The sequence below is a fragment of the Stenotrophomonas sp. genome, from assembly GCF_032099025.1.
Lineage (GTDB): Bacteria > Pseudomonadota > Gammaproteobacteria > Xanthomonadales > Xanthomonadaceae > Stenotrophomonas.
Window position 1 is genome coordinate 1 of the sequence record NZ_DAMCID010000010.1, and the last position, 55670, is coordinate 55670.

The 55670-nt window shown below is 66.9% G+C and carries 57 protein-coding genes, 2 tRNA genes and 1 pseudogene (1 of these 60 running past the window's edge); 28 read left to right on the forward strand and 32 right to left on the reverse strand.

Annotated elements, in window-relative coordinates:
* Positions 1-518 precede the first annotated feature (518 nt).
* The 5 genes from yccS (at position 519) to RT456_RS08795 (ending at position 5893) form a co-directional block, all read left to right on the forward strand.
* Complete coding sequence (yccS, locus tag RT456_RS08775; protein WP_313345276.1) at positions 519-2696, forward strand: YccS family putative transporter; 2178 nt, start codon at positions 519-521, stop codon at positions 2694-2696.
* Positions 2697-2743: 47 nt separating this feature from the next.
* The gene (locus RT456_RS08780) at positions 2744-4633 is read left to right on the forward strand and encodes an MFS transporter (RefSeq protein WP_313345279.1); all 1890 of its coding nucleotides are present in this window, start codon (positions 2744-2746) and stop codon (positions 4631-4633) included.
* 163 nt (positions 4634-4796) lie between these two features.
* Positions 4797-5087, forward strand: coding sequence for a CD225/dispanin family protein (locus RT456_RS08785; protein ID WP_313345282.1), 291 nt, complete (start codon positions 4797-4799; stop codon positions 5085-5087).
* A 43-nt stretch (positions 5088-5130) separates the two neighbouring features.
* On the forward strand, positions 5131-5409 hold the full coding sequence (locus tag RT456_RS08790; protein ID WP_313345285.1) for a CD225/dispanin family protein: 279 nt from the start codon (positions 5131-5133) through the stop codon (positions 5407-5409).
* A 64-nt stretch (positions 5410-5473) separates the two neighbouring features.
* On the forward strand, positions 5474-5893 hold the full coding sequence (locus tag RT456_RS08795) for a DUF2752 domain-containing protein (protein ID WP_313345287.1): 420 nt from the start codon (positions 5474-5476) through the stop codon (positions 5891-5893).
* On the opposite strand, the gene ampE is transcribed toward RT456_RS08795, so the two are convergent.
* The 5 genes and pseudogenes from ampE to RT456_RS08820 form a co-directional block, all read right to left on the reverse strand.
* Entirely contained in the window at positions 5890-6783 is an 894-nt protein-coding gene (gene ampE, locus RT456_RS08800) for a regulatory signaling modulator protein AmpE (RefSeq protein WP_313345289.1), read from the reverse strand. The two genes, RT456_RS08795 and ampE, sit on opposite strands and share 4 nt — an antisense overlap.
* Positions 6784-6897: 114 nt before the next feature.
* Positions 6898-7803 carry an NAD(+) diphosphatase gene (nudC, locus tag RT456_RS08805; RefSeq protein WP_313345292.1) on the reverse strand — a complete coding sequence of 302 codons (906 nt, stop codon included), beginning with the start codon at positions 7801-7803 and terminating at the stop codon, positions 6898-6900.
* Between the two features lie 69 nt (positions 7804-7872).
* Positions 7873-8262: an iron-sulfur cluster insertion protein ErpA gene (gene erpA, locus RT456_RS08810; protein WP_313345295.1), complete on the reverse strand. Its 390-nt coding sequence runs from the start codon at positions 8260-8262 to the stop codon at positions 7873-7875.
* A 157-nt stretch (positions 8263-8419) separates the two neighbouring features.
* Positions 8420-8785: pseudogene (locus RT456_RS08815) on the reverse strand (polymer-forming cytoskeletal protein); the annotation flags it as partial.
* A 4-nt stretch (positions 8786-8789) separates the two neighbouring features.
* The gene (locus RT456_RS08820; protein WP_313345298.1) at positions 8790-9542 is read right to left on the reverse strand and encodes a DUF6776 family protein; all 753 of its coding nucleotides are present in this window, start codon (positions 9540-9542) and stop codon (positions 8790-8792) included.
* A 183-nt stretch (positions 9543-9725) separates the two neighbouring features.
* Between RT456_RS08820 and RT456_RS08825 the strand changes: the two genes are divergently transcribed.
* From RT456_RS08825 to RT456_RS08835, 3 genes are all read left to right on the forward strand, one after another.
* Positions 9726-10355, forward strand: a complete 630-nt coding sequence (locus tag RT456_RS08825) for a DUF4126 domain-containing protein (protein WP_313345301.1) — start codon at positions 9726-9728, stop codon at positions 10353-10355.
* A 75-nt stretch (positions 10356-10430) separates the two neighbouring features.
* The gene (locus RT456_RS08830) at positions 10431-12311 is read left to right on the forward strand and encodes an EAL domain-containing protein (protein ID WP_313345304.1); all 1881 of its coding nucleotides are present in this window, start codon (positions 10431-10433) and stop codon (positions 12309-12311) included.
* Positions 12312-12313: 2 nt separating this feature from the next.
* Positions 12314-14635, forward strand: a complete 2322-nt coding sequence (locus RT456_RS08835; protein WP_313345306.1) for an ATP-binding protein — start codon at positions 12314-12316, stop codon at positions 14633-14635.
* Between the two features lies 1 nt (position 14636).
* Here the strand turns inward: RT456_RS08835 and bfr are convergent, their stop codons facing one another.
* From bfr to RT456_RS08855, 4 genes are all read right to left on the reverse strand, one after another.
* Positions 14637-15107, reverse strand: a complete 471-nt coding sequence (bfr, locus tag RT456_RS08840; RefSeq protein ID WP_313345308.1) for a bacterioferritin — start codon at positions 15105-15107, stop codon at positions 14637-14639.
* A 312-nt stretch (positions 15108-15419) separates the two neighbouring features.
* Entirely contained in the window at positions 15420-15629 is a 210-nt protein-coding gene (locus RT456_RS08845) for a bacterioferritin-associated ferredoxin (RefSeq protein WP_313345311.1), read from the reverse strand.
* A gap of 182 nt (positions 15630-15811) precedes the next feature.
* Positions 15812-15885: transfer RNA gene (locus RT456_RS08850), tRNA-Gln, on the reverse strand.
* A 49-nt stretch (positions 15886-15934) separates the two neighbouring features.
* Positions 15935-16011: transfer RNA gene (locus RT456_RS08855), tRNA-Met, on the reverse strand.
* Between the two features lie 121 nt (positions 16012-16132).
* Here RT456_RS08855 and RT456_RS08860 point away from each other — a divergent pair.
* Positions 16133-16768: an RNA pyrophosphohydrolase gene (locus tag RT456_RS08860; protein WP_313345314.1), complete on the forward strand. Its 636-nt coding sequence runs from the start codon at positions 16133-16135 to the stop codon at positions 16766-16768.
* Between the two features lie 100 nt (positions 16769-16868).
* On the opposite strand, the gene rpsI is transcribed toward RT456_RS08860, so the two are convergent.
* Together rpsI and rplM are read right to left on the reverse strand one after the other, a co-directional pair.
* Positions 16869-17261 carry a 30S ribosomal protein S9 gene (rpsI, locus tag RT456_RS08865; RefSeq protein ID WP_017354549.1) on the reverse strand — a complete coding sequence of 131 codons (393 nt, stop codon included), beginning with the start codon at positions 17259-17261 and terminating at the stop codon, positions 16869-16871.
* A 2-nt stretch (positions 17262-17263) separates the two neighbouring features.
* Positions 17264-17692, reverse strand: a complete 429-nt coding sequence (rplM, locus tag RT456_RS08870) for a 50S ribosomal protein L13 (protein ID WP_017354548.1) — start codon at positions 17690-17692, stop codon at positions 17264-17266.
* Positions 17693-17874: 182 nt separating this feature from the next.
* Here rplM and coq7 point away from each other — a divergent pair, with 182 nt between their 5' ends.
* A complete protein-coding gene (gene coq7, locus RT456_RS08875; RefSeq protein WP_313345317.1) occupies positions 17875-18519 on the forward strand; it encodes a 2-polyprenyl-3-methyl-6-methoxy-1,4-benzoquinone monooxygenase in 645 nt (214 codons plus the stop codon).
* Positions 18520-18622: 103 nt separating this feature from the next.
* Here coq7 and RT456_RS08880 read toward each other — a convergent pair whose 3' ends face one another.
* Together RT456_RS08880 and speD are read right to left on the reverse strand one after the other, a co-directional pair.
* On the reverse strand, positions 18623-18940 hold the full coding sequence (locus RT456_RS08880) for a multidrug efflux SMR transporter (protein WP_313345320.1): 318 nt from the start codon (positions 18938-18940) through the stop codon (positions 18623-18625).
* 168 nt (positions 18941-19108) lie between these two features.
* Positions 19109-19903 carry an adenosylmethionine decarboxylase gene (gene speD, locus RT456_RS08885; RefSeq protein ID WP_017354544.1) on the reverse strand — a complete coding sequence of 265 codons (795 nt, stop codon included), beginning with the start codon at positions 19901-19903 and terminating at the stop codon, positions 19109-19111.
* A 171-nt stretch (positions 19904-20074) separates the two neighbouring features.
* Between speD and crp the strand changes: the two genes are divergently transcribed.
* Together crp and RT456_RS08895 are read left to right on the forward strand one after the other, a co-directional pair.
* Positions 20075-20740 (forward strand): cAMP-activated global transcriptional regulator CRP, encoded by a 666-nt coding sequence (crp, locus tag RT456_RS08890; protein ID WP_313345323.1) that lies wholly within the window; start codon positions 20075-20077, stop codon positions 20738-20740.
* Between the two features lie 207 nt (positions 20741-20947).
* On the forward strand, positions 20948-21706 hold the full coding sequence (locus RT456_RS08895; protein WP_313345325.1) for a sulfite exporter TauE/SafE family protein: 759 nt from the start codon (positions 20948-20950) through the stop codon (positions 21704-21706).
* A 120-nt stretch (positions 21707-21826) separates the two neighbouring features.
* On the opposite strand, the gene RT456_RS08900 is transcribed toward RT456_RS08895, so the two are convergent.
* The 7 genes from RT456_RS08900 to RT456_RS08930 form a co-directional block, all read right to left on the reverse strand.
* Positions 21827-22543: a haloacid dehalogenase-like hydrolase gene (locus RT456_RS08900; RefSeq protein ID WP_313345327.1), complete on the reverse strand. Its 717-nt coding sequence runs from the start codon at positions 22541-22543 to the stop codon at positions 21827-21829.
* Positions 22540-23343 (reverse strand): indole-3-glycerol phosphate synthase TrpC, encoded by an 804-nt coding sequence (trpC, locus tag RT456_RS08905; RefSeq protein ID WP_313345329.1) that lies wholly within the window; start codon positions 23341-23343, stop codon positions 22540-22542. Before trpC ends, RT456_RS08900 begins: the two co-directional genes overlap by 4 nt.
* A 64-nt stretch (positions 23344-23407) precedes the next feature.
* Entirely contained in the window at positions 23408-24445 is a 1038-nt protein-coding gene (gene trpD, locus RT456_RS08910; protein WP_313345332.1) for an anthranilate phosphoribosyltransferase, read from the reverse strand.
* A gap of 34 nt (positions 24446-24479) precedes the next feature.
* The gene (locus RT456_RS08915; RefSeq protein ID WP_313345335.1) at positions 24480-25058 is read right to left on the reverse strand and encodes an aminodeoxychorismate/anthranilate synthase component II; all 579 of its coding nucleotides are present in this window, start codon (positions 25056-25058) and stop codon (positions 24480-24482) included.
* A gap of 2 nt (positions 25059-25060) precedes the next feature.
* Complete coding sequence (locus RT456_RS08920) at positions 25061-25855, reverse strand: SIMPL domain-containing protein (protein WP_313345611.1); 795 nt, start codon at positions 25853-25855, stop codon at positions 25061-25063.
* Positions 25856-25915: 60 nt separating this feature from the next.
* Positions 25916-27391 (reverse strand): anthranilate synthase component I, encoded by a 1476-nt coding sequence (gene trpE / locus RT456_RS08925; protein WP_313345337.1) that lies wholly within the window; start codon positions 27389-27391, stop codon positions 25916-25918.
* A 210-nt stretch (positions 27392-27601) separates the two neighbouring features.
* A complete protein-coding gene (locus RT456_RS08930) occupies positions 27602-30004 on the reverse strand; it encodes an XVIPCD domain-containing protein (RefSeq protein ID WP_313345340.1) in 2403 nt (800 codons plus the stop codon).
* Between the two features lie 111 nt (positions 30005-30115).
* Here RT456_RS08930 and RT456_RS08935 point away from each other — a divergent pair, with 111 nt between their 5' ends.
* The gene (locus tag RT456_RS08935; RefSeq protein WP_313345342.1) at positions 30116-30982 is read left to right on the forward strand and encodes an ankyrin repeat domain-containing protein; all 867 of its coding nucleotides are present in this window, start codon (positions 30116-30118) and stop codon (positions 30980-30982) included.
* Between the two features lie 70 nt (positions 30983-31052).
* On the opposite strand, the gene yegS is transcribed toward RT456_RS08935, so the two are convergent.
* The 4 genes from yegS to RT456_RS08955 all read right to left on the reverse strand — a co-directional run bounded on the left by yegS (position 31053) and on the right by RT456_RS08955 (position 33738).
* Positions 31053-31979 (reverse strand): lipid kinase YegS, encoded by a 927-nt coding sequence (gene yegS, locus RT456_RS08940; protein WP_313345345.1) that lies wholly within the window; start codon positions 31977-31979, stop codon positions 31053-31055.
* 218 nt (positions 31980-32197) lie between these two features.
* Entirely contained in the window at positions 32198-32689 is a 492-nt protein-coding gene (locus RT456_RS08945) for a GNAT family N-acetyltransferase (protein ID WP_313345347.1), read from the reverse strand.
* Between the two features lie 2 nt (positions 32690-32691).
* Positions 32692-33369: a ribulose-phosphate 3-epimerase gene (gene rpe / locus RT456_RS08950; protein WP_068854293.1), complete on the reverse strand. Its 678-nt coding sequence runs from the start codon at positions 33367-33369 to the stop codon at positions 32692-32694.
* Positions 33370-33408: 39 nt separating this feature from the next.
* Entirely contained in the window at positions 33409-33738 is a 330-nt protein-coding gene (locus RT456_RS08955) for a DnaJ domain-containing protein (protein WP_313345351.1), read from the reverse strand.
* Between the two features lie 143 nt (positions 33739-33881).
* On the opposite strand from RT456_RS08955, the gene RT456_RS08960 reads away from it, so the two are divergent.
* The 8 genes from RT456_RS08960 to RT456_RS08995 all read left to right on the forward strand — a co-directional run bounded on the left by RT456_RS08960 (position 33882) and on the right by RT456_RS08995 (position 41903).
* A complete protein-coding gene (locus RT456_RS08960) occupies positions 33882-34808 on the forward strand; it encodes a phosphoribosylaminoimidazolesuccinocarboxamide synthase (RefSeq protein WP_313345353.1) in 927 nt (308 codons plus the stop codon).
* A gap of 275 nt (positions 34809-35083) precedes the next feature.
* Positions 35084-35569 (forward strand): Mpo1-like protein, encoded by a 486-nt coding sequence (locus RT456_RS08965; protein WP_313345356.1) that lies wholly within the window; start codon positions 35084-35086, stop codon positions 35567-35569.
* A 375-nt stretch (positions 35570-35944) separates the two neighbouring features.
* Positions 35945-38773 (forward strand): monovalent cation/H+ antiporter subunit A, encoded by a 2829-nt coding sequence (locus RT456_RS08970; protein WP_313345359.1) that lies wholly within the window; start codon positions 35945-35947, stop codon positions 38771-38773.
* Positions 38773-39159 (forward strand): Na+/H+ antiporter subunit C, encoded by a 387-nt coding sequence (locus RT456_RS08975; protein WP_313345361.1) that lies wholly within the window; start codon positions 38773-38775, stop codon positions 39157-39159. Before RT456_RS08970 ends, RT456_RS08975 begins: the two co-directional genes overlap by 1 nt.
* On the forward strand, positions 39156-40691 hold the full coding sequence (locus tag RT456_RS08980) for a monovalent cation/H+ antiporter subunit D (RefSeq protein ID WP_313345363.1): 1536 nt from the start codon (positions 39156-39158) through the stop codon (positions 40689-40691). Before RT456_RS08975 ends, RT456_RS08980 begins: the two co-directional genes overlap by 4 nt.
* Entirely contained in the window at positions 40688-41194 is a 507-nt protein-coding gene (locus RT456_RS08985; RefSeq protein ID WP_313345365.1) for a Na+/H+ antiporter subunit E, read from the forward strand. Before RT456_RS08980 ends, RT456_RS08985 begins: the two co-directional genes overlap by 4 nt.
* Positions 41191-41475 (forward strand): K+/H+ antiporter subunit F, encoded by a 285-nt coding sequence (locus tag RT456_RS08990; RefSeq protein WP_068854300.1) that lies wholly within the window; start codon positions 41191-41193, stop codon positions 41473-41475. Before RT456_RS08985 ends, RT456_RS08990 begins: the two co-directional genes overlap by 4 nt.
* Positions 41472-41903, forward strand: coding sequence for a Na+/H+ antiporter subunit G (locus RT456_RS08995; protein ID WP_313345368.1), 432 nt, complete (start codon positions 41472-41474; stop codon positions 41901-41903). Before RT456_RS08990 ends, RT456_RS08995 begins: the two co-directional genes overlap by 4 nt.
* 165 nt (positions 41904-42068) lie before the next feature.
* On the opposite strand, the gene RT456_RS09000 is transcribed toward RT456_RS08995, so the two are convergent.
* The gene (locus tag RT456_RS09000; RefSeq protein ID WP_313345613.1) at positions 42069-43022 is read right to left on the reverse strand and encodes a sodium:calcium antiporter; all 954 of its coding nucleotides are present in this window, start codon (positions 43020-43022) and stop codon (positions 42069-42071) included.
* Between the two features lie 63 nt (positions 43023-43085).
* Positions 43086-43709 (reverse strand): hypothetical protein, encoded by a 624-nt coding sequence (locus RT456_RS09005; protein WP_313345371.1) that lies wholly within the window; start codon positions 43707-43709, stop codon positions 43086-43088.
* 131 nt (positions 43710-43840) lie between these two features.
* On the opposite strand from RT456_RS09005, the gene RT456_RS09010 reads away from it, so the two are divergent.
* Positions 43841-44359, forward strand: a complete 519-nt coding sequence (locus RT456_RS09010; protein ID WP_313345374.1) for a hypothetical protein — start codon at positions 43841-43843, stop codon at positions 44357-44359.
* A gap of 22 nt (positions 44360-44381) precedes the next feature.
* Here the strand turns inward: RT456_RS09010 and hmgA are convergent, their stop codons facing one another.
* Entirely contained in the window at positions 44382-45683 is a 1302-nt protein-coding gene (gene hmgA / locus RT456_RS09015) for a homogentisate 1,2-dioxygenase (protein WP_313345377.1), read from the reverse strand.
* A gap of 47 nt (positions 45684-45730) precedes the next feature.
* Complete coding sequence (gene hppD / locus RT456_RS09020) at positions 45731-46846, reverse strand: 4-hydroxyphenylpyruvate dioxygenase (protein ID WP_313345380.1); 1116 nt, start codon at positions 46844-46846, stop codon at positions 45731-45733.
* A 130-nt stretch (positions 46847-46976) separates the two neighbouring features.
* Here hppD and RT456_RS09025 point away from each other — a divergent pair, with 130 nt between their 5' ends.
* Positions 46977-47468 (forward strand): MarR family winged helix-turn-helix transcriptional regulator, encoded by a 492-nt coding sequence (locus tag RT456_RS09025; RefSeq protein WP_313345383.1) that lies wholly within the window; start codon positions 46977-46979, stop codon positions 47466-47468.
* A gap of 68 nt (positions 47469-47536) precedes the next feature.
* Here RT456_RS09025 and RT456_RS09030 read toward each other — a convergent pair whose 3' ends face one another.
* Positions 47537-48667: a hypothetical protein gene (locus RT456_RS09030; RefSeq protein ID WP_313345386.1), complete on the reverse strand. Its 1131-nt coding sequence runs from the start codon at positions 48665-48667 to the stop codon at positions 47537-47539.
* Between the two features lie 229 nt (positions 48668-48896).
* Here RT456_RS09030 and RT456_RS09035 point away from each other — a divergent pair, with 229 nt between their 5' ends.
* Positions 48897-49301: a DUF6795 domain-containing protein gene (locus RT456_RS09035; RefSeq protein WP_313345389.1), complete on the forward strand. Its 405-nt coding sequence runs from the start codon at positions 48897-48899 to the stop codon at positions 49299-49301.
* Positions 49302-49337: 36 nt separating this feature from the next.
* Here RT456_RS09035 and RT456_RS09040 read toward each other — a convergent pair whose 3' ends face one another.
* The 3 genes from RT456_RS09040 to RT456_RS09050 all read right to left on the reverse strand — a co-directional run bounded on the left by RT456_RS09040 (position 49338) and on the right by RT456_RS09050 (position 52578).
* On the reverse strand, positions 49338-49946 hold the full coding sequence (locus RT456_RS09040) for a thioredoxin family protein (RefSeq protein WP_313345392.1): 609 nt from the start codon (positions 49944-49946) through the stop codon (positions 49338-49340).
* An 8-nt stretch (positions 49947-49954) separates the two neighbouring features.
* Positions 49955-51457: an oligopeptide:H+ symporter gene (locus RT456_RS09045; RefSeq protein WP_313345395.1), complete on the reverse strand. Its 1503-nt coding sequence runs from the start codon at positions 51455-51457 to the stop codon at positions 49955-49957.
* A 242-nt stretch (positions 51458-51699) separates the two neighbouring features.
* On the reverse strand, positions 51700-52578 hold the full coding sequence (locus RT456_RS09050) for a tryptophan 2,3-dioxygenase family protein (protein ID WP_313345398.1): 879 nt from the start codon (positions 52576-52578) through the stop codon (positions 51700-51702).
* Between the two features lie 333 nt (positions 52579-52911).
* Here RT456_RS09050 and pdhA point away from each other — a divergent pair, with 333 nt between their 5' ends.
* The 4 genes in view from pdhA to RT456_RS09070 are tightly spaced (at most 1 nt apart) and all read left to right on the forward strand, a layout consistent with a single transcriptional unit that may run on beyond the window.
* Positions 52912-53994, forward strand: a complete 1083-nt coding sequence (gene pdhA / locus RT456_RS09055; RefSeq protein ID WP_313345400.1) for a pyruvate dehydrogenase (acetyl-transferring) E1 component subunit alpha — start codon at positions 52912-52914, stop codon at positions 53992-53994.
* On the forward strand, positions 53987-55054 hold the full coding sequence (locus RT456_RS09060) for an alpha-ketoacid dehydrogenase subunit beta (protein ID WP_313345403.1): 1068 nt from the start codon (positions 53987-53989) through the stop codon (positions 55052-55054). Before pdhA ends, RT456_RS09060 begins: the two co-directional genes overlap by 8 nt.
* Before the next feature lies 1 nt (position 55055).
* Positions 55056-55409: an SH3 domain-containing protein gene (locus RT456_RS09065; protein ID WP_313345406.1), complete on the forward strand. Its 354-nt coding sequence runs from the start codon at positions 55056-55058 to the stop codon at positions 55407-55409.
* Positions 55406-55670 carry the 5' end (the start) of a dihydrolipoamide acetyltransferase family protein gene (locus tag RT456_RS09070; protein ID WP_313345408.1) on the forward strand. It continues 1145 nt past the right edge of the window, so 265 of the gene's 1410 nt are visible here — the first part of the coding sequence; it begins with the start codon at positions 55406-55408; its stop codon lies off the right edge, out of view. The genes RT456_RS09065 and RT456_RS09070 overlap by 4 nt, the downstream gene beginning before the upstream one ends.

Sequence of the window (55670 nt, forward strand, 5' to 3'; positions counted from 1 at the left end):
AGCAGCCAGGCAGGGCCTGGCTCTACGGCTTTCCATGGCCGCCGGCACATTGTCGAAGGGTCGGCGGGGGTGGATTTGCGGGACTGTAGAAAACATGGGCCCGGCGCATGCGCCGGGCGGGTTGGGCAGGACGCCCAACCCAGGCCTTGCCGTGTACGCAGGATTGCGTACACGAGCAAGTTTTCTACAAGCCTCCATGGGTGAAGGCGTACGCTTACGAGGCACTGCCTCGTGTACGACTGAACGCACAGCCGCCAGCGGCTGGGCCGGACCGCGGAGCGGGATTCACGGCGTGTCCCGCAAAGCCACACCCGCCGACCCAAACCAGGACCGTTCGCAGACCAAGGCCGTTGCGGTTGCCGTTGCCGTAACGACCAACGGTATGCCGGCCGCTGGCCGGCTCCTCGCACCTGCGACAGTGCACATGAGGAGCCGGCCAGCGGCCGGCACTACCAACCGGCTATGTCGGCTTCACTGCTATGACGCAATAATGAGGCGTCACCGCCCTGCGAGTCCGCATGTCCGCCCGAGAATCCCGCCTGAGTCGCCTGTGGGCACATGAAAAGGCCAGCTATGGCCTGCGGGTGTTCATCGCGCTCTCTGTCGCAATGGGCCTGTGTTGGCACCTCGACCAGCTGCCCGCGCTGCCTGGCGTGTTCTTGGGCATCATCGCCAGCGCCATCGCCGAAACCGACGACAACTGGTGGGGCCGCACCAAGTCCGTTGCGCTCTCGCTGCTGTGCTTCGTGGCCGCCGCTGCCGCTGTGGTCGAATTGTTCGCCTGGCCCTGGCTGTTCATCGCCGCACTGGCACTGTCCACCTTCGGCCTGACCCTGCTCGGTGCCCTGGGCGAACGCTACGCCTCCATCGCCCAGGCCACCGTCACCCTCGCCATCTACACCATGATCGGCCTGGAACAACACGGCGCCGCCGACCGGGCCCAGGCACTCAATGCCGTCAGCCACCTGCTGGCCGGCGCGCTCTGGTATGGCCTGCTTTCCATTCTCTGGACCGCCCTGTTCGCCAACCGCCCCGTGCGCGAGCGCATCGCGCGCCTGTTCGTTGAACTGGGCCGCTACCTGCAGCTCAAGGCCGACCTGTTCGAACCGGTGCGCGAAGCCGATGTGCAGCAGCGCCAGCTCGCCTTGGCCGAACAGAACCGTCGCGTGGTCGAAGCCCTCAACATCGCCAAGACCGCCATCCTCGCCCGCTTCGGCCGATCCGGCCGGCCCGGCGTGCAGTCCGGCCTGTACCTGCGCCTGTACTACATGGCCCAGGACTTCCACGAGCGCGCCAGCTCCTCGCACTACCCCTACGGCGCGCTCACCGAAGCCTTCTTCCACAGCGACGTCCTCTATCGCTGCCAGCGGCTGCTGGCCCTGCAGGGCGAAGCGTGCGCCAACCTCGGCACCGCCATCCGCCTGCGCCGCCCCTTCCAGTACGGCGATCGCACCCGCCAGGCCACCGCCGACCTGACCGACTCGCTCACCTGGCTGCGTGCCCAGCACAACCCCCAATGGCAGCGCCTGCTGTCCTCGCTGGAACTGCTGGGCCACAACCTGCAGAGCATCGAGCGCAGGCTGTCGGAGGCCGCCCAGTCCGAATCCACCCTGGACAACGTCGACACCCGCCTTCGCGATACCAACCCGCACACCCTGCGCGAAATGGGTGTACGCATCCGCCAGCAGCTCACGCCCGGCTCGGTGCTGTTCCGCCACGGCCTGCGCATGGCGCTGGCGCTGGTGGTCGGGTTCGCCGCCATCCGCCTGTTCAACACCCAGAACGGCTCCTGGGTGCTGCTCACCATCGTGTTCGTGTGCCGCCCCAACTTCGGCGCCACCCGCCAGCGCCTGGCGCAACGGATTGCCGGCACCCTGATCGGCCTGGTGCTGACCTGGGCGCTGATGCAGCTGTTCCAGGACCTGCGCATCGAACTGCTGATCGCCCTGCTGTCGGCCCTGCTGTTCTTCTTCACCCGCAACGACCGCTACCTGGTCGCCTCGGCCGCCATCACCGTCATGGCGCTGACCTGCTTCAACCTCATCGGCGATGGCTTCCTGCTGATCTGGCCGCGCCTGGTGGATACCCTGATCGGCTGCGCCATCGCCGCCGCGGCCGCGTTCCTGATCCTGCCCGACTGGCAGGGACGGCGCCTGAACCTGGTGATGGCGCGCGTGCTCGAGCGCTGCGCCGGTTACCTGCAGGCCGTGCTCGGCCAATACGGCAGCGGCATGCAGGACGACCTGGCCTACCGCATCGCACGGCGCGACATGCACAACGCCGACGTGGCCCTGTCCACCGCCCTGTCCAACATGCTGCGCGAGCCCGGCCACGTGCGCCGCAACCTGGATGCCGGGTTCCGCTTCCTGGCCCTGTCCAACACCCTGCTCGGCCACCTGTCCGCGCTGGGCGCCCATCGTGCACAGCTGGACAGCTACGCCCAGGACCCGCTGGCCCGCTCCGGTGGCGAACGCGTGCAGCAGGCCATGCAGCAGATCGCCACGGCCCTGGAGCAGCGTGAACCGGTGGCCGAGGATGGCAACGAGGCCGACCGTGCGCTTGCCGAGCAGCTTGAACAGATTCCCGACGACATGCCCCCGAAGCTGCAGCTGATCCGCACCCAGATGGGCCTGATGCTGCGCCTGCTGCCCAAGCTGCGCGCCGCCGCCAATGAAGCCGCACGTACGTTGGCCTGATCGCCGATTGCCTCATGGTAGGCTGCGCCGGTTCGCAAGGAGTTTCCATGTCCGGCCACAGTCAGTTCGCCCTGCTCCGCCAACGCCGTTTCCTGCCGTTCTTCATCGTCCAGTCCCTGGGCGCGTTCAACGACAACGTGTACCGCCAGGCCATCATCGGCCTGCTGTTCTACCTCGGCGTCAGCCAGGAAGAACAGTCGCTGTACACCACGCTGGCACCGGCGATCTTCATCCTGCCGTACTTCCTGTTCTCCGCCCTGGCCGGGCAGATCGCCGAAAAACTGGAAAAATCGCGCCTGATCGTGATCACCACGACCATGGAGATCGCGATCATGACGCTGGCTGCGGTCGGCTTCCTCACCCAGAGCATGCCGGTCCTGCTGGTGGCGCTGTTCTGCACCGGGTTGCAATCCACCCTGTTCGGGCCGGTCAAGTATTCGGTGCTGCCCTCGGTGCTCAAGCCCGAAGAGCTCACCGGCGGCAACGGCCTGGTCGAGATGGGCACCTCGATGTCGATCCTGACCGGCATGATCAGCGGCGGCATCATCTTCACCCTCGCCGGCAGCTTCGGCCCGGTGGTCGCGGCCACGGCCGTGATCGCGCTGGCCATCGCCGGCAACGTCACCGCGCGCATGATCCCCAAGGTGGATGCCGGCGCGCCGGACCTCAAGATCAACTGGAACCCCATTCCGGAATCGCTGGCCGTGCTGCGCCTGGCCAAGAAGCAGAAGGCCGTGAGCAACGCCATCCTCGGCGTGTCCTGGTTCTGGTTCGTCGGCACCATGCTGACCTCGCAGCTGCCCACCTATGCGGTGGTCAATCTTGGCGGCGAGCCCACGCTGTACATCTTCGCGCTGGCACTGTTCTCGGTCGGCACCGGCGTGGGTTCGCTGCTGTGCGAGAAGCTGTCCGGGCGTACCGTCGAGATCGGGCTGGTGCCGCTGGGCGCGTTCGGCATGACCGCCTTCATGCTGGACCTGTACTTCGCCCGCGCCGGGACAGCGACCAGCGCCGGGCTGAGCGTGGCGGCCTTCGTTGCCGCGCCGGGCAGCGTGCGCATCATCATCGATCTTGTGGGCATCGGCCTGTTCACCGGCTTCTTCGTGGTGCCGCTGTTCGCGCTGATCCAGAGCCGCACGCCCAGGTCGGAAATGTCGCGCGTGTTTGCCGCGCTCAACATCCAGAACTCCGGCTTCATCGTGGCCGCGGCGATGATCGCGCTGGTCACGCAGAAGTTCCTGCACTGGACCATCCCGCAGCTGTTCCTGGCACTGGCGATCGCAAATGCGGTGGTGGCGATCTACATCTTCACCATCGTCCCCGAATTCCTGATGCGGTTCCTCAGCTGGGTGATGGTGCGGGCGCTGTACCGCCTGCGCCCGCACGGGATCGAGGCCAACGTGCCCGACGAGGGCGCCGCCCTGATCGTGTGCAACCACGTCAGCTACATGGATGCACTGATCCTGTCGGCGACGATTCCGCGCCCGGTGCGCTTCGTCATGTACTACAAGATCTTCAACATCCCGGTCATGCGCTGGATCTTCCGCACCGCCAAGGCGATCCCGATCGCCGGCGCACGCGAGAACCCGGCGCTGATGCAGGCCGCATTCGATGAGGTGGACAAGGCGCTGGCCGAGGGCGAGCTGGTCTGCATCTTCCCCGAAGGCGCGCTGACCCGCGACGGCGAGATGGCCGCCTTCAAGTCCGGCGTGGAGAAGATTCTCGAGCGCCGCCCCGTTCCGGTGGTGCCGATGGCGCTGCGCGGCATGTGGGCCAGCATGTGGAGCCGGCGCGACAGCCGGCTGGGCCGCATGCGCGTGCCGCGCCGCATGCGTGCGCACATCGAAGTGATGGCGGGACCCCCGGTCGACGGCGCCACGGCCACCGCCGAGGGTCTGGAAGCCCAGGTGCGTGCACTGCGCGGCGACCGCGGCTGAGGCGTCAGGGGGCGCAGCCGTTCGCACCCGCATGGAACAAATCAATCGCCCCGGCCATGTAAACGCATACATCCCGATGCAACATCGGGTAAATTACCCGCCATAGGGGGTGTCACTCGGCTTTTGGCGATGCCGAGGGACAACCAATGGAATGGAGCAGTACGTGAATCACCCGCCGCCGCATTCTCCATCGGCTGTCGTCGTACCGAACCACCTTGTGTGGGCGATCCTGACGACGCTGTTCTGCTGCCTGCCGATGGGCGTGGTGTCCATCGTGTATGCCTCGCAGGTCGATGGCCGCCGTGCGGCGGGCGACCTGGCAGGCGCATACGAATCGTCGCGCAAGGCAGCGGGGTGGGCGTTGGCATCGGCCCTGGCCGTGCCGGTACTGCTGCTGTTGTGGTTCGGTCTGTTCGGCGGCATTGCCGCGCTGGGCGCTCTTTCCGACCTTTGAAACACCCTTCGTTCAACCCACCCAAGAAAATGGAGCTTCACCCATGAACGCCACTGCCCCGCAAGTCCCCAACAATCTCGTCTGGGCCATCCTGACCACCCTGTTCTGCTGCCTGCCGGCGGGCATCGTGTCGATCGTGTATGCCGCCCAGGTCAACGGCAAGCTGGCCGCCGGTGATATCGCCGGTGCGCAGGAATCCTCGGCCAACGCCAAGAAGTGGGCCATCTGGTCCGCCGGCATCGGTGTCGCTGCCCTGGTGCTGTACATCATCCTGGTCGTGGTGATGGGCGTTGGCGGCGCGATGGGCGGCAGCAGCTACTGATCGCCGCTTGGACGGCCCGGTCCGGTGCCCCTGCGGGGTATCCGGCCCGGGCCGTTCTGCCGTCATGAAGATGCCTTCCCGCACCACCCTGGCGCGCTGGGCGCCACTGGCCATCAGTGCCGGCCTGGCCGCCGGCGCGGCCGTGGTGCTGCGCCATGTCAGCCCCTACGCCAGCAACAGCCCGCTCCCGGGCTGCCCGTTGTATGCGCTGACCGGGCTGTACTGCCCTGGCTGCGGCAGCACGCGCTGCCTGTATTCGCTGGTGCACCTGGATTGGGCCGGCGCGATGGCGATGAACCCGCTGCTGGTCATCTCGCTGCCGTTCCTGCTGCTGATGCTGCTCAACAACGCCGGCCTGCGCATGCGTGCGCTGGACCCGGTGATGCGCGTATTGGCCAACCCCACGTTCTGGCTGGTGCTGCTGGTCGGTTATGCGGTCATGCGCAACCTGCCGTGGATGCCGTTTGCGTTGTTGGCGCCTTAAGTCACCCAGCCGGCAATCACAAGCAGTGCCAGCGCGGCCATCCACAGCAGCAGCATGCGCCAGACCAGGCTCATTGCATCGCGGAGCTCCGGCAGGCGCCGCCACACCGGCACCATGCCCGCGTCGCTGTAATCGTGCGCGTCTTCACGCAGTTCGGCACTGACGCTGGCTCGTGCCACCGCGCCAAGAAACACCGTCGATGCCGCCCAGCGATTGCCGTGCGCTTCGCGCCAGGCCTTGTAGGCCGTATCGAAGTTGCCCACCAGCGCCATCGACAATGACATCAGCTGCGCCACCGGCCACTCCAGCCAGGACAGCACCACGCGCGCGCCTGCCACGGCTTCCACACTGGCCAGCGAACGCATCGGGCCGACTGCCAGCAGCGCGAGCAGGCGGTACGCCAGCGCCCCGACCGGGCCCAGCAACAGGAACCAGAACAGCACCGCGAACCAGCGCCGCAGCGCATTGAGCACGGTCGCCTCCACCAGTGACGGCACATCCTCATGCAGGCTCCCGCCTGCGGACTGCAGGTGCGCAATAGCCACATGGCGGGCCGGCGCATCGTCGGCGTCGATCACCGCCTCCACGTCACGGTCCAGGTCGCGCGGACCCCAGCAGATCACCAGCGTGGCGATGCCCAGCAGCAGGGAGGGAAGCCCAAACAGGCGGTCGTGCAGACCCCACTGCAGCAACGCCAGCAGCAGCACGAACGGCAGCACCGCCAGCACCCAACCCTGGCGCCCGCCCCAAAAGCCGTTCTCGGCGGCGTGTGCATCCAGCCACTGCAGCCAGCGGCGGTACACACCGAACCGGCGCAGCGTCACCGCTGCGGCAGGCGCCACATGGCCCAGGGCCAGGGCGACCAGCACGGCGACGAGGGTGGTGAACATGAATGCCTCCGGCTCGGTTTCTGGCGGCTACTATGCCTTGCGGCCCGGCAATTCCCCGGGCCGTAGGTAATGTATGCCGCCCCGTGTTCAGGCAGCGGCAACACGGCGTACCGCTCAGCCCATCTGGCTGCGGTACCAGTGTTCGATCAGACTGCGTGAAATCGAGATCGGCGGGGACAGGCGGATGCCGATCCCGTCATCGTCGACGTCGCGGGCCAGCGCCGCGCCCACTTCGTCGGCTGTGAACCAGCGCGCGTCCTCCAGCTCACCGTCCACCGTGGGAACATCGTCCTCGGCGGTGGCGCTGAAGCCGAGCATCAACGCACCGGGGAACGGCCACGGCTGGGTGCCCAGGTAACGGCAGGCGCGGACCCGCACCTTGCTCTCTTCGAAGACCTCGCGCACCACGGTCTGTTCCAGCGACTCACCGGGTTCGACGAAGCCGGCCAGCACCGAGTAGCGGCGCGGGGCCCAGTTCGCCTGTCGCCCGAGCAGCAGCCGGCCATTGTTCTCCACCGCCACGATCACCGCCGGATCGACGCGCGGGTAGTGCTCGATGTTGCACTGCCCGCAGCGGCCGATGAAGCCACCCCGGGTGAAGGTCACCGCACCGCCGCAGACACCACAGAAGCGCGTGCGCGATTGCCAGTACGACATGCCGCGTGCATAGCAGAACGCGCTGGCATCGGCGGCCGACCAGGTGCTGGCCGACTCGCGCAGGTCCACGCGCTGCGGGGCGCTGACGTCGATGGCGCCGGATTCAATCGAGAACCACGCCTGCGGGCCACGCAGGCCCAGGAAGATGGCCGTGCCCGGCCCCCCGCCCAGCTGTTCGCCGGTCAAGGCCAGCGGCTGGCCGTCCTCGCCGGCCAGCGCGCGGCCGTCCGGATCAAGGACCAGCACATGCGCCTGCGGCCACAGGTGCAACAACGCCTCGGCGTCATCGCGCAGCGTGTCGGCGCGTTCAAGGGGATCGGTGGTGAAGGCGAAACCGCTCAGCGGCAGGGGAAATCTGGACATCCCCGAAGCCTGCCCACATTCATCGGCAGTAGCAAGCGGCAGCGCCCGTGAGAAACGCCGCCGTGCCGGTTACATGCTGAAACTGCTGCCGCAACCGCAGGTGGTCTTCGCGTTCGGATTGCGGATCACGAACTGCGCACCGGTCAGACTCTCGGTGTAGTCCACCTCGGCACCCATCAGGTACTGCAGGCTGAGCGGATCGACCAGCAGGGTGACCCCGCTGGTGTCCACGGCCAGGTCATCCTCGGCGCGGTTCTCGTCGAACTCGAAGCCGTACTGGAAGCCCGAACAGCCGCCGCCCTGGATATACACGCGCAGCGCAAGCGAGGTACTGGCCTCGTCCTGGATCAGTTCCTTGACCTTGGCCGCAGCGGCCTCGGTGAAATTGAGGGGACGGTCCAACGACTGGTAGTTCGGCGCGGCGACAGGGGCGCCGGGCAGGGAAACAAGCGTGCTCATGCCCCCAGCATGGGGGTGCATGGGCACGCTTTCAAGCGTCGGGCGTTCAGGCCATGGCGTCGGCAAGCTTCTTGCGCGCGTTGCCGTCCTTGCCGTCCTTGCCGTCCTTGCCGCTGGCGGCGGCATCCTCGGCCGGCGGCGGCAGCGCCATCTGGGCCGCGCCGTGGATCAGGCGGCCGGTCAGCTGGGCGCCGGCGTTCATCTCCACCACCTGGTAGTGGATGTTGCCGTTGACCCGCGCGGTCGGGGTCAGTTCAACCCGCTCGGTCGCATGCACATCGCCGTCCAGGCGGCCACTGATGACCACCACCTGGGCGCGGATCTCTCCCTCGATCGCCCCCTGCTCGGCAAGGGTCAGGGTGGCATTGGCCGCGCCCTCCTGGGCAATCACCTTGCCCAGGATCGTGCCTTCCACGTACAGGCCGCCGCTGAATTCCACGTCGCCCCGGATCACCACCTGCGCGCCAATGAGCGCGTCCACGACCAGATGACCGTCGCGATTGGATTTATTGCTGCCAAACATGGGCTTACTCCCCTTCTTTTGCCGTTGCTGCAGCCGGTGCTCCGGCCTGCTTCCAATCGAATACCTGGGTGGCGCCCCCCGCACCGGATCCCAGCGTGACCCGCACACGTTGCGGGGTGAAGTCCTTGGGCAGCATGACGCTGCCGGTGAGCTGCTGGAAGTACCGGAAGGAATATTCCTGGCCCGGCACCTTGGTGCGCTGGTGCAGCTCGTCCCAGCTGACCGAAGTCAACTTGCCACCTTTGACGCCCTCGACCGTGAAGCGCATCTGGCCTTGGCTGATTGCCCCCCGGTTGAGGTTCTGGGTCAGCACCACGGCGTACTGCCAGGTGCCGCCGGCTTCCGGCGAGAACTCGATGGAATGGGTGTTCAGGCCCTTGCGCTGGCTGGTGGCCCCCACCAGCCGCTCATAGAAGGCCACGTCGGCGCGCAGGCCGGCGATCTCCTCGTCGCGCTCGCTCAGCGAACTCTGCACCTCGTTGTTGGCGGCGCGGCTGATCCGGTCGGAGGCCTGCAGGGTGGCCTGCCGCTGCTGCAGCTCGACGACCTGCTTCTGCAGGGTGTCGCCGCGCGCTTCGGCCGCATCCAGCTCACGACCGACGTCGCCACCGGGGCTGCCCAGCCACCGGCCGAGCAGCACCGCCAGGACCAGCGTGGCCAGCCACACGCCGCCCAGGATCAGCAGGCGGCGGCGATCGGGCGCGGCCGGCGTGCCGGGACGGCGGATCTGGATCCGGGAAGGTGTCGGGTTGTTCATGGCGATTTCCGCGGCAGCGTCCTCTGGACGATACCGACACGGCCCTGTCGGAACGAGCGACTGGCTAGTGTAAGTCAGGGTTGGCACATTTTTCGCCCCGGAGGGCCTGCCGGGCAGTAGCGTTCATGGACGCCATCCCCGATAGTGTGGGCCTGTGCACACTTTGTCGCCGGAGCGCCTGCCATGACCGAGGCCCACCTGTTCGTGATTGGCATCCTGCTGGCCTGGCTGGCGGGCATCCGCGTGTACCTCACCGTGTTCGGGGTCGGCCTGGCCGGGCTGCTGGGCTGGGTCGAGCTGCCGCCCGCGCTGCAGGCCACCGAGTCCTGGTGGGTGCTGGGCACCTCGGCGGCGCTGGCCATTACCGAATTCTTCGCCGACAAGATTCCCGGCGTGGACTCGGCCTGGGACCTGGTGCAGACCCTGGCCCGTGTTCCGGCGGGCGCCTTCCTGGCGGCCGCCACGCTGTCACCCAATGGTGAGCTGAGCGGCACCGCGCTGGCTGCCGGCGCCGGGGTGGCGCTGGCCAGCCACGGATTGAAGTCCGGTACCCGTGCCCTGCTCAACACGTCGCCCGAACCCGCCAGCAACTGGGTGGCCTCGGCCGCCGAGGACACCGTGGTGGTAGGCGGCCTGGCGCTGGCGCTGGCGCACCCCTGGATCGCGCTGGTGCTGGTGGTGGCCTGCAGCCTGGTCGGCGCGCTGGTGGTCTGGCTGGTCTGGCGCACGCTGTGGAAAGGCATGCGCTGGTTGTTGCGGCAGCCGGCGGGCAAGGCGGGGGCCCTGCCCGACCGCGATGCCTTGCCACCGTAACGCCGTAAAGGCAGTGCGGGTCACGACCAACGGTCGCGACCTGCCGCATAATTGCGCCGCAGACTGGGAGTACTGATGGCCGTTCACGACAACGCTGTTGCATCCGCCCGCGCCACCCGCGCCGAGACCCCGCCCGCCGACCACTGGCAGCGTTGGGTCGATCCGACTGCGCCCGTTGCCGCGGCGGCGCCCAGCAATGTGGTGCCGCTCAATACGGCTGCGGCGGTCGCCGCGCCCATGCCCTTGCCGCCACAGCTGCCCCCGGCGCAGTGGCAGGACGACGCCGCGCCGCTGCCGCTGGGCAGTGACGCGCCGTACCGCGTGCTGATCGTCGAGGATGACCGCTCACAGGCACTGTTCGCGCAGAGCGTGCTGCATGGCGCCGGCATGGAAGCCATCGTGCACAGCGAAGCCGAGGGCGTGCAGCAGGTCATCAACGAACACCGCCCCGACCTGATCCTGATGGACCTGCACCTGCCCGGCCTGGATGGCATGCGGCTGACTGCGCTGATCCGCCAGCAGCCGGGCCAGCAGCTGCTGCCGATTGTCTTCCTCAGCGGCGATCCGGACCCGGAGCGTCAGTTCGAGGTGCTCGACAGCGGCGCCGACGATTTCCTGAGCAAGCCGATCCGCCCACGCCACCTGATCGCGGCGGTGTCCAACCGGATCCGTCGCGCCCGCGCCCAGGCGGCCACCCAGCAGGGTGCGCACGGCGCGCCGGCCATGAACAACCCCGAGACCGGCCTGCCCACCCGCCACCACGTGATGCAGCAGCTGACCGCGTCGCTGGCGCACCGCGACCACGGCGGCCTGTTCTTCATCGAAGTGGCCAGCGCGCTTGGCCTGCGCGAACGCTACGGGTATGCCGCGTTTGAACGGCTGATGGTCCAGGCCGCGCAGCGCCTGGCCGAGACCGCGCATCCCCACCTGCTGGCGCGGTTGAACGACAACAGCTTCCTGGTGCTCGCCCGCGGCGTCGACGAGGAGTCGCTGGACGCGGTCGCGCACAACCTGCGCGACCAGCTGTCGGCGCGCGCCTTCGTGATCCGCGATGAGGAATCGGTGCACCTGCGCGGCGTGGTGGGCCATGCCCGGCTGTCGGGCGGGTTCGGCGATGCCGGCACGGCGTTGGAGGCGGTTGAGCGCACCACGCTGCAGGCGCGCCTGCTGTCCTCCGGCGTGGCCGCGCACGTGCATCGCGAAGAGGTTGCCGCGCAGGAACACCTGGCGCTGCTGGAAGGACAGCTGGAGCCGGCCTACCAGCCGATCGTCGCCGTGGCCGGTGGCAACACCGCGCAGTACCAGGTGCTGCTGCGCCTGCGCCAGGCCGATGGCAGCGTGCTCAACGCAGGCCAGGTCATTCCTGCGGCCGAAGCCGCCGGCCGCATCGCCGACCTCGACCAGCAGGTCCTGGACCACGCTCTCGGCCTGCTCGACCTGTACCAGCACGCCACCCAGCCGCTGAGTCTGTTCGTGTCGCAGTCGCTGCGCACGCTGGCCCGCGATGCCTTTGCCGACTGGCTGCTGGAAACCCTGCAGCAGCGCGGACTGCCGGGCAGCGCGCTGGTCATCGATGTGCGCCTGCCGGACGCGCTGATCCACACCGTCACCCTGCAGCAGTTCTGCACGCGCATGAGCGCGGCGGGCGTCCGCTTCTGCCTGAGCCAGTTCGAACCGGGGGCCGAAGCCAATGCACTGCTCGGTCAGCTGCCGCTGGCGTTCGTGCGCATGGCCGCGCGGTTCTCAAGCAGCCACGCCAACCAGCAGACCCGCGATGAGCTGCGCGGCGCGATCGACGCGGCACACCGCGCGGGCGCGCTCATCATCGGCCAACAGATCGAGGATCCGCAGGCGGCGGCCGCGATGTGGATGGGCGGCGTGGACTTCATCCAGGGCAACATGGTGCAGTCCGCCGGGAGCGAACTGAACTTCGACTTCCATACCGCGGTGCTCTGAACATGGCGGCCCACGGACGGGTTCCCTTCACGCTGTGGCTGGCGGCGATCACGGCCGCGCTTGCGGCCACCTCCAGCGCCATGGCACTGGCCGGCGCCAACGGTCCGTGGACCGCCATTGCCGTCGGCACCGCTACGGTCGGAGTGGTCGCCACCCTCGTCGGCGTGAGCCGCTGGCGCGAGCTGCAGGCCCGCCTGGCCCTGCTGCAGCGACGCAGCGAAGCGCTGGCCGGCGAACGCGATCACCTGCAACGCGCCGTGCAGCAACAGGACATGCTGGAACAGGAGCTGCTGCAGGCCAAGCAGGCCGCCGAGGCCGCTGCCCTGGCCAAGGGCGAGTTCCTGGCCACGATGAGCCACGAGATCCGCACCCCGCTCAACGGCATCCTGCCGATGCTCGACCTGATCGCAGGCGGCCAGCTCGGCACCGACCAGCGGCAGATGCTGCAGACCGCCACGGTCAGTTCGCAGCAGCTGCTGCGGATCGTCGACGACATCCTCGATTACTCCCGTCTGGAGGCCAAGGGCCTGGACCTGGAGATCACCACCTTCAACCTGCGCGAGCTGCTCGAGGGCCTGGTCCAGCTGATGCAGCGCAGTGCCGAGGCCAAGGGCCTGGCGGTGTCGCTAGAGCTCGACCCGGCGGTCCGGCTGTCGGTGCGCGGCGATCCGGTGCGGCTGCGCCAGGTGCTGGGCAACCTGCTGGTGAACGCGATCAAGTTCACCGAACGTGGCCAGATCCGCCTCCGCGTCACCCGCCAGGGCGAGACGGCCACCGAGCACCAGCTGCGTTTCGAAGTGATCGACACCGGCATCGGCATCGACGGCAGCCTGCAGGCGCGCCTGTTCCAGTCCTTCAGCCAGGCCGACGCCTCCACGACCCGCATCTACGGCGGCACCGGCCTGGGCCTGGCCATCTGCAAGCGCATCATCGACCTCATGCACGGCAACATCGGGGTCAGTTCGACCCCGCGCCACGGGTCCACGTTCTGGTTCGAAATCCCGCTGCTCAAGGTGGCCGGCGACCTGCCCACGGCGCCGATCACCACCCGCGCGCTGCTGGTCAGCGAAGACCCGCTGCTGGTACAGCGCCTGCAGCGTGTGCTGCAGCACCACGACATCCGCCTGCACACGGTGGACAGCGCATCGTCCGCGCTGGACATCCTGCGTGCGCCGGTGCGCCCGGGCGTCGAGCCCGACCTGGTCTGGGTGATCGCCGATACGCACGCGCTGCGCCACGGTGCCACCGCCCTGCACCGCGCGGTGCTGCACGATCCGCGCAGCCCAAGCCCGCGCCTGCTCTGGCTGCAGGGCGACGAGCCGCTGGCCGCGCTGCTGGAACAGAACGCCCACCGGCTGCCACGCCAGGCCGGCGACGCCGACCTGCACGCCCTGCTGCGCCCGGTCGTCGCCAGCGCGCGACCCGCGCCGCTGCTGGCCAGCGTGGACGCACACAGTGGGCCGGTGGAGGCCCCGCAGCTTGGCCTGCGCCTGCTGCTGGTCGAAGACAACAGCGTCAACCTGCTGGTGGCGCAGCGCCTGCTGCAGGTACTGGGCTGCACCGTCACCACCGCCACCGACGGCGAGCAGGGCCTGCAGGAGATGCAGGCGCAGCGTTTCGACCTGGTGCTGATGGACTGCCAGATGCCGGTGCTGGACGGCTACACCGCCACGCGCCGCTGGCGTGAGGCGGAGGCCAGCCGCGGCGGCTCGCGCCTGCCGATCGTGGCGATGACCGCCAACGCGATGGCCGGCGACCGCGAGCGCTGCCTGCAGGCTGGCATGGATGACTACCTGTCCAAACCGGTCAACCGCGAATCGCTGCAGGCCTGCCTGCTGCGCTGGCAGTTCAAGATGGAAGACAACGCGGCCGCCGCCCACCGCGCGCCCGCGCTGCAGCAGCGCACGCCGCGGCCACCGCCGCTGCCGCCGGTGGTGATGGACGACGGCAATGAGGAAACCGTCTCCATCGTGCTCGATACGGGCGTGCTGGATGAGCTGCAGGACGTGATCGGCGCGGAGACCGCGAACATCATCGCCGTGTTCCTGGAAGACACGCCGGTGCTGATCCGGCAGATGCAGGATGCCTCGGTCGCGGCGGACCTGGACCAGCTGCGCGCGTTGGCGCACAGCCTCAAATCGGCCAGTGCCAATGTCGGTGCGGTCGCGTTGTCGCTGGCGGCGCGCCGGATCGAACACGACGCACGCGCGGGCACGCTGGAGCGCCCGGCCGTAGCGGTGGCGCTGCTGATCGCCGAGTACGCACGTGCGCGGTTGGCGCTGGCCGGCTACCAGGCCGGCGTGCGCGCCACCGCGCCGCAGTAACTCACTCTTCCAGCTTGGTGAGCAGGTAGTTCGGCTCGCCGATGCGTTCGATCAGCTCAAGCTGGGTTTCCAGCCAGTCGATGTGCTCTTCCTCGTTCTCGAGGATCTTCACGAACAGCTGGCGGCTGACGTAATCCGCAATCGAGTCGGCGTAGGCCACGGCCTCGCGCAGCGTCACCACGCCCTCGCGCTCCAGCGCCAGGTCGCACTGCAGGATCTCGAGGGGGTTCTCGCCGATGCGCAGCTTGCCCAGCGCCTGGAAGTTCGGCAGTCCCTCAAGGAACAGAATGCGATCGGACAGCACGTCGGCGTGCTTCATCTCCTCGATCGATTCCTTGTACTCGTGTTCGGCAAGTTCCTTCAGACCCCAGTTCTTCAGCATCTTGGCGTGCAGGAAGTACTGGTTGATCGCGGTCAGCTCGTTGTAGAGGACCTTGTTGAGGAATTCGATGACCTTGGCGTCGCCCTTCATGACCGTGCTCCTGCAGCGTGAAAACGCCGGCACTGTAGCGCGTCCCCAGGAAAGATGAGGGAACGCGAATCATGATCGGTACGCCCCGGCGTTCCGGGTGGCTGGTCGCGACGCCCTCAGGGGCGCGGAAATGTTCCGGTGACGCCAACCGGACGGCAACGTTCCGGTGACGCCGACTGGACGGAAATGGTCCGTGACGCCGACTGGGTAGAGCCGACTGTTAGTCGGCTGGCCGTTCGCGTGGACGTGCGGGAAGAGCAGCCGACTAACAGTCGGCTCTACCCAGCCGGCTCTACGCAGCCGGTTCGTCTGTCAGGCGACCTGCGCCAGGCCCAGTACGGGCAGCGGCAGGTCGTGGGTGTTGCGGGCCTTGGCCAGCAGGTCCGCCGCCATGTCCAGGCAGGACCCACAGGTGGCGCCGCAACCGGTGCGCATGGTCAGCTCGGACACGCTGGCGACACCGCTCAGGGCGGCCTCGCGGATCTGGTGGTCGGTTACCCCATTGCAGATGCAGACGTACACGTGCGGACTCGGCAGACAGGCCATATCGGCCTTTGGCTATTCCAATCGAAACGCGAATCGTTGTCAATTTCGTATCTGAATCATTCTCGATACGGTTCAGCGTGCGTGGCCAAGGACCCGCGTGAAGACCGCCGCCGGAAACAAAAAAAAGGCCGATCTTTCGATCGGCCTTCTTTCGTGTTTGGCTGCCCCGGATGGATTCGAACCACCGATGCCTGAGTCAGAGTCAGGTGCCTTACCGCTTGGCTACGGGGCAAAATGCGCGTGCAATTGTTGCACTTTTTCACTAGAAAACCAAGCGAACTTGGTGGCTATGGGTGGACTCGAACCACCGACCCCAGCATTATGAGTGCTGTGCTCTAACCGGCTGAGCTACATAGCCCTAGTGAGCCGGTAATTCTGGAGATGTAAACAGAATCTGTCAACACCTTTTCATCACGCTTGTGACTGGACACCGAGCGTGTCACAGTCCTGACCAGTAGATTTTTCTAGGAGTCCGCATCGTGATCGATCCGGACGGCTATCGACCGAACGTCGGCATCGTGCTGATGCGGCAGGACGGGCAGGTGTTCTGGGCACGACGAGTGCGCCGGGATGGCTGGCAGTTCCCGCAGGGCGGCATGAATACCGACGAGACGCCTGTCGAAGCCATGTATCGAGAGTTGCACGAGGAAACCGGGTTGTTGCCTGAGCATGTTGAAGTGCTTGGCGCGACACCCGGCTGGCTGCGCTATCGCCTGCCGGCCCGTGCCATCCGCCGCAATGAGCGGCAGGTCTGCATCGGCCAGAAGCAGGTGTGGTTCCTGCTGCGGCTGTCTGGCGACGAATCCCATGTGAAGCTGGACCACACCGACAGCCCCGAGTTCGATCAGTGGCGCTGGGTGGACTTCTGGTACCCGGTGGAGCACGTGGTGATGTTCAAGCGTGGCGTCTACGCGCGCGCGCTTCGCCACTTGGCGCCCTTGGCACGCGGCATCGCCGGCACCGGTGTGGAATCCATGCCCAAGTCGGCCCAGGAAGCCTGGATGCCCGGGCACACGGCCGGGCACGACCGCCCGCGCAAGCGCGCGCCGGCACCCAAGCGCGGCGGCGGCTACTGGCCGCGCAGCAAGACCAAGGGCGAGCCCGGGGCGGTGTAAGCCCCCGCGCCACCGCAGAAACGACAAAAGCCCGGCCGAAGCCGGGCTTTTGCGTTCCTCCCAGCGGGATCCCGAGGGATCCCACGCCAGGCGCGATGGATCAGCGCTTGGAGAACTGGGTGGCGCGACGTGCCTTGTGCAGGCCGACCTTCTTACGCTCGACTTCACGGGCGTCACGGGTCATGAAGCCAGCCTTGCGCAGCTCGGACTTCAGGGTTTCGTCGTACTCGACCAGTGCACGGGCGATGCCCAGACGGATCGCACCGGCCTGGCCGGTGGTGCCGCCGCCAGCGGCGGTGACCATGATGTCGAACGATTCGGTGTTCTTGGTCAGTTCCAGCGGCTGACGCACGATCATGCGTGCAGTCTCACGGCCAAAGAACTCGTCCAGCGGACGGCCGTTGACGGTGATGTTGCCGGCGCCCTTGCGCAGGAACACGCGGGCGGTGGAGGACTTGCGGCGGCCGGTGCCGTAGTTTTGCGTGATAGCCATGATTAGATATCCAGAACCTGAGGCTGCTGAGCGGCGTGCGGGTGCTCGGAACCCGAGTACACCTTGAGCTTGCGGTACATGGCGCGGCCCAGCGGGCCCTTCGGCAGCATGCCCTTGACGGCGGTCTCGATGACACGCTCCGGGTGGCGCTCGAGCGCCTGGGCCAGAGTTTCGGTCTTCAGGTTGCCGATGTAGCCAGTGAAGCGGTGGTACAGCTTGTCCTGCAGCTTGTTGCCGGTGACGGCAATCTTTTCTGCATTGATGACAACCAGGTAATCACCGGTATCAACGTGGGGGGTGTAGACCGGCTTGTGCTTGCCGCGCAGACGGCGGGCCAGCTCGGTGGACAGACGGCCCAGCGTCTTGCCGGAAGCGTCGACGAGATACCAGTCGCGCTGGACGGTCTCGGACTTTGCAGTGAAAGTGCTCATGAAAGAACTCAAGTAGGTCGGGCTCATTACGGCCTTGAAGCGGCCGGAACTCTGCCACGCGTTGTGAAGAGGCGGGATTGTACTGGCCATCCGGCGCACATGCAAGTTGGCCCCGGTGGCGGGTTGGCAGGCCGGTCCCGGGGGGCGAGAATCGACCCTCCCCCGCCGCGATGCCTGCCCGCATGACCGCGTTCCGCCAGATCACTCCGCTCGACCACCTGCTCACCGAGGCCCAGCGTGCACTGGACACGGTGTTCGGCAACCCGCCGGCCAGCCGCCCCTACCCGGCCGAGGCGACCCCGGACGTGCAGATGCCCGACCCGGCCCGCCGCCATGCGGCCGGCCTGATGCGGATCAACCATGTCGGCGAGGTCTGCGCACAGGGCCTGTACTTCGGCCAGGCCGCGGTTGCCCGGGAGCCGGAAACCCGCGCGCACCTGCTCGAGGCCGCCCAGGAAGAAACCGATCACCTGGCCTGGTGCGCGCAACGCCTGCGCGAACTGGACAGCCGCCCCAGCCTGTTCAACCCGATCTGGTATGCCGGCAGCTACACCATCGGCACCCTGGCCGGGCTGCGCGGCGACGGCTGGAACCTGGGCTTCGTGGTGGAAACCGAGCGCCAGGTCGAGGCGCACCTGGATGAGCACCTCGACACCCTGCCCCCGGTCGACCAGCGCAGCCGCGAGATCCTGAAGGTGATGAAGATCGACGAGGCCCGCCACGCCGATCATGCCGAGCACGCCGGCGCACGGAAGCTGCCATTCCCGATCCCAGGCGTGATGGCCTTGGCGTCCAAGGTCATGAAGACCATCGCGTACCGCCTTTAAGCCGTCACCGCGCCGGTTGCATCTGGGGAAAAGCCCCCAGATTCGGGGGGGGCCCGCGGTTCGCGCAGCGAACCGTGGGAGTGCCAGCGCGAATGCGATGGCGTTACCCCGAAACGAGCTTCAGGCCGATCACACCGGCCACGATCAGGCCAATGCAGGCCAGGCGCGGCGCCGAGGCGCTGTCGCCAAACAGGAAGATGCCCAGCACCGCCACGCCCAGCGCGCCGATGCCGGTCCAGATCGCGTAGCCGGTACCCACCGGGATGGTGCGCAGGGCCTGGGTGAGCAGGTACAGGCTGATGCCGGCCGAGATGAGGGTGGCCACCGTGGGCCAGGGCTTGCTGAAGCCGTCGCTGTACTTGAGGCCGAGCGCGAAGCCGATTTCAAACAGGCCGGCGAACAGCAGGTAGATCCAGGGCATGGGTTTGCCTCCTAAACAAAAACAAAACGGCCCGGTGTCTTCACACCGGACCGTCGTCGGTAACGTGCCGTGGAACATTAATTCTGCGCAAAACAGATGTTCCACAGGGCGGGACGTCCCGCCTTGTGCAGCACCGCCCGGGCCAGGCCCGGGCGGGTGTCATGGCTCTTACTCGGACAGATTGCGGCCGTGGAACAGCTCTTCGATCTCGCGCTTGAGCAGCGCTTCGATCTTCATGCGTTCCTTGAACGAGATGTTCTTGGCCTTTTCCTCGAACAGGTACTGGTCCAGGTCGAAGTCCTTCAGGTGCATCTTCGTGTGGAAGATGTTTTCCTGATAGACGTTGACGTCGAACATCTCGTAACGCGACTTGATGTTCTTGGCCAGGAAGTTCTGGATCGAGTTGATCTTGTGATCGATGTAGTGCTTCTTGCCCTTCACGTCACGGGTGAAGCCACGGACGCGGTAGTCCATGATCACGATGTCCGATTCCAGACTCTCGATCAGATAGTTCAGCGCCTTCAGCGGCGAAATCACGCCACAGGTAGCCACATCGATGTCCGCGCGGAACGTTGCGATGCCTTCCTGCGGGTGGGTTTCGGGGTAGGTATGGACCGTGATGTGGCTCTTGTCCATGTGCGCTACCACGGCGTCGGAGATCAACTCCTTGCCCGCCAGCTTCTTGTCGATCACCGGTTCTTCGGAGATCAGGATCGTCACCGAAGCGCCCTGCGGATCGTAGTCCTGGCGCGCGACGTTGAGGATGTTGGCGCCGATGATCTCGGCGACATCGGTCAAGATCTGAGTCAGCCTATCGGCGTTGTACTCTTCATCGATGTATTCAATGTAACGCTGACGCTCCTCTTCGGTGCGGGCGTAACACACGTCATAGATGTTGAAGCTCAGCGCCTTGGTGAGGTTGTTGAAACCCTGCAACCTCAGGCGAGGCAACGGCTTGACCACGGCGGTCGATCCTGTGTGTGGTGGGAAAGGATCAATTATGGGGCAAAGTGATCGAGGGCGAAACTTGCATTGAAACAAGTTGCTGTGTTGGGGTTTGCCCTTAACAACCCTGATCGTTAAGCTCGCGGCATATAGCCGTGAATTGTTCATGAGCAAAGGGAGCGCCTCAACGTGTCATCTGTGCGCCTTGCCACGAGTCCATTGGCCCTGGACATCGCCACCATTGATCGCTTTCTAGCCCACAGCCACCGTCGCCGCTATCCGGCCCGCACCGACGTTTTCCGGCCTGGGGACCCCGCCGGCACGCTGTACTACGTCATCAGCGGCTCGGTCTCAATAATTGCTGAAGAAGAAGACGACCGTGAGCTGGTCCTGGGCTACTTCGGCTCCGGCGAGTTCGTCGGCGAGATGGGCCTGTTCGTTGAATCGGACCGCCGCGAGGTCATCCTGCGCACCCGGACCCCCTGCGAGCTGGCCGAAATCAGTTACGAGCGGCTGCACCAGCTGTTCCTGGGCCCGCTGTCGGCCGATGCCCCGCGCCTGCTGTACGCGCTGGGGCAGCAGATCTCCAAGCGCCTGCTGGACACCAGCCGCAAGGCCAGCCGCCTGGCGTTCCTGGACGTCACCGACCGGATCGTGCGCACCCTGCACGACCTGGCCCGCGAACCGGAGGCCATGAGCCACCCGCAGGGCACCCAGCTGCGCGTCTCCCGGCAGGAGCTGGCCCGCCTGGTCGGCTGCTCGCGTGAAATGGCCGGCCGCGTGCTCAAGAAGCTGCAGAGCGACGGGCTGCTGCATGCCCGTGGCAAGACCGTCGTTCTTTACGGCACGCGGTAAGCGCCGGCGCGGTGCGCCGTCACCCCACCCACGGTATGCCCACCCTCCTGGCGGGCACCCTTCGGGCCGTCGCCATGCGACGTTGGCAACGGCTCCTGCCGTTCCCTTGGGGTGCTACCCCTTCGTAGTCCTGGAGGCCGGTAGGTGACAACCGTTGGTTGTCACGCCGTATCGCGGCCTTCACCGTTACCGGCTAGGCTGGGGAACATGGCACCTGGCAGCGAATTCTACTGGTTCATCCTGATCGGGCTTGGCGCGCAGCTCGTGGACGGCGCGCTGGGCATGGCGTTCGGGCTCGTCTCGTCCTCGGTGATGCTCAGCATGGGCCTGCCGCCGGCGGCGGTCAGCGCCAGCGTGCACACCGCCGAGGTGTTCACCACCGGCGCGTCGGGGGTTTCGCACCTGGCGGCCGGCAATGTGGACCGGCGGTTGTTCCTGCGCCTGGCCCTGCCTGGCGCGGTCGGCGGAATCGTTGGCGCCTATGTGCTCACCCAGCTGCCGGGCGACGCCATCCGACCCTTCATCTACGCCTATCTGCTGATCCTGGCGATCTTCATCCTGCTGCGCGCGGCGGGACGGCTGGTACCGCGGCAGGAAGTGAAGCGGGTGCCGGTGCTGGGCTTCTTCGCGGGCCTGCTCGACGCCAGCGGCGGCGGCGGCTGGGGGCCGGTAGCCACCTCCACCTTGTTGGCCCGCGGCGGCCAGGCCCGGACCACCATCGGCACGGTCAATGCAGCCGAGTTCGTGGTGACCCTGGCGGTCTCGATCACCTTCCTGCTCTCGATGGGCCTGCAGTACCTGAACATCGTGGCCGGCCTGATGATCGGCGGCATGATGGCCGCCCCGCTGGCGGCCGTGCTGGTGAAGCGGGTGAAGGAGCGCTGGGTGCTGGTGGCGGTGGGCGTGCTGGTGCTCTCGATCAGCCTGTTCCAGATCAGCCGCGCCCTGCACGCCTGGTGGTCGTAGTGCCGGCCGCTGGCCGGCTCCTCGGTCAAGATGAAGTCCCGCGCGTACTGCCGGCCGCTGGCCGGCTCCTCGGTCAAGATGAAGTCCCGCGCGTCATCGGAGCTGCAGATTTCCGCCCCGTCAGGCCTTGTCCCCGCCCCGATCCACACAACCCCAGTTGAGGATGCGCGTCCCCGGCTTCAGCACCTGGCGGAAATAAGCCACGCGCGACACCTTCGGGTTCACCACCACCGGCTCCTTCGCCGCCAGCAGCAGCGGCAGGTCGGCGGTGCTGTCCGAGTAGGCCACGTCGATGTCGCCATAGCCGCGCTCGCGCAGCATGCGCATCTTCTCTTCGTTGTGGCAGTGGCGGGTGGCCCCCACCGCACCGAAGCGCGGCCCCACCTCGCTGCCGATCACCGGCACGCCCTGGTGGGCGACGAACGCCAGGATGGCGCGGGCCAGCTCCGGCGGCGCGCCCGTGGCCACCACCACGCGGTCGCCCTGCGCGCGATGCGCCGCGAAGACGGCCAGCGCCTGCGGCAACAGCTTAGCGCGCAGCTGCGCCTCGTGCTTGAGCACGTAGGCGTCGATGACCCGGTTGAAGTCGCGCGCGCGGTGCAACCCGAAGGTGGCGATCCAGACATAGGCCGAGATGCCGCGGCGCCGCGTCGGCAGCATCGCCACCAGCGGCCCGGCGATGGGCGTGACCAGCAGCGCCGCCAGCAACCGCAGCGGATTGCGCTTGATCAGCGACGCGAACAGGTGGCTGCCGGAATCGCCGTCGTAGAGGGTGTGGTCGAAATCGAAGACCACCAGCGGCGCGTCATCACGCGGAGTCGGGTAGATCGCAGTCATGCGCTGAAGAATAGCTGACGCAGGCCCTCGCCGGGTTCTTCCACCCGCATGAAGGCTTCGCCCACCAGGAAGGCATGCACGCCTGCGTTACGCATCAGCGTGACGTCGTCCGGGCCCAGGATGCCGCTTTCGGTGACCAGCAGGCGGTCGCGCGGCACCGCCTGACGCATGTCCAGGGTGGTCTGCAGCGACACCTCGAAGGTGCGCAGGTTGCGGTTGTTGATGCCGATCAACGGCACCGGCACCTGGATGGCACGCTCAAGCTCGTCGATGTCATGCACCTCCACCAGCACGTCCATGCCCAGCTGCATGGCCAGGTCCGACAGTTCGGCCAGCTGGCGGTCATCCAGCGCGGCCACGATCAGCAGGATGCAGTCCGCGCCCAGCACGCGGGCTTCGTAGACCTGGTAGGCATCGATCACGAAGTCCTTGCGCAGCACCGGCAGGGTGCATGCCTCGCGCGCCTGCTGCAGGTAGGCATCCGACCCCTGGAAGAAATCGACGTCGGTCAGCACCGACAGGCAGCTGGCACCGCCGAACTCGTAGCTGACCGCGATATCGGCCGGGTGGAAGTCCGGGCGGATCACGCCCTTGGAGGGGCTGGCCTTCTTCACCTCGGCAATCACCGCCGGGTTGCCGGCCCTGATCGAGGCCTGCAGCGCGTCGGCGAAACCGCGCACGGGCGAGGCATCGGCCAGGCGGGCCTGCAGCGCTTCCAGGGGTACCCGGGCACGGCGCTCGGCCACTTCGACGGCCTTGCGGGCCAGGATGGTCTCGAGGATGTCGCTCTTGTCGCTCATGTCGTTCGGGGTCCTTCAGGGCGGCCATTATCGGCCAGCCACGGGCAATGCGTGAAGGCGGGGCTCAGCCCGCGGTGCGGATACGGCGGGTGGCGTCGACGTATTCCTGCATGCGCTGGCGCGCGCTGCCGTCGGCAATGGCCGCGCGGGCGCGAGCCAGGCCGTCGGCGATGCTGCTCGCCACGCCGGCCACGTACAGCGCCGCGCCGGCATTGAGCGCCACGATGTCCAGTGCCGGGCCGGGCTGGTTGTCCAGCACCCCGCGCAGCATGGCGATGGATTCTTCCGGGTCGCTCACTTTCAGGTTGCGGCTGGCGGACATGGCAATGCCGAAGTCCTCCGGATGGATCTCGTATTCGCGCACCTTGCCATCGCGCAGCTCGCCCACCAGGGTGCCGGCGCCCAGCGAGATCTCATCCATGTTGTCGCGCCCCCACACCACCATGGCGCGCTCGGCACCCAGTTCGCGCAGCACGCGCGCCTGGATGCCGACCAGGTCCGGATGGAACACGCCCATCAGCACGTTGGTGGCGCCGACCGGATTGGTCAGCGGGCCGAGGATGTTGAAAATGGTGCGCACGCCCATCTCGCGACGCACCGGCGCCACCACCTTCATCGCCGGGTGGTGCATCGGCGCGAACATGAAGCCGATACCGGTTTCGCTGATCGCACGCGCCACTTCTTCCGGACGCAGTTCGATGATCGCGCCCAGCGCTTCTACCGCATCGGCGCTGCCGGACTTTGACGAGACGCTGCGGTTGCCGTGCTTGGCTACCTTGGCCCCGGCCGCAGCGACCACGAACATGGCGCAGGTGGAAATGTTGAACGTATGCGAGCCGTCGCCGCCGGTGCCGACGATATCGATCAGATGGGTGCGGTCCTCAACCGGCACGGCCAGTGCCAGCTCGCGCATCACCGTGGCCGCGCCGGCGATCTCACCCACGGTTTCCTTCTTCACCCGCAGGCCGGTGAGGATCGCGGCGGTCATCACCGGCGAGACTTCACCGCGCATCACCTGGCGCATCAGGTCGACCATCTCGTCGAAGAAAATCTCGCGGTGCTCGATCGTGCGTTGCAGGGCTTCCTGGGGGGAGAAGGTCATGCGCGGGGTTCCTTTGCGGTGCGGGTGCGGCGCTTCAGCGCTGCAGGAAGTTCTTCAGCAGGGCGTGGCCGTGCTCGGTGAGGATCGATTCGGGGTGGAACTGCACGCCTTCGACCGGATGCTCGCGATGACGCAGCCCCATGATCTCCTCGACGGTGCCGTCCTCGTTCTCGGTCCAGGCGGTGACTTCCAGGCACGCGGGCAGCGTGCTCTTGTCCACCACCAGCGAGTGGTAACGGGTGGCCTGGTAGCGGTCCGGCAGGCCCGCGAACACACCCTTGCCTTCGTGCCGGATAGAGGAGGTCTTGCCGTGCATGATGGTGCCCGCGCGGATCACATCGCCGCCGTAGACCTGGCCGATGCCCTGGTGGCCGAGGCACACGCCGAGGATGGGCGTGGTCGGGCCGAGGCGCTGGATCAGCTCCAGCGACACGCCCGCTTCGTTGGGCGTGCACGGGCCGGGCGAGATCACGATGCGCTCGGGCGCGAGCGCGGCGATCTCATCGACGCTCAACGCGTCGTTGCGCACCACCTTCACGTCAGCACCCAGCGTCTGCAGGTACTGCACGAGGTTGTAAGTAAAGCTGTCGTAGTTGTCGAGCATCAACAACATGATCAGGATCCGTCTTTGATGAGGAAAATGGCGTACACGTTTTCGGTGTACGTGATGGGGGCGGCGGCAAGCAACTCGCCCACCGTGGACGGTGCTCCGGCGCGGGAGCCGGTGACCTGCACGCGATCCAGCGCGCGGCCCTCGGCATAGTCCTCACGGTCCGGTGCGCCGGGCGACGTCGGCCAGGTGCCGGCCTGGACACCGTAAGCGAAGCTCGGCGCCACGTCGGAAATGCTGTACAGCCCGGTGATCCGCGCGCCATAGGCCTCGGCGAGACCCTTCGCCGAAGCACGCGTCTGTGCTGCCGCTTCCGCCTTCAGCTCGGCACGCAGGCGGGCTGCGCCCGAGTAGGTCGGCGTTGCGGTGCTCACCTGCACTTCGCGGCTGGCTTTCAGTCCGCCGAGAAAAGCCTGCAGGGCCTGGGCGGTCGGGAACGCGGCTTCCAGGTCACGGCTTACGGCCGTGCCTTCAAAAACGTCCTTGCCGTCGTCGTAGCGCGTGGACGGCTCGATGCTGAGATTGTCAGCGCGCACCGTATCGGCAATGGCGCCATGCTGGGCAAACAGCTGCATCACCCGCTCGCTGTTGGCCTGCACGCGCTTTCTGGCGATGTCCGTCTGCATGTCCACCGACTCCAGCGCAATCTTCACCACGAAGCGGTCTGGCAGTACGGTGCGGCTGGCGTTCCCCTTGACCAGCAGATGCGGTTCGGACGGAACGGTATTGGCCTGCGCCCACACATTCGGGGCCGCAACGGCCAGCGTGGACGACAACAGCAGTGCGCTCAGCAGCTTCATGCAGTATTCCCTGTCAATGGTTGCAGCGGACGCCGTGGTGCTGGCCACGGCACGGAAGAATCACAGGCCCTTGGCGGCCTGCGCGACGGCGCGGAACAGCGCACGCCCCTTGTTCATGGTCTCGTCCCATTCCTTGCCCGGGTCCGAGTCGTAAACAATGCCGGCGCCGGCCTGCACGTGCAGGCGGCCATCCTTGATCACCGCGGTGCGGATCGCGATCGCGGTGTCGGCGTCGCCGTGCCAACCGATGTAGCCGATGCTGCCGGCATACACGTTGCGCTTGATCGGCTCCAGTTCGCGGACCACTTCCAGCGCGCGGATCTTCGGCGCGCCGCTGACCGTGCCGGCCGGGAACGTCGCGCGCAGCACGTCTGCATAGCTCAGGCCCGGCTGCAGCTGGCCGGTCACTTCGCTCACGATGTGCATGACATGACTGTAGCGTTCGATCACGAACTGCTCGCCCACTTCGACGGTGCCGGCCTTGGAGACACGACCGGCATCGTTGCGGCCCAGGTCGATCAGCATCAGGTGCTCGGCACGCTCCTTCGGATCGGCCAGCAGTTCGGCTTCCAGCGCATTGTCCTCTTCCACCGTCGCACCGCGCGGGCGGGTGCCGGCGATCGGGCGCACGGTCACTTCGCCGTCCTGCAGACGCACCAGGATTTCCGGCGAGGAGCCGACCACCTGCACGTCGCCGGTATCGAGGAAGTACATGTACGGCGAGGGATTCAACGCGCGCAGCGCACGGTACACGTCAACCGGCCGCGCCTTGAACGGCACGCTCAGGCGCTGGCTCAGCACCACCTGGAAGATGTCACCGGCGCGGATGTATTCCTTTGACTTGTCGACCGCGGCAATGAAGCCTTCGCGGGTGAAGCCCGACACGAAGTCGTTCTCGTCCAGCACGTCGCGGGTGATCGGCGCCGGATAGCCCGCGCCCGGGGCGCGCAGCTTGGCCACCAGGCCGTCCAGCCGCGCCTGCGCCTCGTCCCATGCGCCGGTCTGGCTGGGGTCGGCATGCACGATCAGGTACAGCCGACCTTTGAGGTTGTCGAACACCGCCAGTTCTTCGGAGTGCAGCAGCAGGATGTCCGGGGTACCCAGCTCATCGCGGCCACGTGGCGGTGCCAGGCGCGGTTCGATATAGCCGATGCACTCGAACCCGAACCAGCCCACCAGCCCACCGGTGAAGCCCGGCAGGCCCGCCAGTTTGGGGACCGAGTGGGCGCTGCGCAGCGCCTCGACCTCGGTGAACGGATCGGCCACCTCGCGGGTTTCCCCCGTCTGGCCGGACTCGCTGATGGTCAGGGTGTGGCCGTGGAAGGCGTACACCCGGCGCGCCGGCAGGCCGATGATGGAATAGCGCCCGAAGCGTTCGCCGCCTTCGACCGATTCAAACAGATAGGTATGCGGGCCGTCGGCGAGCTTCAGATAGACCGAAAGCGGCGTGTCCAGGTCGGACAGCACTTCGCGGACGACGGGGATGCGGGTGTGGCCTTCAGCGGCCTGCTGCTGGAACTGCTCGAACGTGATCAAGACGACTTTCCTTCCGGGAAACGGCGGTGGCGGGACGGACGACGGCAACAGGCCACCATCGCCACCAACGGCGAGCGGAAGAAAGGGTATGCGGGGTCGTCAGAATGGACACCCGGCGACTGTACCGCATTGGCGGCACCGGATGGAACCCGCCCGTGCGGGGCAAACCTGGCCCTGCCGGCGGTTCAGCCACCAACAGAGCCAGAGGCGTCAGCCCATGCGGCGCGCGGCCTGCTGCTCCTGCTCACGCTGTTCGGCGCCCAGGTCGGCCACCAGTGCCGGCGCCGCCGCAGTGCGCTCCTGCTGCCGGCTGACCTCGGCCACCTGCTCGGTGCTCACGCTGAGCGGCTGCTGGCGGCCGGCCAGCACGTCCACCTGTGCCAGGTGGCGGTGCACGGAGGTGAGGTCTTGGGTATCGACCGCGAACACGCGGGTGCGGTCCTCGCTGAGCACCACCCGCTCGATGCTTTCCAGGCCTTCCTGCTTGGCCTTGGCCGCCAGCGCACCGGCCAGCTGGTCGCTCTGCAGGTCGGGCACGCGGTTGTGGGCGGCATCGATGCCGTGCACGCCGGACTGGGCGCCCTGGAAAAGATGGTAGTGCCGGTGGCCCGGGTCGTTGATGCCGAGCACCAGCGTGGACGGCTCGGCAGCGATGGCCGCGTGCTTCTCCGCCGGCTGCTGGATGCGTTCGTGCTGTTCCAGCAGTTTCCGGGCCTGGGCTTCCTGTTTGATCAGTTCCGCATCAAGACTGGGGATGACGGTATCGCCCATGCCATGGCGGGCCGCCGATTCGCCGAAGGAAGGGCTGAGCTCGTCGATCAAGCGCGCCGACCTGGCGAGGTTTGAGAGGTTGTGCAGCGCTACCGGTGGCGGACCCGCCGGCACGTGCGTGGCCGCCGCCGTGGTGAGGCCTGCCCCTACTCCGCCCACCGTAGCGAAGACCGCCGGCGCGTGCGAGGTGATCCCCTTCACATGGGACGCGGCCAGATCGTAACCGCTGTCCACATAGGCCCCGGCGGTGGCAAACCCGTTCTGCAGCTTGCCCGCCACCCACTGACCATTGTGGCCGATCGCGGCGGCGCTTCTGTCGCCTACCGCTCGAATACCGTCTGCGTCGGACTGCGCGTGGCGGGTGGCGCCTTGCGCCCGGTGTTCGCCGTCGTTGCGGGTGCGCTCGGCCTCCTTGGCCAGACGCTCGGACACGCTGTCCAGGCCGACCTTGTCAGTGATCCACGACAGTGCCGACATGCCACCCGAGCGCGCCTGCGATTCGGCCCGATGCAGGGTGGCTTCGATGCTGCCGGTCAGCTCGCGTCCGGACGCGATCACGGTGGTACTGGCCTTGGTGCCGACCTGCAGGGTGGCAGAGCCGAAGTTCACCACCTGGCCAATCGCCATGCCCTCAGTCTTGAGCACGACCTCGGCACCATCGCCCACCCTGTCAAGCACGTGCGCGCCGGCGGCACCCACCCGCTCGACCTGTTCGCCGATGATGCGGCCACCGCGCATGCCGTAGCCCGTGGCATGCAGCGCATGTGACAGCGGGCCGGCCAGCTCGGCCACCTGGCTGGGTGGCGCCACGTTCGGGCGGTCGATGATTCCGTGGTTCTTGTCGTTCTTGTCGACCATCTTGGCGTCCAGCAACAGCTCCAGCTTGCCTGCCGCCACGGGAAAGTCCCGCAGCGCCTCCTGCCCAGACTTGGTTGCCAGCTGTTCGACGAACTGCGCGGCCGAGGTCTGCGCGCCGGCCGGCATCATCTCGCGCAGCTTGTCGCCGACGAGCTTCTGCATGGCCGGTTCTTTCAGCAACATGCCCATTTCATTGGCGAGCACACCGTAGCCCCGGCGCTGCTCGTCGCTGAGTTTCTGCATGCCGTTCTGTACGTCATTCAACACCTCGCCAGCGGTCTGGTAGGTGTGCACGGTCTGCTGCGGATTGAAGGTGGGTAGACCGCTTTCTTTGGCGAAACGCGCGGGCGTGTCGGGATGCAGGCCTGCGGCGTTGAAGGTCGTGGCACGGGCACCCGTGACGGCGGAAGCGGCGGAAGCCATGCCGCCACCGAGGGAGTGGCCGGCGATTTCGAAGCTGCCGCCGATTTCCGCTTTCAATCGGGTTGCAAGCAGCATGGCGCGGTCGTAGTAATCACTACGCATTCCGATGCCCTGCTGCCCATTATTGAGGAAGTCTTCACCGCCTGATTCACGTCTCCCGCCCGGCGCAAGGGGATCAACGATCTGGCCTGTTGATCCCTTGTAGACAACGACAGGCTTTGCATCCTCACCAAAGACACGCTTATCAGGAAGATAGATTTCAGCCCGAAAACCTGACTGCGGAGGCTCCAACATATCCCGCAACTCATCGTCAGACATGTTGATTCCAGCAGCACGCATCGCCTCTGGATCCGTACTTGCACGCGTCCAACCGGCCGGCGGCTCGCCGTCATGATTTGCCGATTTATAGACATCCGCGGCAAGACCAGACATCTCGCGCGCGTGATAGGTTTCCTGAAGCCGATTTGCTTCGTCGTCGTTGCCGTTTTCACGCAACTGTTGGACGAGAAGGTTCTGTTCCTGGATGGCGCGGGCACGCGCCTCGATATCGGGACCACTCATGGCAAGCTCCATTGCACAGTGAAGGCGCGTCCCCCCGAGCCGCGCTGCTTATCGAATAGCAGAACACTTTGCTAATGTCACGTCTTCCGGGGGCTCAACATCAGGACGATCATGCGCATCAGTCTTCACAATACGATGACAAATGCCCTTCTAAGCGCGATGTGGATCACACTTTTTATGGTCAATGGGTGTGCCGCATCATCTTCACATGGCGCAGGTGACTACTTCGACGGAAATGCATTGCAACTGGCTATCGCGACGGAGAACGGTGACGCCACAGCGATCACACACTGGATCAAGGATAAAGGTGTCGATCCCGACAAAAGCTTTGCACGTCGCGACGGCATCCCTCTGATTGCATGGCCGCTGCGGGCGCAGAACCTCGAAGGACTGCGCGCATTGCTGGAAAATGGCGCAGATCCCAATGTGCGGGAGTTCAAAGAGGTTGATGGGCGCAGGCTTGGCTTCAACAACGCGATGGTCTATGCAGCCAAGATGGAGGACCCTCGATTTCTCGAGCTTCTACTCAAGCACGGCGGCGATCCCAACACGCGCAGCTCCGCACGAGAGACATTGATGTATGTGGCGTTCCTAAGCGGAAATCAGTGGAAGAACGTTCAGCTTCTTGCGGAAAATGGCGCCAACGTCAATGAGCCGAATCTGGGTTCGGCTGACACCATACTGAGCCTGTACACCAGCCGGGGCGGCTTCAACTACGCCTACTGGCTGCTGGAACACGGCGCGGACCCGACGATAAAGACGAAAATACTTACTGGTTCGGGCGAGGCGCCCCCCATGCGTATGGTCGACGACATCTATTGGGAGGTCACCACGCCAGACCTTCTTCCATGGCAGAAGAAATGCCAGCAATGGCTGATCGCGCGAAACATCCCGCGTCCGCCGATGCCTGAGCACATCCGAAAGAAGCGCGAAGCCTTTGGATTCCCCACCAAAGAAGAAGACATCCCGCTGCTGTGAGGCAGCCGGGCAGGGCCCGGCTCTACGATCGAAGGGGTGCGCCGGGGCGCCCCTCGATAACCGCCCGGCGTTACCGCAGCAGCGCGCTGCCCAGCGGCAGATGCATGCGCAGGCGCGCCGCCACGCAGTCGATGCGGAAGCGGCGCGCGCGTACCGGTTCGCCGTCCAGGTTCAGTGTCACCGGCTCATCCGCCTCGATCTCCACCCACGGCGCGCGCGTGCGCTCGGCCACCTGCTCCAGCGCGCCCGCCTTGCCACCCTTCACCAGTGCGGCGAGGGTCGAGGCCACTTCGCCGCTCAGTTCGGGGATGACGGTGACGTCCAGCAGGCCGTCGTCGACCAGCGCCTCCGGGCACAACACCTGCCCGCCACCGGCCTGGCGCCCGTTGCCGATGCCCAGCGCGATGAAGCCGCCTTCCCACTGGAAGTCGGGGGTGCGCAGCCGCGCCCGGATGGGGTCGATCCGGCCCAGCCGCGAGATGCCGGTGAGCAGATAGGCCAGGCCACCCAACACCTTCTTCAGGCCTTCGTCGGTCTCCACCGTCACCTCCGTGCCGAAGCCACCGCTGGCGACGTTGGCGCACCACCACAATTCACCATCGGCCTCGATGCGCAGCAGGTCGAGCGCGCAGGCCGGCTGGGCCTGGATCATCAGCAGCGCCTGCAACGGATCGTCCGGGATGCCCGCCGCCGTGGCGAAGTCGTTGGCCGTGCCCAGCGGCACCAGTCCGAGCGTGGGCAGCGCCTCGGCGGCCTCATCGCGATGCGCCAGGGTTTCCGCCACCTCGCTCAGGGTGCCGTCGCCGCCGGCGGCGATGATGGTGTCCACGCCGTGTTCAATGGCCTCGGCCACGTACCGCTCGGCGTCGCCGTCTTCCCAGGTGACCCGCACCTCCAGGGTCACTCCTTCCTCGCGAAGGGCATGGACGGCGTCCCGCAGCTCGTCATTGCCGGTGGACTTGCCGTTGAGGATCAGACGCCAGCAGGGACCACTCATGCAGCACTTCCACGGTAGGGGGAGGCGCAGGCTAGCAGTGCGGTGTTTCAGGCGCGGTGAACGTCATCAAACGGTCACCGACCGTGCGGAGAATGGGAGTCCATAGCAAGGACGATGGATGGAGGCAGGATCAGCCTCCCGCTCTTCCCAGGGCCGCATCCGCAAGGGTGCGGTCTTTTTTTATCCGTGAACGTGGCGCATCGACCAACGGGCGATACCTACCGGGGCTGCGCGAACGTCTTCAGTGCTTCGCCTTCCAACCGGTACACCGTCCACTCGCTCTGCGGCTTGGCGCCCGCCGCTTCGTAGAACTTGATGGCCGGCTCGTTCCAGTCCAGCACCGACCATTCGAAACGGCCACAGCCTTCGGCCACGGCGATGCGCGCGATGTGCTGCAGCAGCGCCTTGCCGGCGCCGCTGCCGCGCTGGGCCGGGCTGACGTACAGGTCTTCCAGGTAGATGCCGTTGCGGCCCAGCCAGGTGGAATAGTTGTAGAAGTACACCGCGTACCCAATGGCCTGGCCATCGGCTTCGCAGACCAGCGCGCGGGCCTTGGCGCCTTCCCCGAACAGGCTGTGGCGAATGCCCGCCTCGTCGGTCTGCACCGACGATTCCGCCTTCTCATAGATGGCCAGCTCACGGATGAAACGCAGGATCAGCGCGGCATCGTCAGCGGTGGCGTCGCGGATCTGCACGCTGGGCGCGCCCATGCTCAGCCCCGCGCCTTGGCGACGTTGTGGCGCATCTGGTCGATCACGTCCTTGTAGCTGATCGGCGCATTGAAGATGGCCGAGCCGGCCACGAAGGCGTCGGCACCGGCGGCGGCGATCGCGCCGATGTTGTCGGCCTTGACCCCGCCATCAATCTCCAGGCGCACGTCGCGGCCGCTGGCATCGATCTTCTGGCGCACCACGCGCAGCTTGTCCAGCGCCGAGGGAATGAACGCCTGGCCGCCGAAGCCCGGGTTGACCGACATCAGCAGCACCAGGTCCAGGTCATCCAGCACCCAGTCCAGGATGTCCACCGGGGTGCCCGGGTTGAGCACCAGGCCCGGCTTGCAGCCCAGCGAGCGGATCAGCTGGATGGTGCGGTGGACGTGGCGGCTGGCCTCCGGGTGGAAGCTGATGTAGGTCGCGCCTGCCTCGGCGAAGTCCGGAATGATGCGGTCCACCGGCTCCACCATCAGGTGCACGTCGATCGGCGCGGTCACGCCGTGCTTGCGCAGCGCCTGGCAGACCATCGGGCCGATGGTCAGGTTCGGCACGTAATGGTTGTCCATCACGTCGAAGTGCACCCAGTCGGCGCCGGCGGCAAGCACGTTGTCCACTTCCTCGCCGAGGCGGGCGAAGTTCGCGGACAGGATGGAGGGGGCGATGATGCAGTTGGACATGGCCGGTGCCTTGAGGACGTAGAGAGGGGCCGCGCGCGCTCAGCGCTTGCGCAGGGTCTTGATGCGGTCGTAGGCGGCATTGAGCTGGCGCGACTTGCGCTCGGCCTGCTGGCGCAGCTCCGGGGCGGCGCCGACGACCTTGTCGGGGTGGTACTGGGACATCAGCCGGCGGTAGGCCAGGTCGACCTCGGCGTCGGTCGCCTCGGAGGTCAGCCCCAGGTCCCGGTAGGGGTTCTCCCTGTTCAGGCGGAACCAGTCGGCATCGAAGGCATGCCCGATCAGCAGGCCGATGGCGGCCCCGAACAGCGGATTGGGCCTGAAAAGCAGGGCGCCAGCGATGAATCCGAGCAGTTTTCCGTACCAGCGCATGGGGGTCTGGGCGGCCGTGGCAACAAAGGGTCTTCATTTTACGTCACAGCGGGCCCAACCCGCTTTACACTAGGCCGCCCGCTGTCTCTGCGGGCCCTCCGGGTGCCCTGGACAGCTGTCTCGACGAAGCCTCAGGAGTGCCCGTGCCGACCACGTTGTTGCAATCCGATCTCCCCGGCCTGCCCTTGCGCCATCGCGGCAAGGTGCGTGATGTTTTCGACATTCCGCGCGAACGGCTGCCCGCCGGCACTCCGCCGGGGGACTACCTGCTGATGGTCGCTACCGACCGTCTGTCGGCCTTCGACGTGGTGCTTCCCGATCCGATTCCGGGCAAGGGCGAAATGCTCTGCCAGGTGTCGAACTTCTGGTTCGCCAAGACCGCGCACCTGATGCCCAATCACCTGACCGGCATCGACGTCGCCAGCGTGCTGCCCGAGGGCGTGGACACGGCGCTGTATGCCAAGCGCGCGGTGGTCACCCGCAAGCTCAAGCCGGTACCGGTCGAGGCGATCGCCCGCGGTTACCTGATTGGCAGCGGCTGGAAGGACTACCAGCGCACCGGCAAGGTCAGCGGGATTGAACTGCCCGACGGCCTGCGCCAGGCCGAGCGGCTGCCCGAACCGATTTTCACCCCCTCGACCAAGGCCGCCGTGGGCGACCATGACGAGAACATCGACTTCGATGCGATGGTGAAGGCGGTCGGTGCGGACCTGGCCGAGCGCGTGCGCGACGCCACGCTGCGCATCTATGCGTTCGCCGCCGACTACGCGCGTGAGCGCGGCATCATCCTGGCCGACACCAAGTTCGAGTTTGGTACCGATGCCGATGGCCGCCTGTACATCATGGACGAGATGCTCACGCCGGATTCCTCGCGTTACTGGCCGGCCGACGAGTACGAGGTGGGCACCAGCCCGCCGAGTTACGACAAGCAGTTCGTGCGTGATTACCTGGAGACGCTGGACTGGGGCAAGACCGCCCCGGGCCCAAGCATCCCGGCGGAGATCATTGAACGCACCCGCGCCAAGTACGCCGAGGCGCTGCAGCGTCTGGCGGGAATCTCGGTCGATTGATGGATGCCCCCGCCGCCTTGCAGGTGGCGGGGGAACCGCGGAGGTGTGGGGCCTGTGGGTCCGGGGCCTGTGGGTTCGGGGCCTGTGGGTTCGGGCCGGTAGAGCTGACTGTTAGTCAGCTGCGGCGCGCAGCGCCGCGTTTTGGGTCATCGCGTAAGGCAGCGGACTAACAGTCCGCTCTACACAGTCCGCTCTACCCCGTCAGCTGCGGGGCGCAGCGCTGCGTTTGGGGCCCTCGCGCTGCGGGAGTATCCTGTGCCCACTCCGGAGGCTCAATGTCCACGACGACCCAGCTTGTGCGGCCCATCGACCGCTACTTTGCCAGCTACTCTGATGACCACCGCAATGCACTCAACCAGCGCATCCATGTGGTGGCCGTACCGGCGATCCTGTGGTCGGTGGTGGCCCTGCTGTGGTGCCTGCCGCCGCTGATCACCTGGTTCCAGAACGGTATCTGGGCCGCCTTCGCGATGTTCACCGCTTGGAGCTTCTACAACCGGCTGTCGCGGCCGCTGGGCATCGGCATGCTGGTGATGTTCTTCGTGTTCGGCTGCCTGTGCCGCCTGCTGGAGGCCGAAATCGGGCTGCAGCACCTGCTGTGGGTGGCGATCGGCGTGTTCGTCGTGGCCTGGATCGCGCAGTTCATCGGGCACAAGTACGAAGGCCGCAAGCCCAGCTTCCTGACCGACCTGACGTATCTGCTGATCGGCCCCGCCTGGGTCCTGGCCAAACTGTACCGCCGGCTCGACTGGCGCTATTGAGCATCCAGGCCGGGCCTCCCTCCGGCGATGCGGCGTCAAACCTGAACGAGATGGATGCTCACTGAGGCTGCACACCCCGGCCTCCAGCATCGTCGTGCACGGCCCTTCCTGCCCGCAGTCCATTCATGCTGCAGCCAGCTCCAATGGCCTTTCAGGCCCTGCGGTTGCTGGGTGCGGCCGGTTTCAGGCACCACATCCGGCAAAGTCGCGCCGAGGCTTCCATACGGCACGCACAGCTGCCGAATGGGGCCGTTTTTTGCCCAGAAAAAATGAATCACGCACGTTGCATGCAATTGGTGGCGTAATCGGGTGTATCGGCGACAAATGCCTGCCTGTTAGACTAAACGGCCTGCTCGTGAATCCCGCATTCCCTGCATGAATCCAAGCCTGCTCCTGCTGCTCGCCCTGCCCTTCCTGTTGGCAGCGGCGGTCGCCATCTTCCGCCGCAGTTCCCGCGCGACCGCCGCATGGCTGGCCGCCGCTGCCCCCGTGGGCGGGCTGGTGCTGCTGGCGACGATGACCCCCGACATCCTCAACGGCGGGGTCGTGCGCAGCTTCGGCGAATGGCTCCCGCAGATCGGGCTGGCCTTCTCATTGCGCCTGGACGGCCTGGCCTGGATGTTTGCCGGCATGGTGCTGGCCATCGGTGCGCTGGTGGTGATGTATGCGCATTACTACCTGAGCCCACGCGACAGCGCCCACCGCTTCTACTGTTACCTGCTGCTGTTCATGGGCGCCATGCTGGGCATGGTGCTCTCGGGCAACCTGTTGCTGCTGATGGTGTTCTGGGAAATGACCAGCATCAGCTCATTCCTGCTGATCGGCTTCTGGTCGCACCGCCAGGACGCGCGCGAAGGTGCGCGGATGGCGCTGGTGGTCACCGGCGGCGGCGGCCTGGCCCTGCTCGGCGGCGTGCTGCTGATCGGCCGCATCGTGGGCAGCTTCGAGCTGGACGTGGTGCTGGCCGCCGGCGATGTCATCCGCGCCCATGCGCTGTATCCGTGGGCGCTGTTCCTGGTCCTGGCGGGCATCTTCACCAAGAGCGCGCAGTTCCCCTTCCACTTCTGGCTGCCGCAGGCGATGGCCGCGCCCACCCCGGTGTCGGCGTACCTGCATTCGGCCACCATGGTGAAGGCCGGTGTGTTCCTCCTGGCGCGGCTGCACCCGGCGCTGGCCGGCAGCGAGCTGTTCTTCTACACGGTCAGCGGGATCGGCGCGCTCACCCTGCTGATCGGGGCGTGGAACGCGATCTTCCAGCATGACCTGAAAGGCCTGCTGGCCTACTCGACGATCTCCCACCTGGGCCTGATCACCCTGCTGTTCGGCTTGTCCACGCCGATGGCGGTGGTGGCCGGCGTGTTCCACATCCTCAACCACGCCACCTTCAAGGCCTCGTTGTTCATGGCCGCGGGCATCATCGACCACGAGACCGGCACCCGCGACATGCGCAAGCTCGGCGGCCTGCGCCGGTTGATGCCCTTCACCAGCGCACTGGCGATCATCGCCTCGCTGGCCATGGCCGGCATTCCGCTGCTCAACGGCTTCCTGTCCAAGGAGATGCTGTTCGCCGAGGCGATCACCGCGCAGGGCCCCGAGCCGATGCGCATCGCGGTGTCCATTGCCGCGCTGCTGGCCGGCGTGTTCGGCGTGGCCTACAGCCTGCGCTTCGTGCACGACACCTTCTTCGGCAAGGGACCACACGACCTGGACCGCGTGCCGCATGAGCCGCCGCGCTTCATGAAGGTGCCGGTGGAAATCCTGGTGGTGGTCTGCGTGGCGGTGGGCGTTGCCCCGGCGATCACCATCGCGCCGGTGCTGCACGCGGCCGCGTCGTCGATCCTCGGCCCGGCCATGCCGGCCTACAGCCTGTCGATCTGGCACGGTTTCAACCTGCCGCTGGCGATGAGCCTGGCCGGCGTGCTGGGCGGCATCGCCCTGTACTTCGGCCTGCGCAGGCTGATCAACCTGCACGCGGTGGTCACCCGCACCATCGGGCGCAACATTTTCCACAAACAGCTGGACCTGGTGTTCGGCTTCGCCCATCGGCTCACCCAAGGGCTGGCCAACGGCAGCCTGCAGCGCATGCTGATGGCGCTGGTGGTGGTGGCGATCGTGGTCGCGGCGGCACCGTTCGTGGCCAACCCGGTCTCGCCCAACTGGCCCTCGCCACAGCCGATTCCGCTGCTGGGCTGGGCACTGTGGCTGGTCATGATGAGCTGCGCGCTGGGCGCGCTGTTCGTCTACCGGCAGCGTCTGCTGGCGGTGCTGGTGGTGGGCGGCGTGGGGCTGATGGTGTCGCTGACGTTCGTGTTCCTGTCCGCGCCCGACCTGGCCCTGACCCAGTTGCTGGTGGAAATGGTCACGCTGGTCCTGATGCTGCTCGGCATGAACTACCTGCCGGTGCAGTCGCCGCCGGAGAAGTCGCGCTGGCGCAAGCGCCGCGACGCGCTGATCGCGGTGATCGGCGGCGGCGGTCTGGCCGCGATGGCATACAGCGCGATGACCCTGCCGCCCAACACCATGGCCGGTGAGATGCTCGCCCGGGCGCTGCCCGAGGCGTATGGCGAGAATGTGGTCAACGTCATCCTGGTCGACTTCCGCGGCTTCGATACCTTCGGCGAGATCACCGTGTTCGGCATCGCCGCGCTGGTGGTGCACGCCATGCTGCGGCGTTCGCGCATGGCACCGGAGCAGATCATGCCGGGACCCCCGATCAAGCTGCCGGTGCCGGCCGACCTGGCCCAGATCATGTTCCCGCTGACGCTTACCGTCTCGATCTTCCTGTTCCTGCGCGGCCACAACGCGCCCGGTGGCGGCTTCATCGCCGGCCTGGTGCTGGCCGTACCGCTGCTGATCCAGTACGTCATCCAGGGCACCACATCGGTGGAGTCGCGCTTCGGCTTCGACTATATCCGCTGCATCGGTGCCGGCCTGCTGATCGCCATCGTGAGCGGCAGCGCGTCGATGCTGTTCGGCGTGCCGTTCCTCACCAGCGGGCATCTGGATCTCGAGCTGCCGCTGATCGGCACGGTGCCGTTGGCCAGCGCGATCGGGTTCGATACCGGCGTGTACCTGGTGGTGTTCGGCGGCGCGATGCTGATGCTGTCGATGATGGGCACGATCAAGCCTTCGCGCACCCGCAATGCCCGCAAGGGAGAGATCGATCCCAACCGTCGTTCGGCACGTACCGGGGAGATGCACTGATGGAACTGGCCCTGGCAAGCGCGATCGGCGTACTGAGCGCCATCGGCATCTACCTGCTGCTGCGCGCGCGCAGTTTCGACGTCATTCTCGGCATGACCTTCCTGTCCTACGCCACCAACCTGCTGATCTTCGCGGGTGGCCGGCTGGTCAGCGGCAAGGCGCCGGTGTTGAAGGAAGGCCTGGACTACCACCTGGGCAACTACACCGATCCGCTGCCGCAGGCGCTGGTACTGACTGCGATCGTGATCGCATTCGCCATGACCGCGGTGAGCATCGTGCTGGCCATGCGCAGCCGCAGCGACAACCACAGCGACCACGTCGACGCGCATGAGGAAGAGCCCACCGGGACGCCCGACACCGCACCTGGCCGGGAGGGCGGCGCATGAACCATGCGGTGATCCTGCCCATCCTGATTCCGCTGTTCGGTGCCGCGTGTTCCCTGTTCGTCGAACACCGCCGCTACGGGCCCACCGTGCAGCGCAGCGTGGCGTGGACCACGCTGGCCGCCCTGGCCGCCGCGGTGGGGCTGCTGTTCGCACAGACCGCCGATGGCACCATCGCGGTGTACCTGCTGGGTGACTGGCCCTCGCGCCTGGGCATCGCGCTGGTGGGCGACCGCCTGTCCAGCTGGATGCTGCTGACCACCCTGCTGCTGGCCATCCCCTGCCTGCTGCATGCGTGCTCGGGCTGGGACCGCCGCGCGCCGCACTTCCACGCCCTGTTCCAGTTCCAGCTGGTCGGGCTCAACGGTGCCTTCCTGACGGGCGACATCTTCAACCTGTTCGTGTTCTTCGAGGTGATGCTGATCGCCTCGTACGGCCTGCTGCTTAGCGGCGGGCGTGGGCTGCGCATGCGCATCGGCCTGCACTACGTGGTGTTCAACGTCACCGCCTCGACCCTGTTCCTGATCGCGCTGGGCCTGCTGTATGCCTCGCTCGGCTCGTTGAACATGGCCGAGCTGTCCCAGCGCATCGCCGAGGTGCCCGCCAGCCACCTGACCCTGGTCAAGGCCACGCTGGGCCTGCTGTTGCTGGTGTTCTGCAGCAAGGCGGCCTTGATGCCGCTGTATCTATGGCTGCCCGAGGCCTATGCGCGCGCACCTGCGGCGGTGGCCGCGCTGTTCGCGATCATGACCAAGGTCGGCCTGTATGCGGTGCTGCGCGTCAGCACGCTGTGGTTCGGCGAGGATGCCGGCCCGATGGCCGGCTACGGCAGCACGTGGCTGCTGTGGGCGGGCATCGCCACGCTGGTGCTCGGCGGGCTGGGCGTCCTGGCCGCCGCGCGCCTGCGCGTGCTGATCTCCTATCTGGTGGTGGTGTCGGCGGCAACGTTGTTCATCGCCTTCTCGATCCGCACCCCGCAGGTGCTGTCGGCCGGCCTGTACTACCTGCCGCACAGCACGTTCGTGGCGGCCGCGCTGTTCCTGGTGGCCGACCTGATCCGTCGCCGTCGTGGCGGCGCCAGCGACCGCAAGGAAATCATCGCGCCGATGCCGGGCAAGGAAACGCCGGCGGTGCTGTTCCTGATCGGCGCGGTCTCGGTGGCCGGCCTGCCGCCGCTGTCCGGCTTCCTGGCCAAGGCCGCGCTGTTGGCCGGCATGCCCGCCCCGTACACCGGCGTGGTCTGGGCCGCGGTGCTCGGCAGCAGCCTGATGGTGATCGTGGGCATCACCCGCGGTGGCATCCGTCTGTTCTGGCGGGTCCCGGTGGTGGAGGAAGGCGTGCCGCCGCCGCGCAAGGCGCCCACGCGCACCGTTGAGCTGTTCGCCGCCGCGCTGCTGCTCTGCTACGGCATCGGCATGAGCGTGTTCGCCAATCCGTTGATGCAGTACACCGACGCCATGGCCACCCAGCTGCTGCAGCCCCACGAGTACGTGGGTGAGCTGCGCGCGACCACGCCGGAGATCCGCAACCCATGACGCGCCGACGCTCCCTGTACCGCCGCGTGTTCCCCTCGCCGTCGCTGAGCGTGATGGTGATGGGGTTCTGGGTGCTGATGTCCGACAGCTTCACGCTGGGCCAGATCCTGCTGGGCATGGTGCTGGGCGTGGCGGTGCCGCTGTTCGCCGCGCGGCTGGACCGCGAGTTCGCGCGCATCGGCTCGCTGCGCCCCGTGCCCAAGCTGATCTGCGTGACGCTGTGGGACATCCTGGTGTCCAACATCCGCGTCGCCATCCAGGTGCTGGGCCCGGAGCGGCGCATCCACCCCGGCTTCATCTGGTTGCCGCTGGACATCGCCAACATCCACGGCATTGCCGCGCTCACCAGCATGATCACCCTGACCCCGGGCACGGTGTCGGCCGCGCTGTCCGACGATCGCCGCTATCTGCTGGTGCACGTGCTGCACCTGGATGATCCGGACGCGCTCATCCGGCAGATCAAGCACCGCTACGAAGCCCCGCTGATGGAGATTTTCCCATGACCGGTTTCACGTTCATCCAGACCACCATGGCCGTGTGCATGCATGTGGTCGGCCTGGCGATGCTGCTGGCCACCTGGCGCCTGCTGCGTGGCCCCACGGTTCCGGATCGCATCCTGGCGCTGGACACGCTGTCGGTGACGGCCATCGCCGAGCTGATGCTGTTCGGCATGTACCTCAATTCGGCGGTGTATTTCGAAGCGGCGCTGGTGATTGCGATGCTGGGCTTCGGCAGCACGGTGGTGCTGAGCAAGTTCGTGCTGCGCCGGGACATCGTCGAATGATCACCTTCATCCAGATCGTGCTGTCGCTGCTGCTGCTGTTTGGCTGCTTCTTCATCCTGGTCGGCGCGCTCGGCCTGGTGAAGCTGTCCACGTTCTTCAAGCGCCTGCACGCGCCGACCAAGGCCAGCACGCTGGGCGTGGGCTGCGTGCTGCTGGGCTCGGTCTGCTACCACATCTTCCTGGGCGAGGACCCGCAGCCGCGCGAGCTGCTGATCACGGTATTCCTGTTCATCACCGCACCGATCAGCGCCCACATGATGGCCAAGGCCGCGCTGTCGCTGATGATGGAGAAGCGCCCGACGCTGCCGGGGCATGAGACCGCGAAGGAAGAGCAGCTGCCGCCGCCTCGCCCGCGCAATGAGAACGAAGAGCGCCCTTCCGACGAACGCGTCGCCACGCGTCCGGATCCCACCGCGCCCACGGAATAAAAGCTCTAATAATTCCGGTAGCGCCACGCCCTGCGTGACTGCTCTTCGTTCCGGCGCTGCGAAGCCACGCAGGGCGTGGCTCTACACATCTTCCGGCGCTGCGCAGCCACGCAGGGAGTGGCTCTACACATCTTCCGGCACCGCGAAGACACGCATGGCGTGTCTCTACCCGATGAGAGCCAGCTCCAGCACTACCCAAGCCACGAACGCCACCAGCAGGATGCCACCCTCGCGGCGGCTGATGGTCAGGTCGCCACGCAGCATCGGGTACAGCACCAGCACGAAGGCGATCGCGGCCGGCAGTTCCAGCTTCACGAACGACCCGGGCAGCGTCAGCGGGCGCAGCACGGCCATGCCGCCCACCACCACCAGCAGGTTGAACAGGCTGGAGCCGATCACGTGGCCCAGCACCATGTCGCCCTGGCCACGGCGCGCGGCCATGATCGCCGCCGCCACTTCCGGCAGCGCCGTGCCGATCGCCACGGGCAACAAACCCACCAGCACCGGCGACCAACCCAGACCGGCCCCCATCACCGGCGCGGCCGCCACGATCCAGCGCGCGCCGTAGTACAGGCACACCCCCGCGAACAGCACGCGCAGGACATTGAGAAACAGTCCGGTGCGCGTCATCGCGTAACCCGCAATGGCCTCGCGCACCGGCTCGGCTTCGCGCCTCGCGCTGCGCAGCAGGAACACCACGGTGGCAACGAAGCCCAGCAACAACAGGCCGCCTTCCCAGCGCGTGACCACACCGTCCAGGCCGAACACGATCAGCGCCAGGCTGGCCACGGCCAGCACCACCAGCAGCGGTGACAGCAGCCGCGCCCGCACCAGCAGCGGTGCCGCCAGCGCCGCCATGCCCAGGGTCAGGCCCACGTTGACGATGTTGCTGCCCACCGCGTTGCCCAGCGCCAGTTCTTCAGCGCCCACCACGAAGGCACGGCCATTGACCACCAGCTCCGGCAGCGACGTACCGAAGGCGACCAGCAACAGGCCGGCCACGAACGGCGATGCCCCGAAGCGCTGGGCCAACCCGGAGGCGGCCTTGACGATCGAGTCGCCCCCCAGTGCAAGCAGCAGCAGGCCAAGCAGGAACCAGGCAGTGGCAGTGATCATCAGGCGTTCCCCAGGGTGGCGTGGCCCGATTCTAGGGCCACTGCAGGTTCAGCGGGCAAACCCGGCTCAGGAGCAGCCTTCCACGTAGTCCACCTGCGGGGTCTTGCCGACCCGCCAGGCGGTGACGTTGCCGTCGCCGTTGATCTCGAAGTTGACCAGCGCCCCACCCTCGGTGGCCGGTCGCACGCGCAGGTTGTGGCCGCGCTCGTCATACTTGTGCGGCGTGAGGTCGCCGCGGTCGGGATACAGGGTCTGCAGCTGCCCCAGCGACATGCCGACCTTGCCGCCGCCCGGCGCCACGGTGCGGTCGTTGCGGACGTCATAGCGCACCAGGCGCTTGCCCTCGATCATCAGGATCACGTCCTCGGCCTGCGCGCCCTGCGGACGCAGCGCGTGACAGTAGTCGTCGGGCACGTCGCCCTGCAGCGGTGCCTTCCACGCGGCGCGAACCTGGTCCAGCGTGCTGCCCAGGGTCAGCGGACCGTACCCGTCCAGGCGCGCCGGCCCCTGTGCGGCAGGATCGGCGGCCTGCGGAGCGGCTGTTGCGGTCCCTGCTGCTGCCGGTGCCGGTGCGGGAGTGGATTCAGGCACCGCGGCCTCCGCATCGGTGGAGGGGGTCTCCGGCGCCCGCCCGCACCCCGCCAGCGCCAGTGCCACGCCCAACGCCATAACGCTTCCAAGCTGCTTCATAGGTTCGTCCTCCGGTCAGTGGCCGCAGGCTAGCGTGGCGGGCGTGCAGCCGGTGCATGCAGCCGGGGTCTGTCATCAGCGTTACACCTGTAGCGATCAGGCTCGGCCTGCACCGCTTCGACCCCACGCCCATGCAACCGCGCAAGACCGACCTCGCCCACGACGCCCTGCAGGCCCACCGTGCGCCGCTGGACATGCGCCAACGGCGCCTGCTGATCCTGTGCGACGGCCAGCGCGACCTGGCCCAGCTCACCGCCATGATCGGGCCGGAAGCATCGGCGATGGTGATCCAGCTGATCCAGGCCGGCTACCTGGTCTCCACCGCGCCGACACCGGTGACCGCTCCCGTCGCCGCCGCAGCGGCGGTCAGCGCCCCCCCGGCCGAACGGCGCCGCTCGCTGGTGGCCGCACGCATCTACCTGCTCGGCATCCTCGAAATGCAGCGGCACCCGCAGGCCGCCGCGCTGCTGTACACGCTGCAGCAGGCGCGCAGCGACGTGCAGGTGGTGGCGGCGCTGCGCGGTGCACTGGAGGCCCTGCCCGGGCTGACCTCCGCCGGCTACTGCGAGCGGGTACGGCAGCGGCTGTTCGAAGTGCTGCCCGAGACGCATCTGGCACAGCTGGAGCAGGCCGGCGCCGTGGCCGGCTGACGCCGCGGTGGGTACGGAGGCATCAGGCCCGGAAGTGCTTCTTCAGCCCCTGCCAGCAGTGCTGGTAACTGCGCTGGCGGTGCGCGGCGTCCATCGCCTGCGCGGCAGGACGGATCACGCCGCGGGTCTCGAACATGAAGGCCATGGTGTCCTTGATCACGTCGGGCCGGCTCAGGTCCGCCGCCGACGCCTTCTCGAACGTTGCCGCATCGGGGCCGTGGCCACTCATGCTGTTGTGCAGTGATGCGCCGCCGGGCACGAAGCCCTCGGCCTTTGCGTCGTACGCGCCGTGGATGAGGCCCATGAACTCGCTGGCGATGTTGCGGTGGAACCACGGCGGCCGGAACGTATCCTGCGCCACCAGCCAGCGTGGCGGGAAGATCGCAAAGTCCATGTTGCTGGTGCCCGGGGTGTCGCTGGGCGAATGCAGCACCAGGAAGATCGACGGATCCGGGTGGTCGTGGCTGATCGAACCGATGGTGTTGAAACGGCGCAGGTCATAGCGGTACGGCGCATAGTTGCCGTGCCAGGCCACCACATCCAGCGGTGAATGGTCGATGTCGGCGCGCCAGAGCTGGCCCTGGAACTTGGCGATCAGCTCGAAGGCGCCGTCAACGTCCTCGTACGCCGCGTGCGGTGTTTCGAAGTCACGCGGGTTGGCCAGGCCGTTGGAGCCGATCGGGCCGAGGTCGGGCAGCTTGAGCAGCGCCCCGAAGTTTTCGCAGACATACCCGCGGGCCTGTCCGTCGGGCAGCTCCACGCGGAAACGCACGCCACGCGGAATCACCGCGATCTGCTGCGGCTCGATGTCGATCACACCGAACTCGGTGAGCAGCCGCAAGCGTCCCAGCTGCGGCACGATCAGCAGTTCGCCGTCGGCGTCGTAGAAGTAGCGCCCCTGCATGTCCGCCGTGGCCGCATACAGATGGATGCCAACGCCGCCATGGGCATCGGGTGAACCGTTGCCCCCCATCGTATACAGCCCATCGACGAAATCGGTGGGCACGGTGGGCAGCGGCAACGGGTCCCAGCGCAGCTGGTTGGGCGACACCGCGCCCTGCGCGAAGTCGCCGTGCAGCCGTGGCTGCGCGTAGGGCTGGAACTCCCCATGCGTCACCGCCGGACGTATCCGGTAGACCCAGCTGCGCCGGTTGCTGCCGCGCGGCGCGGTGAACGCCGTGCCCGACAACTGCTCGGCATACAGGCCATGCGCCACCTGCTGCGGCGAGTTGCGGCCTACCGGCAGCGCGCCGGCAACCGCTTCGGTCGCGAACTCGTTGCCAAAGCCGGTCTGGTAACCGCGGGGTTCGATGGAGGTGGGCATGGTCTGGCTCTCAGGGTGCCGGACGACGCCGGCGCACGTGGTGGACGTTACAGCACGCCGCGCTTGATCTGGTCGCGCTCGATGCTCTCGAACAGCGCGGTGAAGTTGCCTTCGCCGAAGCCTTCGTTGCCCTTGCGCTGGATGATCTCGAAGAAGATCGGCCCGATGCAGTTGGTGGTGAAGATCTGCAGCAGTTTGCGCTGCTTGGTCTCCGGGTCGGCATCGATCAGGATCTTGTTCTTCGCCAGGCGCGCAACGTCTTCGCCGTGGCCCGGCACGCGCATGTCGATCACGTCGAAGTAGGTATCGGGCGTATCCAGGAATTCCACGCCCTGTGCACGCATCGCCTCGACGGTGTCGTAGATGTTTTCGGTGAAGCAGGCGATGTGCTGGATGCCCTCGCCCTTGTACGCATCCAGGTATTCGTTGATCTGACTCTTGGGATCGGACGATTCGTTCAGCGGAATGCGCACGATGCCGTCCGGCGCGGTCATCGCCTTGGACACCAGGCCGGTCTTGAGGCCCTTGATGTCGAAGTAGCGGATCTCGCGGAAGTTGAACAGGCGCTCGTAGTAGTCCGACCACTGCTGCATGTTGCCGAAGTACAGGTTGTGCGTCAGGTGGTCGATGAAGGTCAGGCCGAACCCGGTCGGACGCGGGTCGACGCCTTCAATCGGGGCATAGTCGGTGTCGAACATGCTGCCGTTGGCGCCATAGGTGTCCACCAGGTACAGCATGCAGTCGCCGATGCCCTTGATGACCGGCGCCGGCACGGCCTTGGATTCGGGCTTGAAGTCGATCGGCTCGGCGCCGTTGCCCAGCGCCATCTGGAACACCTCGTCACCGGGCTTCTGGAAGCGGATGGCGAAGCCACAGGCGCACGGTCCGTGCTTTTCGGCGAAATCCGACGCGAACGAATCAGGCTCTTCGTTGACCAGGAAGTTGACGTCGCCCTGGCGGTAGACAGTGATCGCGCGCTGCTTGTGGCGCAGCACAGCGGTGAAGCCCATCTTGCGGAAGTAGGCATGCAGTTCGGCGCCACGACCGGCCGGCGCGGCGAATTCGACGAATTCGAACCCATCGATTCCCATCGGGTTCTCGAAGGTGGTGACCTGCATGCCCGGGTTGGGGGCGTGCGACGCGGTGCTGGGCTGGCTGCTCATGACATGGCTCCAAAGCGGCCCACCCCCGGAAAAAAACCAGGTGCGGGCGGAAGGCAGACCCGCGAGAATGCGGGGTCCGGAAAGAAGGGTTATAGTTTCACATGAAACCACCATCAAGGTGCACCGCAGCATGAGCCCGCCCGATCCCAGCAGCCACAGCATCCGCGCGTCGCACGCCCTGCTCGATCTGGAGCAGTTCCTGCCGTACCGGCTCAGCGTCTTGTCCAACCGGGTCAGCGGCAACATCGCCAAGCTGTACGGCGACCGGTACGGACTGGCCATCCCCGAATGGCGGGTGATCACCATCCTGGCGCTGTACCCGGGCTCCTCGGCCAGCGAGGTCTCCGACCGCACGGCCATGGACAAGGTCGCAGTCAGCCGGGCCGTGGCCAGACTGCTCGAACGCGGCTTCATCAAGCGTGAAACCCATGGCGACGACCGCCGCCGTTCGGTGCTGGCGCTGTCGGCGGCCGGTTTCGAGGTCTACGAGACCATCGCCCCGCTGGTGATCGAGATCACCCGCAAGCTGATGTCGGTGCTCAGCGAGGAAGAGGAACAGCTGCTGGAAACGCTGATCCTGCGCCTGGCCGGCGAAGGCCTGCAGAAGATGGACGAGGGCTGAGCGGAGCACGTACCGGGCAACGCCTGGTACCTGCTGCGGGTGGGTGACGACCGTTGGTCGTCACACATTCAACTGAGGTGTTTCCGACGCGCATGCACCCACGGTGCCGCCAGGGCGCCGATGGCACCGGCCGCCAGCCCCAATGACGCCGCCACCGCAGCGGCTTCCAGCGCGCCCGGCAGGGCCAACGCCGCGATGACCAGCAGGGCGGCCGGCAACGCGATGAAGGTGGCCAGGAAGTAGCGCCAGCGCGGTGCCCAGGTGCCCACCTGGAGCAGGCTTACCGGCATCCAGGTCTCGCCGGAGGCGTCCTGTGCCACCTTGGCCGCCACCTTGACCAGGTCCACCTCCACCGGCCCCTTGCCGGCCCGTACCGTGGCCAGCATCTGCGCCACGTCGTCCACCGGCGGGTAGGAGCCCGGCCAGGCCACGGGCGCGGCGACGCCATAGGCGGTGAGCAGCGGCAGGCTGAGCCAGGGCGCCAGCAGCGGGCGCAGCTTGCGCCGGTCCAGCACGCACCAGACCTGCGCGACGCCATGCGCCACCACGCTGTACAAGGCCAGCTGGCCCGGTTCCGGGTAGGGCAGCAGGTGCACGCGGGCGGCCATGCTGTCGTACCCCATGTGGCGCAGGAAGCCGGGGCGGGTGCGGCCCTCGTGGGCCCACGCCAGGCCGAGGGCGCCGATCAGATACGCCTCGGCGGGGTCCTTCACTCCGGCGCTGGCGCGGTCATCGCTGGCCAGGAAGAACGCCAGCGACTTGGGTTCGGCCACGTCGTTGTGGTCCCAGCGGCCGTTGTCGCCCAGCACGTGCCGCAGCGGCAGGCGCGCGGGCGCGGTTTCGGCCTTGGCCGCGTTCTGCAGGAACGGCAGCACCGCCAGCACGAAGGACTGCAGGTCCACCGCACGGCTGCCACTGCCCTGCCACTCGGCGGGCAACAGCCCGGTCAGCGCCGGGTTGCGCGCCAGCGCATCCAGCTGCGCCTTCTGTTCGACCAGCCTCTGCACCGCCGCCTTCAGCAGCACGTTGTCCGGCACCGCCACCAGCGGCAGACGGTAGTGGATGCTGCCCGCGGCCGGCGCGTTGGCGGCGTCCAGCGCGCCGTTGTCGTCCAGCAGCGCGTCGACCGGCGGCAGGCTCACGCCCGTCGGTGCATCAAGGGTGGTTTCGGCGGTACTGTCACTGGTGCCCGTCTGCATGCGTGTCGATCCGTCGGTTGTGCGCCACGAACAGCGCGGCATGAGGTCCTTGGAGATAGCGGCAGTGCCGCGCGGAAGTTGAGGGGGCGGGTTCCGCTCGCGAGGCCAATGATGCGACCATGGCCGCTTGACCAGGGAGGCAGGCAACAGGATGTTCGCAATCACCAAACGGATGCGGTGCACGTGCGTCTGCCTGCTGCTGGCAGGACTTCTCACACCAGGATGGGCGATGGCTTTTTCGAAGACGCTGTATCTGTTTTCCGAGGTGCAGGGCACGGTGCTGTTGAACGGCCAACCGGTGCAGGGGGTGGAGGTCGAACAGGACTACCACTGGCGCTGGGGCGACCTGAAACGCACCCACACCGTGACGACAGACGCGCAGGGGCGTTTCCACTTTCCCGAAGCAACCGGCAGGTCGTGGACGGCCGGCCTGATTCCGCACGAGCCGGTCATCGTCCAGCGCATCACGCTGCGATACCAGGGCAAGGAGCACAAGGGCTGGTTCCTGGCCAAGCACAACTACGACCGGCTGGGCGAGGTAGAGGGACGACCGTTGCGGTTCGTCTGCCACCTCGAGCGCGAGGCGGGCCCGCATCCGGAGACGGAGACGTTTGGCAGCTGTGAGCTGGTGTAAAAAAAATGCCGCGATGATCGCGGCATTTTCGTTCCATCACGGCGCCTTGGCGGGCGCCCAGTCCTTCATGAAAGCGAAGAACCGCTCGCGGTTGTAGCCCTTCGGCTGGCCCTTGTCGGCCTCCAGCTCGCCGGTGAACTGCGACTGCAGCAATTTGCCTTGTGCGTCGAGCACGAACAGGTGCGGGTAGCCCTTGATCTGCGGGAACTGCGCCAGGAACGCCGCGTTCTCGTTGTCCTCGCTGTAGTTCACCTTCATCCACACGTAATTGGCATCGCGGAAGCTGCGGATCTCCGCATCGCCCTCGATGAAGGCGTCCAGCAGGTGGCACCACGAGCACCACTCACCGCCCACGTCCAGCACGATGCGCTTGCCGCCGCGCTGGGCCTCGACCTTGGCCGTGGCCAGGTCCGCGACCGGATCGCGGGCCGGGTCGAACTGCGCGTTGAGCCCCGCGACCGCAGCGACATCCGCCGCGGCCGGGGTGTTGCCCGAGGCCACCGGCTGGCCGGGATCGGCCACCGGTGGCTTCTGCTCGGTGGTGTCCAGCGGCTGCGCAGGCGCGGCGGTGGGCGCCGGGGAGGGCGAGCAGGCGCACAACAGGCCGGCCACCATCATCGAGGAACACCACGTCTTCATGCGCATCGCCGACCTCACTTGACGCCGTGCATCAGCTTGTTGATCAACGGGGCGATCAGGAACAGCACCGCGCCCGAACCAATCAGCGCCCAGAAGCCGAAGGTGTAGCCCTTCAGCGCGGACTCGACGGTCATGCCACTTTCGCCGCTCACCGCGCCGGCAAAAATGCCCGACAGGTTGTTGCCGATGCCGGTGGACAGGAACCAGCCCCCCATGCCGAAGCCGACCAGGCGCACCGGGGCCAGCTTGGTCACCATCGACAGGCCGATCGGCGACAGGCACAGCTCACCGACCGACTGGATCACGTAGACCATGAACAGCGTCCAGAACGGGATCTTGCCGTCCACGACCATGGAGGACAGCGCCAGCATCAGCAGTGCGAAGGCCGCGCCGTTGAACAGCAGGCCCAGGCCGAACTTGCGCGGGATGGACGGATTGGCACGACCCAGCTTGATCCAGGTCCAGGCCACGATCGGGGCCAGCGCGATGATGGCGACCGAGTTCACCGACTGGAACCACGCGGTCGGGAAGGTCCAGCCACCGAGGTTGCGGTTGACGATGTTGTCGGCCAGGAAGGTGAAGGAGCTGCCGGCCTGTTCGAAGAACATCCAGAACATCACGTTGAAGGCGAAGATGATCAGCATGGCGATCACACGATCGCGCTGCACTTTGCCCTCGCGGATGCCTTCCACCAGCAGCAGCACGCCCAGCGCCACGAACAGCACCCCGAGGATCCAGGCCAGCGCGGTGGCGCCGGTGGACAGCAGGAAATAGGCAACCGGAATGGCGACCAGCGAACCGACGAACACCATCACCACGCGGCCCATGCCTTCGCCGCCGGCCGGCGGCGCACCGATCCCCTTCAGGCCAGCGCGGCCGATGTAGAACCACACCAGGCTGAGCAGCATGCCGATGCCCGATGCGATGAACACCATCTTGTAGGACGGCATCGCCTCGGTACCGAAGACCTTCTCGGCCAGGAACTGGGTGAGCACCGGGGCGATCATCGCGCCGACGTTGATGCCCATGTAGAAGATGGTGAAGCCCGAATCGCGGCGCTCATCCTTCAGGCCGTACAGCTTGCCGACCATGGTGGAAATGTTCGGCTTGAACAGGCCGTTGCCGATGATGATCGTGGCCAGGCCGAATTCGAACACCTCCTTGTTGGGCATGGCCACCATGAACAGGCCGGCGGCCATGATCACCGCGCCGGTCAGGATCGAGCGTTGATAGCCCAGCACCCGGTCGGCGACATAGCCACCGAAGATGGCGGCGGCGTACACCAGCGCCAGGTAGGCGCCGTAGGTGCGGCTGGCGGCCGCTTGGCCGGCCGAATCGCCATCGAAGAACTGGGCCACGATGTACAGCACCAGCGCCCAGCGGATCCCGTAGAACGCGAAGCGCTCCCAGAACTCGGTCATGAACAGCATCCACAGCGGGCGCGGATGGCCCAGCGTGGTCTTGAACTCCGGCAGCGCCGGATCGGGAACGGATTTCGCGGCGGCGTCTACGCTCATGCGGGATTCCTGGGTTCGGTGGAAGACATGCACGTCCGATGTGCGAGACAACGCGGGAGAATCCCAGAACAACGGCGTTCACGTCAAATACACACCGATGGCCGCCGCTGGCGGCACGGTCGCTGAACTTGCATCTGAAACTGCCCGCCTGCCCCGCCAGCGCAGTAACGGCGGGGCCTGCCGCACCCTAAGGCGGATGCCGGGGTAAAACATGAATAGGCCAGCCCCGGCGTACCGCCGGATCAGGCGTCCGGCGGCATCGGGTCGTCGTTGCGGATCGTGGTGCGCACCTGGAACAGCTCCGGGAAGAACGTCAGCTCCAGCGCCTGGCGCAGGAACCCCACCCCGCTGGAGCCGCCGGTACCGCGCTTGAAGCCGATCACCCGCATCACCGTTCGCATGTGGCGGAAGCGCCACAGCTGGAAGGCGGTCTCCAGGTCCACCAGGTCCTCGCACAGCGAGTACTCGCGCCAGAAGCGGTCGGTGTTCTGGTAGATCCGCTCGAACACCGGGTGCAGGGCGTCGTCGGCCACGTGCGGCAGCTGCCAGTCGCGGGCCTGGTACCCGGCCGGAATGGGATGGCCAAAGCGCGCCAGGTAGCGCAGGAACTCCTCGTACAGGCTGGGCGCGTCCAGCACCTGCTGCAGCTGCGCCTGGCCGGCCGGGTCGTGCGAGAACACCTGAAGCATCTGGGCGTTCTTGTTGCCCAGCAGGAACTCGATGTAGCGGTACTGCAGCGACTGGAAGCCCGACGACGGGCCCAGCACGTCGCGGAAGCCCATGTATTCGGACGGGGTCAGGGTCTCCAGCACCGACCACTGCTCGGTCAGCTGGCGCAGCACCTGCTTGCTGCGCGCCAGCACCTTGCGGCACTGCCAGACCTCGTCGCGCTGCAGGAACCCGATCGCCGCACGCAGCTCATGGGCAAGCAGCTTCAGCCACAGCTCCGAGGTCTGGTGCTGGATGATGAAGAGCATCTCGTCGTGGTGCGGCGGGTTGGACAGCGGCTGCTGCGCCGAGAGCAGCTGGTCCAGCCGCAGGTAGCCGCCATACGTCAGGCGCCCCTCCAGGTCGGTGTGGATACCGGCTTCGAGGTCGCGTTGGTTCTTGTCGACAGACATGGCGGGGACCGCTTGAGGGGGTCAAAGGGTAGCGCAGAGCATGCGCTCCCGGGCGACCGGGTCCATGCGCCGGCGTCTGGTGGCGGCACGCGCCGGGTTTCTGCGCGCCCCGGCCAGCGACCCGGCGTCGCACCCCCGCCTGTCCAGCACCCGCTCATGCCCCGTTGGGGCAACTGAATACGTTGCAGGTATTGGCATTTCCGGCCCCGGAGGCGTATACCGGCAGCCTGTCCACCGGGACACTTGCTGCGCCGCAGGACGGCTTTTTCGTACGCCTTCCTTAACATGGCAATTCATATCATTTGTAACTTCCTGTCGAAGGTGCAGTACGCAATGACGGTTGCCGCTGAGTTCAAGATCGAATATCTCCAGTACCTGGACACGGACGGCACGCTCGTCCGCGATGACCTGCCTGAAGCCCTGCGCGATCCGCGCGCCCTGCTGCCGATGTTCAAGCAGATGCTGTTCGTGCGCGTGTTCGACGGCAAGTCGATCGCGCTGCAGCGCACCGGCAAGCTGGGGACCTACGCGGCCTGCCTGGGCCACGAAGCCGCGCACGTGGGCATCGGTGCCTCGATGCAGAAGGACGACGTGTTCGCACCCTCCTACCGCGAGTACGGCGCGATGTTCATGCGTGGCGTACGCCCGCGTGACGTGCTGATGTACTGGGGCGGCGATGAGCGCGGCAACGACTACGGTGGCAATGCCGCCAAGGACTTCCCGTTCTGCGTGCCGATTTCCACCCAGTGCCTGCATGCCGCCGGTGCCGCGCTGAAGTTCAAGCTCAACCAGGAGAAGCAGATCGCCGTGGCCGTCTGTGGCGACGGTGGCAGCTCCAAGACCGACTTCTATGCGGCGCTCAACTCGGCCGGTGCCTACAAGCTCCCGCTGATCCTGTGCATCGTGAACAACGGCTGGGCCATCTCGGTGCCCCGCTCGGCCCAGACCGGTGCCGAGACGCTGGCGCAGAAGGGCCTGGCCGGTGGCCTGTTCTGCCTGCAGGTGGACGGCAACGACCTGATCGCGGTGATGGCCGCCATGCTGCAGGCGCGCGAGCGCGCGCTGGCCGGCGACGGCGGTACCGTGCTGGAACTGATGACCTACCGCCTGTCCGACCACACCACCGCCGACGACGCGCGCCGCTACCGCGACGACGCCGAAGTGAAGGACGCGTGGCAGCGCGAGCCCATGCTGCGCCTGCGCAAGTACCTCACCAATGCGGGCGTGTGGAGCGAAGAAGAAGAAGCCGCGTGGACCGTCGAGTGCGGCAAGCGCGTGGACGAGGAAGTGAACCTGTACCTCAACACCCCGGTGCAGCCGGTCGAGGCGATGTTCGACTTCCTGTATGCCGATCCGCCGCAGGACCTGCTGGCCCAGCGTGCGCAGGCGATCGCCCTGGAGCAGCGCCATGGATGAGATCAAGAACGGCGCGGCCAGCGCACAGACCAATGCCGCCGACAGCGCCGCCATCGCGCGCGGAGAAGAAACCATGACCACCACCCCGATCACCCTCATCGAAGCCATCACCCAGGCGCTGGCCTGGGAGCTGGAGCACGACAAGTCGGTGCTGGTGCTGGGCGAGGACGTGGGCGTCAACGGCGGCGTGTTCCGCGCCACCGCCGGCCTGCAGCAGCGCTTCGGCGCCGACCGCATCCTGGACACCCCGCTGGATGAAACCACCATTGCCGGCCTGACCATCGGGCTGGCCGCGCAGGGCATGAAGCCGGTCGCCGAAGCGCAGTTCGACGGCTTCATGTACCCGATGGTCGACCACATCATCTGCCATGCCGCGCGCCTGCGTTACCGCACCCGTGGCCGCCTGCACTGCCCGATGGTGCTGCGCGTGCCGTGGGGCGGCGGCATCCGCGCCCCGGAGCACCACAGCGAGGCCAACGAGTCGATCTTCACCAACGTGCCGGGCCTGCGGGTAGTGCTGCCGTCCTCGCCGCAGCGTGCCTATGGCCTTCTGCTGGCCGCGATCCGCGAGCCGGATCCGGTGATCTACATGGAGCCCAAGCGCATCTACCGCCAGTACAAGGAAGTCGTCGTCAATGACGGCGAAGCCCTGCCGCTGGACGTGTGCTTCGTGCTGCGCGATGGCACCGACGTGACCCTGGTGACCTGGGGCGCGCAGGTGAAGGAAGCGCTGGAAGCGGCCGACAAGCTGGCCGGCGAAGGCATCAGTGCCGAAGTGATCGACGTGGCCACGCTGCGCCCGCTCGACTTCGCCACCATCGCCGAATCGGTGGCCAAGACCGGCCGCTGCGTGATCGTGCAGGAGGCCCCCAAGACCGCGGGCTTCGGCGCGGAGATCGCCGCACGCCTGGCCGAGGAGTCGCTGTACGACCTGCTGGCACCGGTCGAGCGCGTCACCGGCTATGACACCCACATTCCGCTGTTCCGCCTGGAAATGAAGTACCTGCCAAGCGTGGACCGGATCGTCAGCGCGGCCAAACGCGCGGTGGCGGCGGGCTGACATGCGGGCCCGTCTTCTAGGCCCGTACCGCAGCCAGTATCCCAACCCGCTCCGGTTCCGCACCGGCCAGATCGTCGAACTGGGTGTTCGTGACGAGGAATGGCCGGCGTTTGCCTGGGTACGCACCGATGACGGGCGTGCCGGCTGGGCACCGGTAGCGTGGTTGCAGCGGTTGGACGAGGGTCGCGCAGAGGCACTGCGCGACTACGACGCCCGCGAACTGGATGTGGACAGCGGCGAACTGGTCAAACTGCATCATGAACACGGCGGCTGGTGGTGGTCCGAACGCGCGAACGGCGCGACGGGTTGGCTGCCGGCCCGCGATCTCGAACTGCTGGAAGAGAACTGCACATGAGTGAGAACAAGAATTTCCACCTGCCCGACCTCGGCGAAGGCCTGCCCGACGCCACCATCGTCGAGTGGTTCGTCAAGGAAGGCGACGTGATCACGCTGGACGAGCCGCTGGTCTCGATGGAGACCGCGAAGGCCGTGGTCGAAGTGCCCTCGCCGTTCTCCGGCAAGGTACTGAAGCTGGCCGGCGGCGCCGGCGACATCATTCCCACCGGCAGCGTGCTGGCCCAGTTCGAACTGGACCCGAACCTGCCGCAGCGCGCCG

Coding starts and splice junctions, on each gene's coding strand:
- RT456_RS08970 (WP_313345359.1), top strand. CDS start 35,945: ATGAATCCAAGCCTGCTCCTGCTGCTCGCCCTGCCCTTCCTGTTGGCA.
- RT456_RS09035 (WP_313345389.1), top strand. CDS start 48,897: ATGGCTTTTTCGAAGACGCTGTATCTGTTTTCCGAGGTGCAGGGCACG.
- bfr (WP_313345308.1), bottom strand. CDS start 15,107: ATGAAGGGCGACGCCAAGGTCATCGAATTCCTCAACAAGGTCCTCTAC.
- RT456_RS08895 (WP_313345325.1), top strand. CDS start 20,948: ATGGCACCTGGCAGCGAATTCTACTGGTTCATCCTGATCGGGCTTGGC.
- RT456_RS09060 (WP_313345403.1), top strand. CDS start 53,987: ATGGATGAGATCAAGAACGGCGCGGCCAGCGCACAGACCAATGCCGCC.
- RT456_RS08900 (WP_313345327.1), bottom strand. CDS start 22,543: ATGACTGCGATCTACCCGACTCCGCGTGATGACGCGCCGCTGGTGGTC.
- rpsI (WP_017354549.1), bottom strand. CDS start 17,261: ATGGCTATCACGCAAAACTACGGCACCGGCCGCCGCAAGTCCTCCACC.
- coq7 (WP_313345317.1), top strand. CDS start 17,875: ATGACCGCGTTCCGCCAGATCACTCCGCTCGACCACCTGCTCACCGAG.
- yccS (WP_313345276.1), top strand. CDS start 519: ATGTCCGCCCGAGAATCCCGCCTGAGTCGCCTGTGGGCACATGAAAAG.
- RT456_RS08825 (WP_313345301.1), top strand. CDS start 9,726: ATGACCGAGGCCCACCTGTTCGTGATTGGCATCCTGCTGGCCTGGCTG.
- RT456_RS08835 (WP_313345306.1), top strand. CDS start 12,314: ATGGCGGCCCACGGACGGGTTCCCTTCACGCTGTGGCTGGCGGCGATC.
- trpC (WP_313345329.1), bottom strand. CDS start 23,343: ATGAGCGACAAGAGCGACATCCTCGAGACCATCCTGGCCCGCAAGGCC.
- RT456_RS08995 (WP_313345368.1), top strand. CDS start 41,472: ATGATCACCTTCATCCAGATCGTGCTGTCGCTGCTGCTGCTGTTTGGC.
- RT456_RS08880 (WP_313345320.1), bottom strand. CDS start 18,940: ATGCCCTGGATCTACCTGCTGTTCGCCGGCCTGTTTGAAATCGGCTTC.
- RT456_RS08955 (WP_313345351.1), bottom strand. CDS start 33,738: ATGCGCTGGTACGGAAAACTGCTCGGATTCATCGCTGGCGCCCTGCTT.
- trpD (WP_313345332.1), bottom strand. CDS start 24,445: ATGACCTTCTCCCCCCAGGAAGCCCTGCAACGCACGATCGAGCACCGC.
- RT456_RS08975 (WP_313345361.1), top strand. CDS start 38,773: ATGGAACTGGCCCTGGCAAGCGCGATCGGCGTACTGAGCGCCATCGGC.
- RT456_RS08780 (WP_313345279.1), top strand. CDS start 2,744: ATGTCCGGCCACAGTCAGTTCGCCCTGCTCCGCCAACGCCGTTTCCTG.
- RT456_RS08790 (WP_313345285.1), top strand. CDS start 5,131: ATGAACGCCACTGCCCCGCAAGTCCCCAACAATCTCGTCTGGGCCATC.
- yegS (WP_313345345.1), bottom strand. CDS start 31,979: ATGAGTGGTCCCTGCTGGCGTCTGATCCTCAACGGCAAGTCCACCGGC.
- RT456_RS08920 (WP_313345611.1), bottom strand. CDS start 25,855: ATGAAGCTGCTGAGCGCACTGCTGTTGTCGTCCACGCTGGCCGTTGCG.
- RT456_RS08935 (WP_313345342.1), top strand. CDS start 30,116: ATGCGCATCAGTCTTCACAATACGATGACAAATGCCCTTCTAAGCGCG.
- rpe (WP_068854293.1), bottom strand. CDS start 33,369: ATGTCCAACTGCATCATCGCCCCCTCCATCCTGTCCGCGAACTTCGCC.
- RT456_RS08985 (WP_313345365.1), top strand. CDS start 40,688: ATGACGCGCCGACGCTCCCTGTACCGCCGCGTGTTCCCCTCGCCGTCG.
- RT456_RS08795 (WP_313345287.1), top strand. CDS start 5,474: ATGAAGATGCCTTCCCGCACCACCCTGGCGCGCTGGGCGCCACTGGCC.
- RT456_RS08965 (WP_313345356.1), top strand. CDS start 35,084: ATGTCCACGACGACCCAGCTTGTGCGGCCCATCGACCGCTACTTTGCC.
- nudC (WP_313345292.1), bottom strand. CDS start 7,803: ATGTCCAGATTTCCCCTGCCGCTGAGCGGTTTCGCCTTCACCACCGAT.
- RT456_RS08980 (WP_313345363.1), top strand. CDS start 39,156: ATGAACCATGCGGTGATCCTGCCCATCCTGATTCCGCTGTTCGGTGCC.
- rplM (WP_017354548.1), bottom strand. CDS start 17,692: ATGAGCACTTTCACTGCAAAGTCCGAGACCGTCCAGCGCGACTGGTAT.
- ampE (WP_313345289.1), bottom strand. CDS start 6,783: ATGTTCACCACCCTCGTCGCCGTGCTGGTCGCCCTGGCCCTGGGCCAT.
- RT456_RS08990 (WP_068854300.1), top strand. CDS start 41,191: ATGACCGGTTTCACGTTCATCCAGACCACCATGGCCGTGTGCATGCAT.
- hmgA (WP_313345377.1), bottom strand. CDS start 45,683: ATGCCCACCTCCATCGAACCCCGCGGTTACCAGACCGGCTTTGGCAAC.
- RT456_RS09005 (WP_313345371.1), bottom strand. CDS start 43,709: ATGAAGCAGCTTGGAAGCGTTATGGCGTTGGGCGTGGCACTGGCGCTG.
- RT456_RS08915 (WP_313345335.1), bottom strand. CDS start 25,058: ATGTTGTTGATGCTCGACAACTACGACAGCTTTACTTACAACCTCGTG.
- RT456_RS09040 (WP_313345392.1), bottom strand. CDS start 49,946: ATGCGCATGAAGACGTGGTGTTCCTCGATGATGGTGGCCGGCCTGTTG.
- RT456_RS09025 (WP_313345383.1), top strand. CDS start 46,977: ATGAGCCCGCCCGATCCCAGCAGCCACAGCATCCGCGCGTCGCACGCC.
- erpA (WP_313345295.1), bottom strand. CDS start 8,262: ATGAGCACGCTTGTTTCCCTGCCCGGCGCCCCTGTCGCCGCGCCGAAC.
- RT456_RS08945 (WP_313345347.1), bottom strand. CDS start 32,689: ATGGGCGCGCCCAGCGTGCAGATCCGCGACGCCACCGCTGACGATGCC.
- RT456_RS09050 (WP_313345398.1), bottom strand. CDS start 52,578: ATGTCTGTCGACAAGAACCAACGCGACCTCGAAGCCGGTATCCACACC.
- RT456_RS09030 (WP_313345386.1), bottom strand. CDS start 48,667: ATGCAGACGGGCACCAGTGACAGTACCGCCGAAACCACCCTTGATGCA.
- RT456_RS08820 (WP_313345298.1), bottom strand. CDS start 9,542: ATGAACAACCCGACACCTTCCCGGATCCAGATCCGCCGTCCCGGCACG.
- RT456_RS08930 (WP_313345340.1), bottom strand. CDS start 30,004: ATGAGTGGTCCCGATATCGAGGCGCGTGCCCGCGCCATCCAGGAACAG.
- RT456_RS08830 (WP_313345304.1), top strand. CDS start 10,431: ATGGCCGTTCACGACAACGCTGTTGCATCCGCCCGCGCCACCCGCGCC.
- RT456_RS09010 (WP_313345374.1), top strand. CDS start 43,841: ATGCAACCGCGCAAGACCGACCTCGCCCACGACGCCCTGCAGGCCCAC.
- RT456_RS09045 (WP_313345395.1), bottom strand. CDS start 51,457: ATGAGCGTAGACGCCGCCGCGAAATCCGTTCCCGATCCGGCGCTGCCG.
- pdhA (WP_313345400.1), top strand. CDS start 52,912: ATGACGGTTGCCGCTGAGTTCAAGATCGAATATCTCCAGTACCTGGAC.
- RT456_RS09065 (WP_313345406.1), top strand. CDS start 55,056: ATGCGGGCCCGTCTTCTAGGCCCGTACCGCAGCCAGTATCCCAACCCG.
- hppD (WP_313345380.1), bottom strand. CDS start 46,846: ATGAGCAGCCAGCCCAGCACCGCGTCGCACGCCCCCAACCCGGGCATG.